The sequence below is a fragment of the Paraburkholderia sp. NPDC080076 genome (genome assembly GCF_050281145.1).
In the GTDB taxonomy this organism is placed as follows: Bacteria; Pseudomonadota; Gammaproteobacteria; order Burkholderiales; family Burkholderiaceae; genus Paraburkholderia.
This window is the reverse complement of sequence record NZ_JBNNWQ010000009.1, coordinates 1-55,374: the sequence shown is the minus strand read 5'-3', so window position 1 is coordinate 55,374 and position 55,374 is coordinate 1. Positions and strand designations below refer to the sequence as shown.

Sequence of the window (55,374 nt, the reverse complement as noted above, 5' to 3'; positions counted from 1 at the left end):
GCCCGGCGATGGGCACGCTGGCCGCGTTCGCCACCTTCGGCGTCGGCTTTCTGTTCCGTCCGCTCGGCGGCTTCGTGTTCGGACACTACGGCGACCGGCTCGGACGCAAGCGCATGCTGGTGCTCACGGTGATGATGATGGGTCTGTCGACCGCCGCGATCGGCCTGCTGCCGTCGTTCGCCACCATCGGCTGGTGGGCGCCGGTGCTGCTCGTGACCCTGCGCGCGATCCAGGGCTTCGCGGTGGGCGGCGAATGGGGCGGCGCGGCATTGATGGCGGTCGAAAGCGCGCCGGAGAAGAAGAAAGCGTTCTACAGCAGCGGCGTGCAAGTCGGCTACGGCGTGGGCCTCGTGCTCTCGACCGGACTGGTCGCGCTGATCAGCCGTTCGATGGACAACGCGTCGTTCCTGAGTTGGGGCTGGCGCCTGCCCTTCCTGTTCAGCGTGGTGCTGGTGCTGATCGCGCTGTGGATCCGCTCGAGCATGGAAGAGTCGAAGGAGTTCGTCGAGAAAGTCGGCAAGCACGGTGAGCGCAGCGTGCGCCTGCCGATCGTCGAAGCCTTGCTGCGCCACCCGAAGGCGTTCCTGCTGATCATCGCACTGCGTCTGGCCGAGTTGTTCACGATGTATATCGTGACCGCATTCGCACTGAACTACTCGACGGCCAATCTGCACATGCCGCGCGAGTTCTTCCTCACCATCGGTCTGCTGGTGGGCGCGCTGAGTTGCGTGACGATTCCGTGCTTCGCGTTGCTGGCAGACCGTTTCGGCCGCCGCCGCGTGTATATCGTCGGCGCGCTGGTCGGCATGCTGAGCGCGGTGCCGTTCTTCCTCGCGCTCGAAGCACGCTCGACGGTGTGGATCGTAGTGTTCGCCGTCATGCTCGCCAACATCGCGCACGACATGGTAGTGAGCGTGCAGCAACCCATGTTCACTGAACTCTTCGGCACCGAGTACCGTTACAGCGGCGCGGGCGTGGGTTATCAGGTGGCGAGCGTGGTCGGCGGCGGCTTCACGCCGTTCATCGCGGTGGCGCTGGTCAGCTTTGCCGGCGGCTCGTGGCATCCGGTGGCGGCGTATCTGGCCGTCGGCTGCCTGATCTCGGTGCTCGTGGCGGCCAAGATGAAGACCGGGCGCACCGTCGACTGAGTTTCCCTCGATCACTGATAAGCGGGCCGGCGTGGCGAAAGATGCCATTGCCGGCCCGCTTTGCTTTGAGCGTTCGGTAGCTTATTTCGGACAGCCTCATTGCCAAGCCGCGATTCGACAAATTACGGTCGTGTTTCACCAGGCAAACACCTTATGTATTTGCATCTCATATTGCCAAGGGCTTGATCGCGCCCTATCGTTCGACGAAGCTGATTTTGGCGCGAATTCGTGCACACCATATGCAGCTTAATTACATATATCGACGGCACCAAAAACCACAATTTTTACGCCGCGAGACCTAAAGCATTGGTGTGAAGCGCCGATAACAACTAATTCGTCACCCCGGAGACCGACCATGAGCAGTATCACCGAGCCTAGCGGGAATTCAGGCTCCGCCCCCTTCTTTTCCAAACAGGCCACCGTTGCGAAGCCAGGTTTTTCGCGCTGGATGGTTCCACCTGCGGCCCTTGCCGTCCACCTCTGTATCGGCCAGGCGTATGCCTTCTCGGTGTTCAACGGCCCGCTGACCAGGGTCATCGGCATTACGCAATCCAGCGCGGATGACTGGTCGCTGACGTCGCTCGGCTGGATCTTTTCGCTGGCGATCGTGTTCCTCGGTTTGTCGGCGGCCTTCGCCGGCAAGTGGCTCGAACGCGTCGGCCCGCGCCGCACGATGTTTACCGCCGCATGCTGCTTCGGCGGCGGCTTCCTGGTTTCCGCGCTCGGCGTGTATCTGCATCAGATCGTGCTGCTCTATCTCGGCTACGGTGTGATCGGCGGAATCGGGCTGGGCCTCGGCTACGTGTCGCCGGTGTCCACGCTGATCCGCTGGTTCCCGGATCGCCGCGGCATGGCGACCGGCATGGCGATCATGGGCTTCGGCGGCGGCGCGATGATCGCTGCGCCGCTGTCGGTGGCGTTGATGAACCACTTCCGCAGCGCAACCAGCATCGGCGTGGCTGAGACGTTCGTCGTGCTCGGCATCGCCTACTTCATCTCGATGACGATTGGCGCACTCGCGATCCGCGTGCCGCCGGCGGACTGGAAGCCGGCCGGCTGGACGCCGGGCGCCACCAGCCAGAGCAAGATGATCTCGCGCAACCATGTGCATATCGATCAGGCGTTGAAGACGCCGCAGTTCTATCTGATCTGGCTCGTGCTGTTCCTGAACGTGACGGCCGGCATCGGCATTCTCGGCCAGGCCTCGGTGATGATTCAGGAGAGCTTCAAGGACACGGTGTCGGCGGCCGCGGCAGCCGGTTTCGTCGGCCTGCTGTCGCTCTTCAACATGGGCGGCCGTTTCGTGTGGGCGTCGGCGTCGGACTGGATCGGCCGCAAGAACACCTACTTCATCTTCTTCGCACTCGGCGCGGTGCTGTATTACCTCGTGCCGGGCTTCGCTGCGTCCGGTCACATCGCTCTCTTCGTGCTCGCCTACTGCGTGATTCTGACGATGTACGGCGGCGGCTTTTCCACCGTGCCGGCCTATCTCGCCGACATGTTCGGCACGGCGTTCGTCGGCGGCATTCACGGCCGTCTGCTGACGGCGTGGGCCGCGGCGGGCGTCGCCGGTCCGGTGCTGGTGAACTACATTCGCGCTTATGAAGTCGCGCAAGGCGTCGCCAAGGCGGACGCCTACACGATGACCGTTCACATCATGGCTGTGCTGCTTGTGGTCGGCTTCGTCTGCAACCTGCTGGTCAAGCGCGTGGACGACAAGCACCACATGACCGACGCACAACTCGCCAAAGGCGCTTAAGGAGACTCGTATGTCGACCGTTCAAGCAGGGAATCAGACCAGCAAGGCCAAACTCGCCGTCTTCTGGCTGTATGTGACGCTGCCGCTGGCATGGGGCGTGGTCAATACGCTCTCGCAGGCGATGAAGCTATTCAAGTAAATGTCGTATGGCAACCCCGCGCGTTCGGCGCGCGGGGTGCTTGCAGCGAGCATGACTCGCCGACTGCCCACCGGCGCATGTCAAACGCGCCGATCTCCCGTCTCCCTGTTGCCATTGGGACGCCGCGCCGGCCGTGAGCGCGGTCGTGGCGGAATTGATGCCCGCTCCGCTCGGGTGCGGCGAATGACCTCCCTTGCGTTACCACTGGTAGGCCGCACCGGCACCCACTGTCGTCGTGGCTGAGCTAATGCCGGCACCCAGCTTCACTTTCAGGTTCTGCGTGACACGCGCCGACACGCCGACCGCTACGGCCTGATAGCCCTTATATCCGGCCGTTCCGACACCGATCGCGAGATTTTTGGTCGCGTCCACTTCCGGCACCATGGTCAATGCAATAGCGGACGCCGTTCCGGTGTAGGCGGCGCGTGCTATGTTGCTCAGGCCGCCCTGGAACTGCTGCATATTCACTGCATCGGTGGGCGTCTGGCCTGCCGCGACGTTGGTGATGCGGCGCTCGCTGCCGGACGAGCCGACAGACACCGTGTTCGTCACATCGGCTACCGAGCCCTCGCCGATCGCCACCGAGTTCGGCGCGGACGCTTTGGCGCCGCCGCCAATCGCCACCGAACCGTTGCCGATCGCCTGAGCCGCGTTACCCGAACTGCTGACGGCGACATAGGGACTGCCGGTAGTCTGACTGTTCTGCACCACGTTGATCTGCTGACTAAGACTGCTGACAGTCTGATTGGTGTTCCAGAGTTGAGCACCGGTCACTGCATCGGTGCTGGTGGCCGACAGCGTGCCGTCCTGCAGATTGGTCAGCTGTACTTTCGGCGCATTGGCCGCCGTGCCGCCTAGCGTGATCCTGTCATGCGCCGAACTGTCGTACTGCACCGCATTCGCGACCGCCCCGCCAAGGTTGCCAACGGTGGTCTGCAGGCCGGCAATGTCGCTGCTGTTCTGCGTGACGCGGCCATCCAGGTTGGTAATCGCGCTGCCGACGTTGTTCACGACCGTGCCGCCCACGCGATACGACGGCGCCGTCACCGAACCGTCCGCGTTGACGGTCGACCCGCCGCCGAGCGCCACCGCCGTGCCCGCCGACTGCGCATACAGTTGCGAACCGTTGACCGCGTCGCTGCTGGCCGGAGCGACCGCGCCGGCTGCCACGCCTGTGACGACGCGGTTGCCTGCCGTACCGGCCAGGTTGATCAGATTGCCGTCCGTGATTGCACCGACATTGATGACACGCGACACCGGATCCTGCGTGATCATGCCGATCCCGCCGGTCGCCATGTTCTGCTGCAAGGTGGTGAGGCCGTTGTCGAGCGAGCCGAGCGCGTCGCCGACGGTGGTTTGCGTGCCGCCCTGCATGTGATAGCTCGGGCCGGTCACAGAACCATCGGCGTTGATCTGGGCGCCGCCGCCCAACGCCGCCACCATCGGTTTGAACTGGCCGAGATTGACCGCGGATGCATCGGTGGTGCCCGCCGCAATCCCGGTCAGCTCGCGTGCGCCGCCGGTGCCGGTGAAATCGACGCGGGCGCCATCCGTGCCTTTCGCCACGGTGAGATTACGCGACGTCTGATCCTGCTGAACGAGCCCGATTTCGCCATTGGTGATCTGGTTGGTGATGTTGCTCACGTCGCCTTCGATCGTCGTGGTGCGCTGATCGAGGTTGCTGATGTTCGTCGTGTTGTCGGTGACGCGCTGATCGAGATTACTGATGTTCGTCGTGTTATCCGTGACGCGCTGGTCGAGATTGCTGATGTTCGTCGTGTTATCCGTAACGCGCTGATCGAGGTTCGTGATGCTGCCCGTGTTCTGCGCGACGGCCTGATTCGTGGTGAACAGCTGCGCGCCGTTGACGGCGTCCGAACTGTTGGCAGCGAGATTCGCGGCGCGCACGTTGGTGAGCCGAACCGGCGCGGCGGTGCCGCCCAACGTGACGGCGCTGTGTGAGCTCGAATCGTACTGGACAGAATCCGCGCTGGCCTGAGTGCTGGTCGTGACGGCGGCCGCGAGCGCGGAGCCGACGTCGTTGTATATCTTCCCGCTGACTTTGTAGACAGGCTTTGCGATCGTTCCGTCAGCGGCGACGTCCGTGCCGCCTCCCAGTACGGCCGCCATGCCCTTCAGCTGTGTGACGTTAGCGGCATCGTTACCCTGGATACCGGCTGCAACATTGGTGATCTGCCGTTGCAGCGTGGCATTGCCGACTGAGACGGTATTCGACCGGTCCGCGACGGAATCCGCACCGAGCGCTACGGAACCCGCTGCGGTAGCCTTCGAGCCGGAACCGAACGCGATCGCTTTCGCTGCGGCCGCCGTGATCCGGGCACCGCTGCCGGCTGCGATCGAGTCTACGGCGTCCGTCTGGACGTTTGTCCCGATAGCCACCGCGTTGACATTCTGAACGGCTGCCATGTAGCCGATTGCAACACCATTCTCGGCGAAATAGTTGGACGTCGCGCCGGCTCCCACCACCGTCGCATAAGGCGCCAACGCTGCTGCGCCCGCGCCGACCGCGGTCGTGTTGCTACGCGCAGCGCCGGAACTCGTACCGACTGCGAGCGCATTGTCGTCGATGGCCATCGCACCGACGCCAATGGCCATTGCGTTTTCTCCCCCCGACGCGGACGTCGTCAAAGCCGGCGTAGTGAACGAACTCACAGCAATGTATTGGGTGACCGGTACTGCGTCCGTCAACGCGGCGGCTCCCAGAGTCAGCGTTTTCGAACGGGCCGCGCCGGATTCTGGCGGCTGGGAGACGGTCGTCAGCGTGTCGGCATCCCATTGGACAGGCGCATTCATGATCGGGTTGGGCGACTCCTCCGCCGCTCTCGCAGGCGAAGCCACCACCAGCACGCCAAACAGACTGGTTCCGGCGGCCATCAGCGCCCCGCGTACCGAAGCCCCTTTCGCACCGCGACTTTTCGCCACCTCGGACGCCGCCGCGTAGGTGCGGGTCGCGTTGTTCCATACGGTCCTATAAGACTTGTTCAACATTCCTCCCAATCTTTTTCTTAAAGCCTCGTACGCCAAGATTTTTCTTATGTCATCCTAACTATTAAAGAGAGATCAGTAAAAACTTGAGATGGCATTGCGCTTTCACTTGGCCGACAAAAGCGAAGCGCACAGTTTGCCGCCATGCCCCGATTACGCGGAATACGGCAAATTCTTAAAAGCTATTTTTTAGCTCGAATTAGCTCAAAGGCGTAGTCCATTTAAGACGCGAAATGCCAAACGTCTCAATGCGCACGGACTGTGCATTAGGCGGGATTAAGTGGAGGTTCAGTTATTCTTAACTAATGGATTGGTCAATTAAGAATTATGGCCAAAACCCTTAAACGGACAAACGCCGAATAACGCTATCACCCATCCACCGCCTGCAGGCGCATCGGAAAACTGATCTCGAAGATCGTCCCTTCGCCTTCCTGCGAGTCGAAACGAATTTCGCCCTCCAGCACCCGGCACAGTTCCTTGACGATCGCGAGGCCCAGGCCGGCGCCCGGAACGTCGTCATCGGCGGCGCGCTCGAACTCCTTGAACACACGTTCCCGGTCCGACGCGCCGATGCCCACACCCGTATCCGACACGCGCAGGCGCCAGCGATCGTCCTCCGCGGCCGTCATGCTCAATTCGACCTGACCGGCCTTCGTGTATTTGGCCGCGTTGGTCAACAGGTTGAGCGCGACCTGCTTGAGTTTGAGTCGATTGGAGACGACCACATCCAACGCCCCGTCGAAGGCAGTCAGAAGGCGCAGCCCTTTCGCTTCGATCGCGCTTTCGCACGAAATCACCAGTTCGTCGAACAGCTCGCGCAGCGCGAAGGTTTCCAGCACGAGGGGACTGTCGTCGCCGAGCACGACCGAGTATTCGACCAGTTCGTCGACCAGCGTTTTCATATCGGCCGCCTGACGGTTCGCGAGCGCGAGCGCGGTCTCGACCTTGGACGGCGCGCGGCTGATCAGTTGCAGCGCCATCGAAAACACGTTGAGAAAGTTGCGCAAATCGTGCACGACGCTACGCGTGATCTGCATGCGCGACTCGTACAGATCGCCGACCAGCCGTTGCTTGAGCGTCAGTTCGTGATTCGCGCGTTCGAGGCGTCCGGTGTAGTCGTCGATCTTCCGGTCGCGCTCGTTGACGACCTCGCGGATCGAGGTCAGCGTGACAAAGCTGACGGCTTCGTCGATGAAATGCCGCGCCCGCTCCTCATGACGCCGCGTGAAATACGGCCGGGCCTCGCTGAATTCGACGATCGCGCCGGTCAGCATCTGCCGGAACAGATCGAGCTCGCGCACCAGTTCGTCGATCCGGTAGCCCTGCTTCCAGCGCAATTTGCCGTGCAGGCGCGCGTCGCGTTCGATCGCGCTCTCGACATGGTCGAGATCCTGGTTCTCCAGCACGCTGCAGATTTCGTCGAGGATGTTCGGGATGTGATCGGCCAGTTGCTCGTAGGTCAGCCGGTCGGATTCGGTCAATTCGGCGTCGTGAAAGACGGCCTTCATCCAGCGTTCGGTCAGATCGACCTGTTGCAGGCGCAACTGTGTGGCGAAAGCGGTAAGCGGCAGTACGTGCGAGTCCGTCATGTGCGAGACCTGGCGCCGCATGGCGGCGAAAATAGGTGTTCCGCGCCGGCTCCAAAGAACTGCTTTCGGAGCGTACCTAACGCGTCCGCATGGACTGCAAACCGCGCTCAGGAGGCAGAAGGTGAGCGCTTCACAAGCCGCCCGGGCGCCTCCAGTATGCGCGATTTATGGAATAAAAATTAACCAGGGTTAGGACGCGTCCGCAGTAGTGCGCCGCAAAGAAAGCCTCCGTGAGGGTCTCACAAAGAAAGTCCCCCTCAAGAGCCGCCCGAACATCTCCCCCTTGCGCGACCCGGCGCCACTGCTTCAGATCTTTTCGAACAACACGTCTTGCGCGCCTTCCCACAACACCTTGGTGCCGAGTTCGCGCAGCTTCTCCTTGCCTTCGACAATGGTCAGGAAGTGATTGCCCGCGAGTTGTCCCAGTTTGCTCGCGAAGCAGCACGAACCGTACGCGAGAATGATCTCGGTTTCGCTGTAGCCGCCGGGGTAGAACAGAATGTCGCCGACCGACGGATGGCTCGTGTGATTTTCGAAGCCGACCGCCGCGCCGTCGTTCTCGAGCTTGAAGTCGCCAAGCGGCACCCAGCAGCCTTCGCCGCTCCAGCGCACATGAATGATCTTCTGCCGGTACGGCAGGAGCTTCAGGAAGGCGGCCACGGTTTGCGGCGCGTCCGGATGGGTTTCGGCGGTAAAGACATGGCCACAGGAGGTGATTCGGAGTCGGGTCATCGCCAGGTTTCCAGTGTGAGGGTGAATGGAGTGGTCGGTCGGAGGTTTGACGCAAGGCGGAGCCAGGCCGTAGGCACATCATTCTGTCGTCCGATGCAAGACTTCGACAGATACAGTTGCCGTTCGACTGGTCAGGCCAGTTGGACCAGTGCTGTTGTCTTGTGCGAATACCGCCCGGCAAGCCACAACGGCACACGCATGCCAGGTCCAACCGCCCGAGCGCCACGAAAGTTCGTAGTTTGCAAGCCGCGCAATGCGCAGCACACTGCGCAAAGTGCGTGATTCCCCCAAGGCGGCTCATCGGACTGTACCTTCCGGCGACCCAACCCTGTCTGCCGTCAGAGACAGGGGCCGCAGCATTGCCCGGCGACGAAAGCGGCGAGGCTCCGAGTCCACTCATCGGACTGCCTCGAACCGTCCGCCGCCGTCCCGCGATTGCCGGGCTGACCAGCCGGCCACTTCCAGCCGCGCAATCCGTACTTCAGCCGCGCAGCCGGTAAGCGAGCGGCGTCACGCCGTAGTCACGCTTGAACTGCACGGAGAAATGACTGGCATTCTCGAAACCAACGGCGATCGCAATCTGCAGCACGGTCTGATCGGTGGCACGCAATAGCCGCGCCGCTTCCTCGAGCCGCAATCGCGATACGTACTGATGCGGCGTCTCGCCGGTCTCGCGGCGAAACACACGCGCAAAATGAAAGCTGCTTAACCCCGCCTGTGCGGCCAGTTCGCTGATCGCCAGATCCTCGGCGAGATTGGCGCGAATGTAATCGGTTACACGGCGGATCCGGCGCGGCACGAGGCGTTCCGGGCGCGCCAGCAATCCGGCCAGCGCGGGGCGGCCGCGCGAATAGTGCTGCAACAGGTGCGCGGCGAGCGCGTGAACCAGCGCATCGACATACAGGCGCGAGTCGGCCGGATCGGCGGCGGCGCGATGCAATGCGGCAAGCATCGCGGCGATCAACGGATCACGAAACCGCATCGCGTCGCCGAGCGACAGCTCGCGGGAGCCGCCGAGCTCCATCTGATCGGCGACGCTGTCGATCAGGCTGCGCTCGATGTGCAAATGGACGGTCGACAGCGGCTCATCGCTGATCGAACGCCAGCGCCACGAGATCGGCGCGGGCGGCACGAACCAGACGTCGCCCATCCGCAGATCGGCGTTTTCCCAGCGCCCGTTCAGGTTGCGCTCGAGGTGCTCGGCGCCGCTCGCAAGGGTCATCAGCGTGAGGTCCTGCAAGCCGGGCGCTTCCAGCAGTTCCTGCTCGGCCGGTTCGAGATAGGAACGCAGCACCAGGTGCCGCCACGGGCGATCCACGCTCGACACCAGTTTCTGGCCCGCCATGTAGCGGTCGTAGGCGAGCGTCGTTGTGAGTTTTGGAATTCGTGCCATCACGTCCATTCCCAGGGAGGTGCCATATGAAGAGTGAACCCTGCCATACCCGCGTTGCCAATCCGCTGTCGGAGCAAGAACTCAAAAATGATAGCAAGGAACCGGCTACCGCAATTTTTGGAAATAGCTAATCATTCAGGTTGTCGTCTTTCACGCGTTTCGAACGCCGGAGCTACCGTTTCATGGAACACGAATGCGATACGCTGCCGCATTGGCTGACCGGCTCGCCGCAAGGTGAAGCCGGGCACGCGTCGGCAGCATACAACTCGGCGGTTACCGCCCAACCGGCTTACCCGGCCGGCACGCGGCAACTCGAGAAATCAGCCCACGCGGCTGAAGCATCCAGGGCATCCAGCCGCACCGCAACAGGCGCGACGCCCACAGGTTTTCTCACACTCTTCACCGAGGAGGAGATCGGCACACCCTCGCCCGCGGCGCGCCGCGCCGCGCCGGTCATCAGTCCGCTGGTGCGTTTTGGCAGCGCGCAGGACCGCATCGAATTCGTGCGGCAGCGCATCAAGCAACTCGGCTTCGACTCGTTCAGCTATTCGGCCACGCGCACGTCGGCGCATCACAAGACGATGTTCGTGCTGACCAGCTACGAGTCGCAAAGCTGGCTCACGCGCTATTTCCGCGAGCGTTATTTCGAGCTCGACCCGCGCGTGGCACTCGCCTCGCCGACCGGTATGCCGTTCCTCTGGAATACGGCCGACATGCGCGCCGACCTGCCGCGTGCGCAGATGCGCAGCGAACGGCTCGGCGGGCTGATCGACTTGCTGGAGGCGACTGGGCGCAAAAGCGGCATTCTCACGCAGATGCCGCTCCCCGAGCCGGAGCTGAGCGCGAGCCTGTGCTTCAATTCGGAGATCGGCAATCCGCGCTGGATGACCGAATCGATCGTGGCCGAGACGCTGATGTTCGCGCACACGATCCATGAGTTCATCTGGACGCACGCGAAGAGCGTGATCGGCATCGCGCCCGCGCAGCAGCAGCGCGTCACGCTGAGCGAGTTGCAGCATGCGGTGCTGAAGGCGGTCGTGCAGGGTCAGCGTGACAAGGAGATTGCCTACTTCCTCGGGCTGTCGCCGCATAACGTCGACTACCACTTGCGCCGTCTGCGGCAGTTGTTCAACGTGCGTAACCGCGTGCAGTTGATCAACGTCGCGCAGGCGTATGTGACGTAAAGGCTGGCGTCGCGGCCGGCATGCCCGTTCGGGTGCCGGCCGCGGTGCGATTTCACCCTCCCCTCACACGCCCCTTCAAACGTTCTCTACGCGCGGCTCACACGCCGCGCATCGTGCGCAGGTTGACGTTCAAAAGACTTGCGGCTTGCCCGTGGCCCACGTGCCGACGATCTCTTCGATTGCGCGCGCCGCCGAGAGCAACGCCGCCTCGCCACGCGGCTTACCGACGATCTGGATACCGACAGGCAGCCCGCTCGCGCTCATCCCGCACGGAATCGCCATGACCGGCATGCCGGTGAGCGTCAGTGCATAAGTGATCGCGAGCCAGTCGATGTAGGTCTCGAAGTGCTGGCCGACCGCGTCACGGATATCGCGTGCTTCGACCGGAAACGGCAGCACGATCGAGGCCGGACAGATCAGCACGTCATGGCGCTGCAGCAGTGCATTCAGCTTGTAGAAGAGTTCCGCACGGGTGCGCTGGGCCGAACGCATCGCACGGTTGTCCAGTTGCAGACCGAACTCGATGTTCCAGATCACGTTGGGATTCAGCACGTCGCGATGCTGCGCCAGCACGTCTTCGTAGTTCGTCGCGTAGGCAATGCCGCGCAGCGTGTGAAACGCCTGAGTCGCCGCGCTCAGGTCGAGATCGCTCTCCTCCACGCCGACGCCCGCCGCCGCGAGCCGATCCATCGTCTTGCGGCAAATCGCCAGGATTTCCGGCTCGACGGTGGCGATGCCGAGCCCTTCGCTGAATGCCACACGCGCCGGCCGTTGCGGCCGGCGCGCATGCTCGAGGAACGAGGTCGCCGGCTCACGCAGCGACAACGGCGCACCGTCGACTTCGCCGCACATCGCGTCGAGCAGCAGCGCCGCGTCGGTCACGTTGCGCGCCATCGGCCCGTGAATGCCGAGCGTGTCGTAGGGATTGGCGACCGGGCCGTACGAGACGCGGCCCGGCGTCGGACGCATGCCGACCACGCCGCAGAATGCAGACGGCGTGCGCAGCGACCCCGCCAGATCGGAGCCCTGCGCGACCCACGCGGTGCCTGACGCCAGCGCGGCCGCCGCGCCGCCGGACGAGCCGCCCGCCGAACGCGACAGGTCCCACGGATTGCGCGTCACGCCGAACACGCTGTTATACGTATGGCCGCCGGAGCCGAACTCCGGCGTGTTGGATTTTGCGTAGACCACGCCGCCGCGCGCTTCGAGCAAGGTCACGCCGGCATCCGACGTTTCCGGCACACGGTCGCGGTAGACCAGCGAACCGCGTGTGGTGCGCACGCCCGCCACGTCGGTCAGATCCTTGATCGGCACCGGCAGGCCGCATAGCAAGCCGCGCTCGGCCACGGGCTTCTTCAGCAGCGCATCGGCATGCGCGTGCGCACGCTCGAAACAGAGCGTGGGCAGCGCGTTGACCTGCGGTTCGACGCGCGCGACCTGCGCGGCGAGCGTGTCGAGCAGGTCGCGCGGACTCACCGCTTCCTCACGCAACAGATCGACGACTTCGCACGCGCTTCGCTCAATCAGACTCAGATCGACGGACATAATGGCTATCGGCTCCGTGTTGGGGGTGTCCGTGAGTTTCGCATGACGCGCGGCCTATCAAGTCTTGAGCCGATAACCGGTCTTGAAGATCCACGCAACGATCAACAAGAACACGGCCAGAAAAAGCGCGGTCATGCCGAGGCTCACCTCGACATTCACATCGGCGAGACCATAGAAGCTCCAGCGAAATCCGCTGACCAGATAGACGATCGGGTTGAACAGCGTCACGACCCTCCAGAACGGCGGCAGCATATTGACCGCATAGAAACTGCCGCCGAGAAAAGTCAGCGGCGTGATGATCAGGAGCGGCACGAGCTGCAGCTTCTCGAAGCTATCCGCCCAGATGCCGATAATAAAACCGAGCAGACTGAACGTGACCGCCGTGAGCACGAGAAACAGGATCATCCACAACGGATGCTGCACTTGCAGCGGCACGAACAAGCCCGCGGTCGCAAGAATGATCAGCCCGAGCAGAATCGATTTGGTGGCCGCCGCGCCCACGTAACTCACGACGATTTCCAGATACGACACCGGCGCCGACAACAACTCGTAGATCGTGCCCGTAAAGCGCGGAAAGTAAATCCCGAACGACGCATTCGAAATGCTTTGCGACAACAGCGACAGCATGATCAATCCCGGCACGATGAACGCGCCGTAACTGATACCGTCCACTTCCTTGATGCGCGAACCGATCGCCGCGCCGAACACGACGAAGTAAAGCGAAGTCGAAATCACCGGCGCGATGATGCTCTGCATCAGCGTGCGCCAGGTGCGCGCCATCTCGAACTTGTAGATCGCGCGAATTGCGTAGATATTCATTGGTCACCTCGGAGCAGACTGACGAAGATGTCTTCGAGCGAACTTTGCGTGGTGTGCAGGTCCTTGAAGCGGATGCCGGCGTCGTCGAGCGCCTTGAGCAGCGCGATGATGTCGGTGCGGCCGCCCTCGCCTTCGTAGGTGTAGATCAGCTCGGTGCCGCCCTTCGCGACGTCGAGCCCATAGCCGGTCAGCGAGACCGGCACTTGCGCGAGCGGGCTCTCCAGTTGCAGCGTCAACTGCTTCTTGCCGAGCTTGCGCATCAGCTCCGTTTTCTCTTCCACCAGCATGATCTCACCGCCGCTGATCACGCCGATGCGGTCGGCCATTTCCTCGGCCTCGTCGATGTAGTGCGTGGTGAGGATGATCGTCACGCCGCTCTCGGCGAGCGAACGCACCAGCTTCCACATGTCGCGGCGCAACTCCACGTCCACGCCGGCGGTCGGTTCATCGAGGAACAGCACACGCGGTTCGTGCGAGAGCGCCTTGGCGATCAGCACACGCCGCTTCATGCCGCCCGAGAGCGTGATGATCTTGCTATCGCGCTTTTCCCACAGCGACAGGTCGCGCAACACCTTTTCGACGTAGGCCGGGTTTTTCGGCTTGCCGAACAGTCCGCGGCTGAACGAGACGGTCGCCCAGACGGTTTCGAACGAGTCGGTGGTCAACTCCTGCGGCACGAGGCCGATCAGCGAGCGCGCGCCGCGATAGTCGGTCGCGATGTCGCGGCCGTCCACCGTCACGCTGCCAACGCTCGCGTTGACGATGCCGCAGATGATGCTGATGAGGGTCGTTTTGCCCGCGCCGTTCGGGCCGAGCAAGGCGAAGATTTCCCCGCGGTTGATGGCCAGATTGATGTTTTTGAGTGCATGAAAACCAGTGGCATAGGTTTTCGACAGGTTCGTGACTGAGACGATTGGCTGCATGGAATCGACGATGGCAGACACCGTTGTTTGATTAGAGGGAGCGATGCTAAAGCGCCACCGCACCCGCAATGTAATGGAAAGTACGAAAGCGTGCAGCGCATCCGGCAGCGCACCGAAACCACGTGGGGTCGAGGTGGACGAAAGGCGGGCGGCAACGGCATGGCAAGACGCGCACGCTGAATCAGCTTCGCTGCACTGCAAAATAGTTCGGTTTCCATATCGGTTTGATCACGCGACGCCGGGAACGCCCCATGCTCGATCACCGGCATGCTGCCGCGGCCCCATGTTCGAGCGGAACACGATCGAGCGAGGCACACCGCTTGCGGCAGTCCATGCATGTGAGCGACAGGCGCTTGCGTGACATCAAACCGACTCTATGGAGGTGAACCATGAAACGCATTACCAAGACAATTTTCGCTTCGGCGCTCGTGATGGCACTGTCGGGCGGCACTTATGCGCAGGCTGGCGGTGGCGCTGGTGGCGGCGGAGGTGCGGGCGGCGGAGGTGCGGGCGGCGGAAGTGCGGGCGGTGGCGGTACCGGCGTGGGCGCGGGCGGCGGCACCACCGGTGGCGCGGGCGGGACCGCTACGCCTGGTGTCGGCGCCGGATCGATGAAGAGCCCGAGCGAGTCGGGCTACGGTTCGCCGGGCGTGACCGGCACCGGCGGCGGCATGGGGACCGGCACCGGCGCGACGCCGAATAGTCCAGCCATGAACCGATCGAACAGCGGCATGGGTAACGGCATGAACAACGGCACGCGCAGCGGCACCGGTAATGGCATGAATAACGGAACCGGCGGCACGATGCAAAACGGCCAGTAAAACACGGCTGCTAATACATTGAGTCACTCGGTTCGAACCGGGGCGGCGGCGCCGATGCAAGGCGCCGCCGCCCTACTGTTTCTGGAACGGACGTTCAAAAGGCCACTGACGCGCATGTGGGTCTTGCCACCTGCGAGGCATTTGTTTCAAGAACTGCCGGTCACGGCTCCGCGCAAACAAAACTGCTGGCGAGATTCACATTGCCCTTGCCGACATAGCGAGGAAACAGCGGATAGCGGCACAGCGGACGTGAGCGTCCATTGGTCGCCGCAGCGATATCCGTTGCCGTCAATGTCTCGGGCGATGCCCCGCGCGTCACCCAATTATCGAGCGCGCCTAGCAGATCGACCGATGGAATGAACGCGCCGCTGCCGTGCTGGAATCCCGGCACCATGTACAAGCGCATGAAACTATTGACCTGGTCGACACCGAACCGCTCGACCAGCGTGTCGTAATACGCGATCGTCTGGTTCGGGCTGATGACTTCATCGGCGAGTCCTTGCAGCGTGATGAGCTTGCCGCCGCGCGCAATGTAGCGCGTGAGGTCGGGGTTCATCGCGCCGATCGTCTGCGACAGCGCGACCAGTTGCGCGCGATATTTGCCGGGGTGTTGCGGGTCGAACCTGAGCGAGTCGAAGCTGGCGTCCCGTGTGACGAAGTAACGGATATAGCCGTCGCCTTGCGCGAACAGGTAGCCGTTGGCGAAGAACGTCGGCACCGGCAGGCGCTCCGGCTCATGCGCGAGGCCGAGCAGGCCGGTCAGACGCGTGCCCTGAAAAATGTTGTAGCCGCTATAGCCGTTGACGTCCCACGCCAGACGGTAAGGCAAGGAAAGCCCGTCGCGCATCACGAGCAAAGTGGAGAGCTGCGGGTTCGTGAGGCATTCATCGTGCGACGGCGTGCGTCCGCTGCAGCGCAACGAGTCGATGATCTCCGTTTCGTGGTCGTGGCACGCGGTGACGTCGCTGACGATACCGTCCGCCGCGCCGTCGAGCCGGTCGCACGTGGCGAGGGTTCGTTGATAGACGTGTTCCAGCAGCAACGGCGGAATGAAGCCGCCGGGCGTGGTGTATTCCGCCTGGCCGAGTTTCACGCCGAGCAGGCGCACGCCGGAAAAATTGAGCGCGGGCGAATTGGCGATCACGCCGTCGTAGTCGTCGGGAAAGCGCTGCATCACCGTGTAGCCTTCGCGGCCGCCGGTCGAGCCGCCGGCGAAATACATCCGTTGCGGCGGCCGTCCATACGCGCGCGCAATCAGGGCAAGCGCGGCATCGTGCGTTTTCTTCAGATGCGCAAAGCCGAAGTTCGTGACCGCCTCGTCGACGAGGCCGAACACCGCGACCGATGAATCGCCGACGTGCCCCGAGTCGTCGCCGAAGGTCGCATAGCCTTGCGCGAGCGGCGCGCGGTTCGGCGAAAACGGCATCACGCCGGTGCCGCTCACCACCACGCCGTTGTAACCGCCCCCGCCGATCTGCAGCGCGCGGCCGTTCCAGCGACGCGGCAAGTTCAGATCGAAACGGATATCCGGTGTGGTGGCGTTGAACCCTTTAATGCGGCCGGTGATGCGGCAATATTCGCCGCCTTGCTGATTGCCGGGCGCGGTGGCGCTCACCATCGCCGCGCTTTCGATCTGTACGCCGGCGGTCGGCAACGCAATGAGTTCGGGCTGCAGAACGGCGCCCGCTAATTCCGCACAGCGCATGGCGAGCGGCGCTTCCTTGAGAGCGGCGAGCGCCGGGTGAGCGGCGAGCCACAACATCGCGCCGACAACGTGGATGACCGCGCGCGAGTCTCGCGCGACACGCGCACGGTGCCGGCGCGACCTCATCCGTAACCCGCGCCATTGGCAGCCGCCGCCGACTGCTGCCCTCTCCAGCCGCGCCAGCCGCGCGCGATCATCAGCACGGCGCCGATGGCGACGAGATCGCCGCCGAGTCCGATCAGCACGCCGCGAAAGCCATGAAACATATGCGGCGTCGCCGTATCGACGATCAGCGAAACCAGTGTGCCCGCAACGAAACACACGAGCCCCGTGCGGCCGACCGTGACCACGGCAGGCAAGCGCCGCGCGAGCCACGCGATACTGCCCATGCGCACGAACTGCGCGGCGAGCCAGGCAATGACAATAAAGTTGATCACGCGGTCGGGAGACAGATTCTGTTTAAACGTGCCGGGCAACGGTTGCGTCAGCACGAAAAGTTTGACGATAGCGAACGCCAGCACCGCGACCACCGCGATCCGCGTGAGCCAGCGCGCGGTACGGGTTGCGTGAAAGCGCTCGCTGATGGGCTGCACCCGGCAGAGAATCCCGAGCACGAACATCAGTTGCCATGCAAACGGATTAAAAGCCCAGTCGGCCACGTCGTCAATGCTGAATAATGCGGCCAGCGGCCGGGCCAACGCCCAGATCAGCAAGCTCAAGCCGAGCGCCATGAGCGACGACCGCCGCGCCAGCGGCACCGCGAACGGCACGCACAGCGCGAAGATCACGTACATGGGCAACACGCTCGACAGATAAGGCTGGCGCCGCAGCAGCATGATATCGAAGGCTTCGCGCAGCGGCTGAACCGCGAAAGGCGGCCAGCCGGTGAGATCGACCATGGGACGGTTCAGATTGAGCGACGCGAGGATCGCGCCGGACAGCAGCGTCAATACCGCCGTCAACAGATAGGCGCGGTAGATTTCCCAGCAGCGCCTGACAAAGCGCATTTTCGCCGCGTTCTCACCGCGGCCCGCGAGCACCGCCGTGTACGCCGCCGCCGACGCATATCCGCCCAGAAACACGAACACTTCCGCCGAATCGCACAACGCATACGCATGCAGCATCAGATGCGAAAGCGTGCTGCCGGGAATGTGATCCAGCACGATGACAATCAGCACGACGCCGCGGAAGAAGTCCACTTCGATCGAGCGCCCACCAAGGGGACTTCCTCCGGGGCGGCCGCGACGGGTTTCCATTCAGGTTCTCGCAGGATAAGCGCGCGTCTGCCGCGCGTCGTTTTTCGTAGGAACACCACGACAATAAAACGTTCCCAGCGAGGCTGCGCGGTCCATCGGCGCGCGCTGACAACCTGCCTCTAATTTCAAATTACGTCGCGGCGATTTGAAATTCCATTGTCGGCATGCGGTAATACTGAGTCGTCATGCATTCGGTTCGCGGCAAGATTTGCGGCTTTAATTCGCCGGGCGCGAATGCAATCGGTAATCAGCGCAAAAAATAAATCGCAGAGAGCGATGCGCGATTTTTTTTGCTTTTTTTCATCGTAGGATGGTTTCATGCACGCCCGTCGGAACTCGCGCGTTTCGCGCGATGCCACCTTTCGACGGCGTCCACTCATGTGGACCGGACACGCGGCCGGCCGATCCGCGATCGGCCGGCACGCCGAGCGTCATTGCGACGCCTTTCCAACCGCCACGGCCGACCTGAGCGTCACCGATGCGCGCCGGTCCTTCCATTACCGCCCAGAACGGCTGCGCCGCACGCGCCACCTTCGCACTGGAAGACGACCACATGAACAACAGAATTGCCGGCTTCGACGGATTGCGCGCGATCGCAGTCCTGATGGTATTTTTTCAGCATCGCCTGTTCGGCGACATTGGCGAGATCGGCCATCTCGGCGTATGGATCTTCTTCGCGCTGAGCGGTTTTCTGATCATCGGCATTCTGTCCGCGCAACGCACGCGCATTGAAAGCGGCGCCAGTCGATTCGGCGCTGAATTGAAGCGCTTTCTATTTCGCCGAACCCTGCGCATCTTTCCGATTTACTACCTGATGCTGGTGGTGATGTGCGTACTGATGGCGTTCGGCATGGCAAGTCCCGAACTGGCAAGCGGCATGCCGTTTCATTTTGCCTATTTGTCGAACATCTGGATCGGCTCCGTGCTGCACTACTGGCCGGGGCGCTACTCGCATTTGTGGAGCCTCGCGATCGAGGAGCAGTTTTATCTCGTGTTCGCGCCACTCCTCTTGCTGCTTGCCGCGCGCCGGCATCGCGCGGCGTGTCTCGCGATCGTCGCGGTCGGGCTCGCGTCGCTGCTGGCCATGCGCGCGGCGCATTGGCCGGACATCACCATCTACACGCACCCGCTGACGAACTTCTGGCTGCTCGCGTTGGGCGGCATGGGCGGCCTGATGATTGCGGGCAAAGCGGGCCGCTTGCGGGCGCGGCTAGGACACGGCGTGACGCTCTTCGTGCTGAGTCTCGGGCTCGTGGGCTTTTGCGCGACTGAGCCGATCTGGAGCCAAGTGGACAATCCATTGCTGTTCACCGTGGTGAGCGCCTCGTATGGCGTGTGCATCGCTGCGCTGGTGTGTTCGATTGCCTGCTGCCGCAACGCCGTCGTGATCGGCCTGCTCGAAACGAAATGGCTGGTGAGCTTCGGGCGAATCAGCTACGGCTTCTACCTCTATCACAACCTGATCCCCGACCTGACCCGCAACCATCACGCGGCGGCGCTCTTCGGCGGCACGGTGCCCATGTGGGCGCACGTTGCGGGCATCGCCGGGTCGTTTGCGATTTCGCTCGTGATGGCGATGCTATCCTGGCGGCTGATCGAAGAACCGATCCTTCGTTTGAAGACACGGCGCGCGCCGGCAACGGCCGCGACGTCCGCTGCTGCGTACACGCCGGCTGCGTTGCGCTCGCGTCGTGAGCGAGCGGAGCATTCGTCGAGGAACGAGAGCGCCGCGTCGGACGCGGTCTAACCCACGCACGACTTACGTTTCACTTGCAAGCAGCGCAAGTGAGGGCACGGTATCATGCGGCCTCACTTAGCCGGCTGCTTCCGATCTTGCGTGACACGCGGGCACCGAACTGGCCGAACGATAACAACAAGCCACCGCCCGCGCGCTGTCCGGTCGCTCCGATCCGCGCGGCCGGCTCGCGGATTCCGACACGCGCTTTCCAGTCATGTCTCATCTCACTTTCGCCGGCGGCGTTCTGGGCGCAGGCCTGCAGGCACTAAACCTCTACGCGTTGCTCGGCATCGTTGCCGCACTTCTGCTGGGCGGAATGGTCAAGGGCGTGGTCAGCATCGGCGTACCGCTCGTGGCGATGCCGATCCTCAGCCATTTCCTGCCGATCAAGGAAGCGGTTCTCCTGCTGTCGATGCCGATCATCCTCGGCAATATCCCGCAGGCACTCGAAGGCGGCGAACTGCTGCCCACCGTCCGGCGCATCGCCGCGCCGCTGATCGGCACGGTGATCGGCAATATCGTCGGCGTGAGCGTATTGATTTCGCTCGCGCCGCATCGCGCGCAAGCGGCTGCCGGCCTCTTGCTGATGGTCGCGGCGTTGCTGTTGCTGGCGTCGCCACGGCTGACGCTGTCGCCGACGTGGGCCAAGCCGGCCGGGTTCGTACTGGGATTCGGCGCGGCGCTCATGGAGAGCATTGCTTCAGTGCCAGGGCCCTTGCTCGCGATGTATCTGATCGCCACGGGCGCGACGGGCAAAGCGTTCACGAAGCAGATCGCCATCATTCTGGTGGTGTCGATCATCACGCTCGTCGCGACATTCAGCGGCGGCGCGCATGCCAGTTGGACGGATCTCGCCATCTCGGCCTGCGCGAGCGTGCCGGTGATCGCGGGAATGCTGCTGGTGCGGCCCTTGCGAGACCGCTTGCCGCCTGCCGCGTTCCGGGTTCTCGTGCTGGTGTTCGTTGCGGCCGCCGCAGCGCAGATGATCTGGAAATCCGGCGTTTTATAGGGTTTGCGCCGTTAGCGCTTACGCAAAACGGGCCGTGGTACGCGCATTGCTGCACAACGGTGTACCCCTAATTCAACCGGAGAGCCCGTCGTGGCAACCATGGCCAATTCCCCGAATGAGCAAGAGCACGAGCCCGAGCGCCAGCCCGAAGAAGACCCGGGCGGCCCGCCTACCAAGGTGTCCAAGCCGATCGGCGACGCAATTCCCACGCCGGTCGAGCCGGGGCTCGATCAACCGCTGCCGAAAAAAGGCGAAACACCGCCGCCCGCTGACGACGCCAACATCGATGGTGAGGCGCTGGGCGACACCGAAACGCCTCCGGGCGTTCCTGAGCCCGGTCCGTCCGATTTCGCGTAACTAGCGCCGGGCAATAAAAAAGCGGCGTCATTTACTGGCGCCGCCCGTCGTTTGCCGTCGAGGCAGTCAGTCGATTATCGGTTCACGCCGCTTCCGGCTCGTGAACGATCTTCAGCGTGCTCTTGTGTTCCCTGATCAGGCGGTAGACGGTTTCTCCGGGCACGGTCTCCTGCTCGAGCAATTCGTCCGCGATTGCGCGCAGCACCGGCTCGTACGCGTGCAGCAAGCCGTAGCACAGTTCATTCAACTCCTTGAGCAGCACATTCGCATGCTCGATGGCGCTCTTCATTTGCAAACCCGCGTACTGCGACGGCAGCGCCGCGAGGCTGAACAGATCGCCGTCGCTGTTGAAGCCGAATTTCGACACCATGTCGAGGCTGATGCGCGACGCTTCCTGCAAATCCGAAGCCGCACCGCTCGATGCTTCGGAGAACGTGAGAATTTCCGCGTTGCGGCCGCCGAGCAAAACCTGGATTTCGTTGCGAATCTCGGTCTCGCGATACAAATGCTTGTCCTGCGCTTTCGTGATGAGCGCAACACCCAGCGCACCGCCGCGCGGCAGGATCGTGACCTCTTCCAGCACGCCCGTGCCCAGCAGCGCGGCGACGAGACCATGCCCCGCTTCGTGCACGGCGATGCGCGTGCGTTCGTCCTCGCTGAGCGCGCGCTCGGCGCCACTCACGTCGCCGATGCGCGCAATCTTGATCGCTTCCATGAAATGCTTCGAGGTGATTTCGGTGTCGCCGGATTTGCGCGCGACAAGTCCCGCCTGATTCACCACCATCGCGACCGTTGCCGGCGACAGGCCCGTGGTCAGGCGCGCCAACTGATCGTAGTCGATGTCGGCGGCTTTCGACTTCAGCTTCTCCGCGTAGAAACGGAAAATCTTCGCGCGGTCTTCGCGATCGGGCAAACGGACCTGCACGGTGCGATCGAAGCGGCCCGGCCGGCGCAACGCCTCGTCCAGATTGTCAGGGTGATTGGTCGCCGCGACGATGATGACGCCTTCGTTCGAAGCGAAGCCATCCATTTCCGCCAGCAACTGATTGATGATGCGGTTGCTCTCCGCTTCGACCGGGCCGCTGCCCGTATCGGTGCGCTTGGCGAGTCCGTCGGCTTCGTCGATGAAGATCACCGTGGGCGCATTCTTGCGCGCCAGTTCGAACAGATGCTTGACCTTCTGAATGCCGACGCCGTAATACTTCGCGCTGAAATAGCTGCCCGTGATCGAGATGAAGTTCGCGCCGCACTCGCCGGCCAGTGCCTGGGCAAGCCGCGTCTTGCCGACGCCGGGGCCGCCCACCATCAGAATGCCGCACGGCGCGCGCACGCCCATCGACGTGAATTGCTTCGGGTCGGACAGATAGCCGCGAATGTCCGCGAGCGCCGCCTTCGCTTCGCCCGCGCCGATCACGTCGTCGAAACGCAAGGCGGGCGCCCTGGCGAGCAGCGTGGCGCCGCCGCGCATTTCGCGGCGCATGAACCACACCATGCCGCCGATCAACAACAGCGGCAACAACAGGCTGATGGCGTCGCGCGTCTGGTCGAAGACCTGCACCCAGCGCGAGCCGCCGGTTTGAATATCCGCATCGGGAAGCCAGACGAGTTGATACGCCGCGGCCTCGTCGGCCTTCGGTTCGCCGAGCAGCAGCGCATGCGAGAACGTCGCGTTGTGGTCGGTGACGAAGTATTTCGTGCCGTCGCGCTTCGAAATCAGAATCGCGTTGGGGCTCACGCCGATCGCGGCAACCTTGGCGTCGTGAATATCGCGCAACATTTGCGAGGCGTCTTTCTCTTCATGCGTCCATGCCGAGGAATCGTGGCGCATCTGGCTCGCGACGCCGGTCAGCGCCGGCGAGACCTGCGCTGCGCGCTGCTGGTAATGCCACACGCCAAAGGCGAGCAACACTGCGATAAGTGCCGCCGTCACCGACATGGCGAACTTGCGTGAGCGTCTTTTACCAAGCGAGTTATTTCCCGGCTTCATGAGTCAGTTCCAAAAACGGGCCCAAAGCGAGCCCCGATACTTGTCAAAGTTCAGATGGGCAGAGGTTGGCGGAGGGGGATCGACTGATGCGACACCATGCATGACCGGAAGAAAGGACATCCAACCATACGTCCCTTTTAACAACGTGCACACGGCCAGTATGCCGTGCCGCCGCTTCTTCCAAATCGCAGAAAAGGCCTAGTTCTACCGTCTATCCAGCGTTTTCGGCCGCCGGATTTTGGGGAGCGAGCGCTGCGTGCATTGCGGTAACAGACTGCTCCGGCGCACAGTTTATCAGCGCTAAATTCATTGCGTATTCTGCATATCTACTATTAACCGCTCCCTATTTAAAAGCGGTCAGAATTACTGAATATCACCTTGCCGCGCTCGCCTATCTTCTGACGAAAAATACCCGCTGCCGCCGCGCTCGTCTGCATCTACTCTAAAGAGACTGCCGTGGATGCAGGTTCGATGCGGCGAGCCGCACAATCCTGTGCATTACCGCCGCGCGACACGATGAGAGGACCGCCATGCACGACGACACCCCGCTGTTCGATACTGCGCTGACGCGTTTGCTCGGTTGCCGACACCCGGTGATTTCGGCCGGAATGGGCGGCCCGGCGCGCGCCGAGTTGGCGGTCGCCGTTTCCGACGCCGGCGGATTCGGCCTGCTCGGCATGGTTGGGGAAGCGCCGGAAGTGATCGAGTGTGAGATCGCCGCCGTGCGCGCAACGACGAACCGGCCGTTCGGCGTCAATCTGATTCCTTTCCGCACGGAGCCCGCGCTGCTCGATGCGCAACTCGCCGTGTGCCGCGCGGCGCGGGTGCCGGCCATGTGCTTCTTCTGGGATGTCATGCCCGACGTCGTGAAACGGGCCAAAGATGCCGGCGCGCTCGTCCTCTGGCAGGTCGGCTCGCTCGAAGAGGCGCTTGCCGCGCAGCAGGCCGGCGTGGACGCGGTCATCGCGCAAGGCGTCGAAGCGGGCGGCCACGTGCGTGGGCGCATCGGCATCATGGCGCTGCTGCCGGAAGTCGCGCGGCGTCTGCACGTGCCGGTGGTGGCCTCCGGCGGCTTCGCGACCGGCGCCGGGCTGATTGCCGCGCTAGCGCTCGGCGCGGCGGGCATTCAGTGCGGCACGCTATTCGTCGCGACGCATGAGTCTTTCGCGCACGACTATCACAAGCAGCGAATCGTCGATGCCCAGGCGGGCGACACCGTGCACACCGACCTTTTCACGATCAACTGGCCACCCGGCTCGCCGGTGCGCGTGCTGGCGAACAGCGTGACGCGCGAGGCTGGCGAACGTCTGTTCGGCCATCATCCACATGTGTTGCCGCGGGAGGAAATCGCCCACGACGATCAAGGGCCGATCTACAAGTTCAGCACGATTTCGCCGCTCCGCGATACGGTGGGCGATCTCGAGAAAATGGCGTTGTTCGCGGGGGAATCGTCGGCGCTAGTCGAACGATGCGCGCCGGTGGCGGAAGTCATCGACCGGCTCATGAGCGAGGCGGTGGACGCTGCGGCACGGATTCGCGCCGCAGGTGTTCATTGACACTCAAGCACTGGGGATGTGCGACGGGCCTCTTCGGGCCCGTTCGCACCATCGCCATTTGCTCTCAGGTTCTGCTGCTTTTAATAGCGATGCCGGCATGCATCGATCTGGTTCTCCCCGACTGAAATCCGGTTCTCGCGTTCCTATGCTTCGACCGACTCAAGCGGCCGTGCGCGGCTTCAGCGCATTCCGCGCCATCTGCGCCATCTGAGCTTCGCTCGCGAGTCTGTCGAGAAGTCTCGTCAGGCGGTGCCGCTGACTGGCAATCAGCTCGTAACTCTCTTCGAGCGCCCGGATCCGTTTTTCCCAATACTCGTGGTCGAGCGGATACAGCCCGCCGGACGCGTCCCCACGCGTCAGGTACTCCACCACGTTCTCGAAATGTTGCAACTGGCTGTCTACCAGACTAGCCGGACGCCGAGCGCCGCGTTGCACGGTCGGTTGCATGTTCGTGCCGCTCATCTTTGATACCCCGTGAATTGCCTGTCGGCAAAGCGTGAACCTCGCACCCTTGCACCGCGCGAAATGGCTCGACGCTGTTTCTGCGCGCAGTTGCGATTCCGATAACGGGGTGGCGGTCGACTGCCTGCCGCGCCGTCAGCGAAAACGATCTGCATCTAATCACGCAACATTAATGCCGCTTTTTTGTTAGGCTTGACCGTACGTCTCAAAATTGGACGACGGCGCGTGAAATAGCCGCGTAGACACGCCGCGGCCCCGCCGGCACGCCCTTCTCGCTTGTAACAACCGATTCAATGAACCAGCGCACCCTGCCGCAACATCTGGCCGCGGCCGCCGCGGCCGATTCGCGCTCCGCCATTTCGACGAGCCGTTTCAGTACGCACGGACTGGCACCCGCCGAACAATTCCTCGCCTGGCGCCAGCGCGTGGGCCATGTGGTCGACGCGCCGCCGTCGAAAGCCCAGGTTGCCGGAGGATTTCGCGGTGAAATCGATTTGTACGCGGTCGGCGGCATGATTTTTACGGACTGCCGCACCGATTCGATGCTGCTGGAACGCTCGGTGGCCCGCGTATCCACCGACTCGCGGCGCGATTACGTGTTTCAGCTCTTCGTGGAAGGGGAAGTCGGCCACGTCACCGGCATGCACAAGAAACGCAGCGCGCCGGGTTCGGTGGCAGGCATCGTCGCATTCGATCTGAACCAGCCGTTCCGCGCCGAACGCCCCGAATGCCGCCTTCTGAGCCTGTTCGTACCGGCAGCGGTAGTGGACGAAGCGTTACGCGACGGCGCGGCGATTCACGGTCGCATCGTCCAGCAAGGCTCGCCGCTGACCGGCGTCGTGCTGGATCACATGACAGCGCTCGCCCGCGACATTGCGCGGCTCGATCCGGCCAGCGCCATCGATGCCCTGCAGGCAGGGACGCAGTTGCTGGTGGCCACGTTTCGCAAGGAGGCGCGCCTAAGCGGCGCGGGCCGCGCCGCGCTGCAGGCCGCGGTGATGGGCCGGGTACGCCGCTATATCGAAGCCAATCTGCACCAGGGCGACCTCACGCCAACCAGCGTGGTTCAGGCGCTGCAACTGAAGCGCGCGACGATCTATCGCTGGTTCGAGCACGAAGGCGGTCTCGGCGCCTATATTCGCAACCGCCGGCTGCGCGAGGCGGCGGACGAACTAGTCCGTTATCCGCATGTGCAGGTGGCGGAAATCGCTTTTGGACTCGGCTTTCAGAGCGCGTCTGACTTCACCCGCGCGTTTCGCCGCGCCTTCGACATGAGCCCGCAAGACATGCGCGCCCGCGCCCTCGACCTGCAGCACTTGCGCAACGCGGCCTAGCGTTTCAGGCAGCCGGCTGCGACGCGCTTGCAGCGCGAGCGCCCGCCTCCGGTTCCGCTTCCGGGAACGCCTTTAGCGCGATCAACGTGAGCGCGGTGGCGCCCATCAGATACCACGCCGGGATCATCGGATCGTCCGTCCGGTTGATGAGCCACGTCACCAGAAACGGCGAAAATCCACCGAACAGGACCACGCCCAAGCTGTAAATCACCGATAGTCCGCCCGCGCGCCGGTGCGCCGGAAACGCTTCCATCATCAGCACCGAAGCGGCGCCGGCGTTGTTCACCGCGAGCGCCACGTAAGCCGTGATGATGACGAGCGCCGCGAGATCGCCGGCGCCGTGAGTCAGCGCCCAGAAAGCGGGCCATGCCGCCGCCAGCGACGCCACGAGCGACGCGTATTGCAGCGTTTTGCGGCTCGCGAGCCGGTCGGCCGCGCGCGCGATCAGCGGCGTCACCACGAGAATCACCACGCCTGAGAGACACGCCGTCAAAAGGCTGATCGCCGGCGGCCGGTGCAATGTACGCACCAGATAGGCCGGCATGTAGAACACGGTAATGTAGATGCTCACGGAAGGCGCCGCCATCATCAGAATGCCGTAGACGAGCGGGCGCGTGTGCTCCGCAAACAGCCGCCGCGGGCTGAGCCGCGTGCGCTCTTGCGGCGCGGCCGCCGGCATGCGGCGGCGCAGGTACCAGCCGACCGGGCCGATCAATCCGCCCAGCACGAACGGAATGCGCCAGCCCCAGTCGTGCATGGCGGCGGGCGACAGAAATGCCGTGGTGCCCGCCCCGACCAGTGCGGCGGCGAAAGCGGCCGCGCCCTGGCTGGCGCCGCGCCAGCTCACCATGAAACAGCGGTGCCGGTAGCCGGCCGACTCCATCAGCGACGCCGACGCCGGGCCGATCTCGCCGCCCGCCGCGAGCCCCTGCATCAGGCGCGCGAGCACCATCAGCACGGTCGCCGCCGGACCGATCGATGCGTAGCTCGGCAGACATGCGATCAGCCACGTGCCGAGCGTCATCAATGTGAGCGATACGGTGAGTCCGGCTTTGCGGCCGCGGCTGTCGGCAATGTGACCGATCATGATCGCGCCGAGCGGACGCATCACGAAGCCCGCGCCGAAGGTGGCAAGCGAGAGCAATAGCGACGACGCCGGATTGTGCGACGGAAAGAACAGATTGCCGATCACGACGGCGGAAAAGCTGTAGACGGTGAAGTCGTAAGCAACAAAACCATTGCCGATCACAATGGCGGCGACGATACGCCTGAGTTCGGCGCGGGACAGCGGGGCCGCTTTGCCGGCAGCAGTGTGCATGAGTGGCCGTCGACGAATTCGTGGAGATTTTCAGGAAAGAAACAGAAGAAACGCGAGCGGGTTATTCAGCTCAACGGCCCGGTGCGATGCAATTTGACGCGGCGCGGGCACGTGGCAACCCGCTCGGGGCTCAAGCGGCACGCGGCCGTCCTTTGCGCTTCGGCTCGACCGGCTGCACCACGGCCGCCACCGGCGCCACGCGCAGACTGCGCTTGAAATACGGCGAACTCATGGTGGCCGCGCCCATATCCGACGCGGCTTCGAGCAAGGCCGGCGCCAGCTCTTTCAGGCGCGCTTCCGGCAAACGGCTGGTCGGGCCCGCGAGACTGACGATCCCCACCACCAGCCCCGTCAACGGATGACGGATCGCCGCCGCCATCGAAGTCATGCCCGCCTCGTAGGTTTCGCTGGCGACGCCGTAGCCGCGCTTGCGCGCGCCCGCCAGGTCCTGCAGGAACTGCTGGATCGTTTTCGGCGCCTTCGGGCCGCGCGGGCCCGCCTTGCCGATGCCGCCCTGACGCGACACGAGTTCGAGCGCTTCCTCGTCGCTCATGGTGGCGAGCCACGCCTGGCCGCTCGCCGTGCAATGCAGCGGCGGCTGGCTGCCCATGTCCGGGTCGTAGCGCAAGCCGGATTTGGCGCCCTGCGCCTTACCGACGAACGTGATGTGATCGTCCTCCACCACTCCCAACCGCGCCAGTTCGCCCGACGCGGCCGCCAGCCGGTCGAGGACCGGCTGCGAAATATCCAGCACGCCGCCGGTGGACAGCCACATCAGCGCGAGCGACACCAGTTTGAGCGCCAGCACGTATTCGCCGTGCTCGTCCTGCCGCACGTAGCCCTCCTCGCTCAATTCGGCCAGCAGGCGATGGGTGCCGCTGCGCGGAATATTCAGCGTGTCGGCGATGGCGGCCAACTGCATGCTGCCGCCCTGCTTCGCCAGCAATTCGATGATGGCCAGCGCCCGCTCCAGATTCCCCGCCATGTTGCACTCTCGGTTCGATTTCGATACCGAATGAGAACACGATTCCATATCGGAACTCAAGAGCGCCCGCACGATGCGCCAATGAATTTCGCTGATCTCAGTGTCCGATGCCCGCGCTGACCTGCAGCACCGGCCCGCGATGGCGTGCGCCCTTGAGCAGTACCGCCGCCGCGCCGACCGCGGCCGGCAGCGCGAGCGACGTGAACACCTGGCCGAAGCCCCAGTTCGCGTGCAGCATGCCGGCGCCCAGCATCGCCCCCGCAATCCCGCCGAAGCGGCCGATGCCCAGCATCCAGCTCGTGCCGGTGGCGCGCATGCGGGTCGGATAGGAGCCCGCCGCCAACGCGCAGAATCCCGTGTTGGAGCCATTCATGCAGTAGCCCATGCCGAACGCCAGCACGCTGATCGCGGTGATGCCGTGGCCGGGCAAGCCCATGTACCAGGCCAGCACGCCGCCCATGAACACGGTTGCGCCCAGCGCCCGATGCGGATTGAAACGGTCCATCTGCCAGCCGATCGCCAGTGAGCCGATCGTGCCGCCCGCCTGAAACAGCGCGCCGACCACCGCCGCTTCGGCGAGCGTGAAGCCCGCGCCGCGAATCAGCGTCGGCAGCCAGCTGCCGAGCAGATACACGGTCAGCAAGCCGGCGAAGTAGCAGACCCACAGCATCACCGTGCCGAATGCGTAGTCGCGCGACAGAATCAAACGGACCGGGCTGTGTTCGCGCCGCGGCGTGTCGTGCGCGACGAAGCGCGTGGACTGATCGGCGCTGCCGGGTTCGAGGCGGTTCATCACCGTCACGAGCCGCGCGCGGCGCGTTTCCTTGAGCGCCAGGAAGCGCGCGGATTCGGGCAGCCATTTGATCATCAGCGGCACGTAGAGAATCGGCAGGACGCCACCGAGAATCAGCACCGAATGCCAGCCGTGCGACGCGATCAGCCATGCGCTCACGAACCCGCCACCGGCCGCGCCGAGCGTGAAGCCGCAAAACACCGTCGTCACCATCAGCGCGCGGCAGCGTTGCGGCGCGTATTCGGCCATCAGCGTGGCGGCGTTGGGCATGGATGCGCCGAGACCGAGGCCTGTGAGAAAGCGCAGCACCGTGAGTTCGCTGATGTTGCTCGCGAAGGCGGAGCCGAGACTCCAGACGCCGAAGAACAGCACCGCGCCCGTCATCACTGTCTTGCGGCCGAAGCGGTCCGCGAGCGGCCCCGCGCACAGCGCGCCAAACGCGAGACCGAGCAGGCCGCCGCTCATCACCGGACCGAGCGCGTCACGCGGAATCGCCCACGCGCTCGACAAAGCCGGCGCGATGAAACCGACCATCACGGTATCGAGTCCGTCGAGCGTGACGATGAACATGCACATCAACAACACGAGAATCTGAAAGCGCCCGACGGGTTGTTCGTCGAGCAACTGCTGCACGTCGATGACGCGCGAAGCGGACGCGGGTTTCCGCGGCGCCTTGAGTAAAGGTTCCATCAGGTGTCTCCAGACTGTTGTTATCGTTATCGCTATCGATTGAGGTTGCCGGTCTCATGCCGCGCGACATCTTTGGCGTGCGCTTCGGCGGACCGGCTCGAACGAAGATGAAACCGACTACGTCATCGCATAGGTCCGTTCGAGTACGGCGAGCGTCGCCTCGCGCAGCTTGCGGGCGCGCTCCACCGCGGGCGCGGTTTGAGCCCACCGTCGGGTCGGCACTTCGATACTGATCGGCAAATGATCCGGCAGCGCGCGCAGAATGCCGCCAAGGTCGAGGCCGCCCTCGCCCGGAATCAGACGCTCGCAACGCGCCTGGTAGAGCAGCGTGTCGAGGTCGGCAGGACGCTCGGCCGGTGCGTCGCAAAACTGCACGTAGCCGAAGTACTCGCGTGGCAACGCGCGCAATGCGTCGGTCGATGAACCCGCGCGGTCGAAGTGAATCGGGTCGACGATCAGGCCGGTATTGCGCCGTGCCGCCGCCTTGACGATGCGCGCGCCCTGCGTGATGTCCTTCACTTCGGTCCATGGCATCGGTTCGAGCGAAGGCGATAGGCCGAGCGGCGCAGCCAGATCGCAGAGTTGCGCGAGATGCTCCGCGGTGCGCGCTTCGTCAGGATCGTTGCCCGCAACGAGTACGTAGCGCGCGCCAAGTTCGGCGGCGGTATCGAGCATCGGCTTGTATGCGGCCACATCGGTATCGGGCTTGAGCCGCAGAATCTCGACGTCGAGCACCTTGACGCCGGTGTCGCGCAAACACGCAAGCGTCTCGCGCTTCAACGGCGTCGTGCCGATGATGTCGTGGCGTACTTCGTGATCCGTGGCGGGCAACAGGCGCAGCCCGACGAAGCCGTAGCCTGCCTCGGCCGCGCACTCCACCATTTGCGACGGGCTTAGTTCGAGCACGGTCAACGCCGATAGCGAGAGCGCCCGTGAGTTGTGCTGGGTCATGTCCTTTCCTGAGTTCGATTTCATCTCCGCGAGTCCGCGCTCAGCGCAACGGCGAGAACGGCGCCGGCATGCAGATCGTCGACTCCATCGTGGTCAGGTGCGCGGGGCCGCCCTTGGGTGGCCAGATGCCGTCCTTCACCGCTTCGGCGCGAATCCGCGAACGTTCGTCGACGCTCGCATACGGCCAGATGTTCAGAAAACGCGGCACGTTGCCGTCGAGCGAATACATCGCGCCGACCAGCGGCGAACGCTGCGTCCGCTCGGGCACCGCTTTCTCCCACGCGTCGATGGTGTGCTGCAGGCTCGCGAGCTTCGTGCCATAAACACGCATCTCGTAGATGCCGCCGTATACGGCCGGTTCGATCGGCGGCAGAAACGGAAAGAGCGAATAGCTGTCAATCTTCACGTCCGTGACGAATTCACCGCAGCCGAACGGGTTGCCTTCGAGCAGCATGCGTTTGCGCTCCGTGATCAACGCGGCTTCCGAATCGAAGCCGCGCAGCACCAGCACCTGGCCGAGCGCGCCGATATCGGAATGCCAGCAGCCGAGCAGCTTCGAGCCCGGTTGATCGCCGCTTGCCTGAATGCTTTCGAAGACCTGCGCGTTCGCGCCGATCTTCACCGTCAGTGTCACTACGTCGTAGAGCGTCATTACATGTGTCCTTGTGGCTGAATGATGGTGTTCGTGGTGTTCAAGGCGGCCGGGTTTGATGCGTCTTGCGCTACGTGCGCCGCGCGAGCTTCTCCGGCGATGGAAAGGCCCGCGAGATAACCGAAGGTCATCGCCGGGCCGAGCGTGATGCCGCCGCTCGGGTAGCAGCCGCCCATCATGCTGGCGCTGTCGTTGCCGACCGCGTAGAGGCCTGCGACGGCCTGGCCCGCGTGATCGAGCACGCGAGCGGTGGCATCGGTGGCGAGGCCCGCAAACGTGCCGAGGCTGCCGGGCAGCAGCTTGACCGCATAGAACGGCCCGTCTTCGAGCGGCGCGAGACACGGACTCGGCGCGTGCCGCGCGTCGCCCTGCACGCGGTTGTACGGCGTCGAGCCCTTGTGGAACTGCGGGTCGAAGCCATCCTTCGCGTAGCTGTTATAGGCCGCCACGGTGCTCTCCAATCCATAACGATCGATGCCGCATTGCGCGGCGAGTTCGGCAAGACTGTCGGCGCATTTCAGATAACCCGAGCGGCGATACGGCGCGGTGGGAAACGGAAACGGCTTCGAGAAACCCAGCCCGTAGCGCCGCTGGAAACGATGATCGCAAACCAGCCACGCGCAGACCTCCTCACCGGCAGGGGTGGTACCGATCAGCGCGCTGACGAAATCGTGATACGACGAGGCTTCATTGACGAAGCGCTGGCCCGCGCGCGTCACCGCGATCACGCCCGGCTTCGCGCGCTCGATCAGGTGCGGAAACGCGACGTCCGCGCGCCCCTTGCCTTGCGGCACGAGCGAGACCGGCGCCCACGCTGCGGGCGTTTCGAGCGAAGCATCGAAGCGCGCACCGATCGATTCGCCGAGGCGAATGCCGTCGCCGGTATTGGTGAGCGGCGCGGCGGACCAGTGCTCGCGCCCCGACGGCGTATAGGCAAAAGTTTGCGCACGGCGCGCGAGGTCGTGGGGATAACCGCCGCAAGCCAGCACCACGCCACGCGCGGCGCGCACCTCATGCGGCACGCCGTCGATCTCGACACGTGCGCCCACCACGCGGCCCGCCTCGCGCAGCAACGCGACGGCCTCGGCGTTGGTGCGCAGATCGACGCCGAGATCGGCTGCGGATTTGAGCAGCCGCGCGACCAGCGCATTCCCGTTCACCAGATGCATGGATCGGCCGTAACGCAGCTTGTGGCCCGCGAACACCGCGAGCCTGCGCAGCACGTGCCATGCGGCGCGCACTGAACGCGTGGCGTTGAAGAAATGCGCGAGGTCCTGCCCTGAACCGATCGCCATGCCTTTGAGCGTCACCACGCCGAGCGGCTCACGCAACCGCTCGATCAGCGGCCCGAGTTCGCGGCCGTCGAACGGCATTGCGCACACCGAGCGGCCGCCGCTCACGGCACCGGGCGTGGTATGAAAATCGGGAATGCGGTTGCCGTCGACGAAACGCATGGACGTATTGCGTTCGAAGAACTCGATCATCTCGGGACCGTAGTCGAGCAACGCGTCGACCTTGTCCGCATCGAAGTGCGCGCCGAGTTCGTTGCGCAGATACGTGCGCGATGCTTCGGGTTCCTCGACAATGCCTGCGCGCGTTGCGAGCGGGTTGCCGGGAAGCCACATCCAGCCGCCCGACCATGCGGTCGTACCGCCGAACACCGCGGCTTTTTCCGCCACCATCACACGCAGCCCGCGCGTCGCGGCGGTGACCGCGGTGGAGAGGCCGCCCGCGCCGGAACCCAGCACCAGCACATCACATTCGAGTATCGGATCGCGCTTCATTACCAGTTCGTTTCGTCGGTTGGGAAGAGATCGTCTCCGATCTATTTGTTGAATACTATTCCATTCTATAACTTCATTCAAACCAGGCTCAGCCCTGGTTCATCAGAAGATTTTCTCTTTGGCCCGCTGTGGGCTTACGTCAGCAGGTTCCGACCACGCCGCCGACGAAGTCCGCGCGGCCGAAGCGGTTTGGGCGCGCGCAGCCGCGTCGCGGCTGGCGAGATAGGCAAACGCGAGTCCAGGTCCCAACGTGATGCCGGGTCCGGGATACACGCCGCCCATCACCGATTGCATGTCGTTGCCGCATGCGTACAAGCCGCCGATAGGTTGATCGTCGCGACCCAGCACGCGGGCGTGCTGATCGCTGGCCAGTCCGGTCGCCGCGCCGATGTCGCCGGGATAGAGCCGCACCGCGTAGAACGGCGCGCGGCCGATCGGCCCGAGGCAAGGATTCGGTCCCGGCCAGTTTGCGTCGCCGTTGGCGCGCTGATAGTCGGTCGTGCCGCGCTGAAAATCCGCATCCACGCCGCTCCGCGCGTATTCGTCGATGCGCGCGACGCTATCGGTCAATCCACGTGGATCGATACCCAGCTTGCCCGCGAGTTCGTCGAGCGTATCGGCGCGTGTCAGATAGCCGTCGGCGAGAAATGGGGCGACGCCTTTGCCACCGGGACGCACCATGCCGAGACCGTATTTGCGCAAGCCTTCGGCATCCGTGACGAGATACGCGGGCACGCACGGCGACTGGCGATGCGCCTCCTGCATCGCGATACCGAACAGGTGATACGAAGTGTTTTCGTTGAGGAAGCGCTTGCCCGCCTGATTGACGACCACCATGCCGGGCTTGCCGCGATCCATCAGAAAGTGAGGGAACACCGCGGTCGTGCCATCCTTGCGCTTGCGTACGGAGACCGGCGCCCAGAACGCGTTGCTCAACGCGCCTTCGCCATAACGTGCGCCGATGCCGAGCGCGAGATCGTGCGCGCTGCCGGTGTGTCCTGGCGCGCCGGGACACCAGTTTGAATCCACGCCCGGCAGCATCGCGCTGCGCCGTTGCGGATGCCGGTTGAAGCCGCCGCTTGCGAGAATCACGCCACCCGTCACCGCGATTTGACGCCGCTGGCCGTTCTGGCTCAACGTGATTCCGTCGACACTGCCATTTGCGCCGGTGCGCAGCGCTTCGAGTTTCGTGCTCACCAGCACGGTGACGTTGCGAGCCAGCAGCGAATAAAGCAAACGGCCGATCAGCGCATTGCCCATTACGAGACGCGTGCCGCGCGGCCAACTCATGCGGTCGCAAGCGTGGCGCGCGAGCAGCTTCACGGCGTGGCGCAGGGACTTGAGCGACTTCGTCATGCCGAGCAAATGACCGACGTCGTCGCGATCCACCATCATGCCGCCGAGCACCGTGAACTCGGGAATCGGCGGACGGATCAGCGCGAAGTGCTTGCGGAGCTTGCGGCCGTCGAAAGCGAGCGGCTCCAGCGCCCGGCCTCGTAAAGTCGAGCCTTCGAGTTCGGACAGATAGTCTGGATGAAACGGCCTCGCCCGATATCTCACATCCGAATTCGCCTCGATATGCGCGACGGCCTGCGGGCCGGCGGCCAGAAACGCGCGACGCAACGCCTCGCTGCTGCGCTCTCCCACCGCGCGGCGCAGAAAAGCCTCGGCGTTGGCGCTGCTGTCGTCCGGATTGACGGAAGGGCCGTGCATCGAGTCGGGAATCCACGTTGTGCCGGCCGAATAGGCTGTCGTGCCGCCCACGTATTCGGTGCTTTCCACCAGCAAAACGCGGGCGCCTTCGATGGCAGCGAACAGCGCCGCCGACATCCCTGCCCCGCCGGCGCCGATCACCACGACGTCGAACGTTTCGTTCTGCTGCAATCCGCTGAGTGTCTCCACCATGTCCTGCTCCTTTGCTCCTTGTCTAGGCCGCGACGAGTAGTTCGTCGCAGCTCGTAGACATCTGTAGAATTTGCTTTGATTTCGGAATACTATTCCACAAATGCAAAAATGCAAAATACTTCTGCACTCACGGAGGAAAGACGATGCGCGTATTGGTGACGGGAGGAAGCGGGTTTCTGGGGGCGTGGATCATGCGGCGCCTGCTCCGCAAAGGCATCAGCGTGCGGGCGTTCGATCTGCGCGCCGACACGCGCCTGCTGGAAGCGCTCGCGCCTGAGCAGGCCGCAACAGCGCAATGGGCGAGCGGCGACATTGCGAATCCAGCCGATGTGTCGCGCGCACTGAACGGCTGCGACGCGGTGATTCATCTCGCGGGCGTGCTCACGCCGGCTTGCGTGCTCGATCCGGTGCGCGGCGCGCAAATCAATCTGATCGGCACGCTCAATGTTTTCGAAGCCGCGCGCGCGGCCGGCTTGAAGAATGTGCTGTACGCGAGCAGCGCGGGCGTCTTCGGACCCGATGACGGCGCCGTGCCTTTTCCGCAGACCTTTTACGGCGCGTTCAAGCTCGCCTGCGAAGGCGCGGCGCGCGCGTACTGGCACGACCACGGCATTGCCAGCGTCGGCTTCCGGCCTCTCGTCGTGTATGGCGCAGGGCGCGAAACGGGTTCGAGTGCTGGACCGAGCCTCGCGTGCCGCGCAGCGGCGCGTGGCGAGCCGTACACGATTCCGTTCACCGGCTCGACAGGCCTCGTTTTCGCGGACGATGTCGCCGCCGCCTATGAAGCCGCTCTCGTACGAGCGCCGCGCAGCGCGCATGTGTTCACCCTGGCGGGCGACATCGTTTCGGTGGATCAGGTCATCGAACGTATCGGCGTGATCGTGCCGGGCGCATGTATCGATACAACCGGCGCGCCGTTACCGATCGCCACGTCGTTCCCCGTAGATCCAACTCTTGAGGAGTTGCTGCCCGATCTGCCGCACACGTCGCTTGACGAAGGACTGCGTCAGACCGTGGATTTCTATCGACAACCTGCTTCATTTCACATCTATACGAAATGATTTTATTATTGAATACTATTCCACAAAGCGTTAGAGTTCGCAGGAACCGACCCACCGGTCAAGGATCCGTTCGCGCCGAACCCAACCAAGCAAAATCGCCCGGCATCGCGCAAGATGAAAACCGGGCAACACTCTGGAGACATACAACATGACGCAACCCGACGCCCCTTCTTTTTCCACCTCGCTGGATGAAGGCCTCAGCGGCGCCACGCGGGTGATTTTCATCGTCGGCGATCCGATCGCGCAGGTACGCTCGCCGTCCGGTGTGACCGCCGCTTTGCGCGCCGCCGGACGCGATGCGCTGGTGGTCCCCGCGCACGTCGCGCCCGCCGACCTGCCCGCGTTTTTTGCAGGCGTCACACCCATGCGCAATGTCGACGGCGTGATCATTACCGTGCCGCACAAGTTCAGCGCCACCGGTTATTGCGGCACGCTCACCGAACAGGCGAGCTTTCTCGGCGCGGTGAACACGTTGCGCCGCACGGCGGACGGCAGTTGGCATGGCGGCATGTTCGACGGCACCGGCTTCGTCGCCGCGCTCATCGATACCGGTTGCGATCTGCGCGATAAACGCGCGCTGCTGGTCGGCGCGGGCGGCGCGGGTTCCGCGATCGGACATGCGCTGGTTCAAGGCGGCGTGGCGTCGCTCGACGTGCGCGATAACGATGCCGAACGCACGGCGTCGCTGATCCGCCGGTTGAATGCGCTCGGACAAGGCGAGGTGCATAGTGTGGCCGCTTCCGTGGATGCGAATGCGTACGACGTGGTCGTCAACGCGTCGCCGCTCGGCATGCGAGCGGACGACCCGCTGCCTATCGACGTATCGCGTCTGCCGGCCACGACGTTCGTCGGCGACGTGGTGACGAAGCCGCCGCTCACGCCGTTGATCGAAGCCGCCCGCGCGCGCGGATGCCCGACTGTGACGGGCACGCAAATGTTCGGCCGTGTGTGCGACCGGATGGTCGAGTTTTTGCTGGATGCGGATCGGTGAATGAAGCTTCGGACGCGACAGCGGCTGCGGCTTGCGCTGCTACACTTGCGCAACGCCAACCTGTAGAAGACATCTGCCGCGCGACCCGATGCGGCGAGTCTTCTCCTGAATCACGCTCCAATCCATGCTTCGATTCGAAAACCTCAGCAAGCGCTACGGCGAACGCCTCATCTTTCAGGGATTGCATTACGACACGGCATCAGGATGCGTCGCGTTAAACGATGAGTCCGGCAGCGGCAAGTCGACATTGCTCGGCATCCTCGCGGGCACGATCGAGCCCGATGCGGGCGAGGTGTGGCTCGGCGGCCATTCGCTGCGCAGTGCACCGCTCGCCGCGCAATCCGTACTCACCTACGTGCCCGAAGACTGCATGCCTTATTCGGATCAGACCGGACGCGCGTATCTGAGCAATGTGGCATCGGCGAGAAACACCACTGTAACCGCTGACACGCTGTCGCTTGCGGACCGCTTCGGCCTCACGCCGCATCTCGACAAACGCTTCGAACAGATGTCGTTCGGTACGCGCAAGAAGTTTTTCCTGACGGCTGCCGTGCTTGGCGAAAACCAGGTGCTGATCGCGGATGAACCCGTCGGCGGACTCGACGCCGCCGCACGCGCCGTGCTGGTCGATCTGTTCAAGACACTGGCGCAAACGCGCACGGTGTTTTTCTCGAGCTACGACGAGGTCTTTACGGACGCGTGCGAGGCGCGCAGCATCAACTTCACCGACTTGGGTTAGGCACGACTAACGCGCCCTTGCATGCCACTTGGCAGCGCCACAAACAGCGCGAGCGAAACGGGCAACCCGGCTTTCACTCGCGCATACGAAGCGCTTATACCGCCACGCAAATCTTCCCGAAGTGAGCGCCGGATTCCTCGTGCGAAAACGCCTCGCCGAGTTTCTCCAGTTCGAACGTGCTGTCGATCACCGGCTTGATGCCCATCACTTCGAGCGCCCGGATCATATCGCGCTGATCCTGACGGCTACCGACGATCAAACCCTGCAAACGCTGCTGCCGCGCCATCAGCGCCGCGGTCGGCACCGGCCCTGCCCGTCCGGTCAACACGCCGATCAGCGCGATATGCCCGCCGATCCGGCAGGCGGTGATCGACTGCGGCAAAGTCCCCGGACCGCCCACTTCGATCACATGATCGACACCGCGGCCATCAGTCAGCGAGCGGACCTGCTTGCCCCATTCGGGAGTGTCGCGATAGTTGATCGTGTGATCGGCTCCGAGCTCGCGAAGTCTGGCGAGCTTCGCGTCCGATGAAGACGTGGCAATCACCGAAGCGCCCATCGCTTTGGCCATCTGCAAGGCGAAAATAGACACGCCGCCGGTACCGAGCACGAGCACCGTATTGCCGGCCTTCAACTGGCCGTCCACGACGAGCGCGCGCCATGCGGTGAGCCCGGCTGTGGTCAACGTTGCGGACTCGGCGTGGCTATAGCCGCGCGGAGCGTGCGTGAAGTAGTGGCTCGGCAGCACGACGGCTTCGCGTGCGTAGCCGTCGATGCCGTCGCCGGGTGTGGTCTTGAAATCGGCGATGGCGGGCGGCCCGTTTTCCCAGAACGGGAAGAAGCACGACACCACGTGATCGCCCGCTTTGAATTCCGACACGCCCGCGCCGACTGCCTCGACGACGCCAGCGCCGTCCGCCATCGGAATCCGCCCTGCGTCCGCCGGCAGATTGCCGCTCACCACGCCGTAGTCGTGAAAATTCAAGGAGTTCGCGTGAATGCGCACGCGAATCTGGCCCGCCGCGGGCTGACCGGGATCGGCGATGTCGACGACCTGGAGATTGGCGACAGTGGCGGGCGAACCGATTTTGACGGCTTTCATGTTTCAGTTCCTCTGTGAGTTGCGCCGGCGCGTTAGGCATCGCGGCGAAATGCTCGCAAAAGAATACCGCAAGCTTGCTCAGCGCGTCGTCGGACGCGCACAGGCTAGCGCGGGCGAAACGCGCGCTGAAAGCTCATCATGAATGGGGGAAGTCCCTTAACGGCGCCCGTGAATGGCACGGGGCGCTCGCGAGGATCATGTATTCATTTGACGGTCTGAATGACTTCGAAGCCTTCGAATTCCGGATGCCCGAGATAGAGCACCCGGTTGTCGCCACCTGCGCTGCGATGCGCGGCGCGAAAGGCGTCGGATTTCGTCCACGCCTCGAACGACGCGTAGTCCTTCCAGATCGTATGGCTGGAATAGAGAACGTGATCGTCCTTCTGTGGACCCTTCAGCAGATGAAATTCCACGAAACCCGGCACTTCTTTCAGGTGCGTATCGCGCGTGGTCCACAGATGTTCGAAGGCGGCTTCGGATCCGGGCGTCACTTTGAAACGGTTCATGGCAATGTACATGCTGAAGGCCTCTTTGCAGTCACGATGTATCTGACGGCTTGCCGGACTCGAACGACACGTTCCCGCAAACCCGTCAGGCGGCCTTTCATTATATGCGCGCCATTCTTCCTACCGATGTCACGACTGCGAGCCACCCAGGCGATCCGATCGCATCCGCGTTCAGGCCGCTTTGTCCTGCGCCACCTGTTCGAGCCAGAGACGGCTGTCGGGAAACCAGAATGCGTCCGGCCGCGGCGGCGACACGAGTTTTACCGGCAGCGACGGGTTGAATATCCTGGACCATGCCGACAGATACGACGGCGTCTTCACCAGATAACCGCAACGGGACAACAGCAGACTGGAGACGAGCGCTTCACGGCCGATTTCGAGTCCCGGATAGCCGCTGAAATGAACCGGCGTATTGCCATACGCGAGCAATTTAGCGGGGGCGACTTTAACCGGCTTGCTAAACGGCCAGGCGACGAAGAAGTCCAGAAACGCCTGTTCGTCGCTTGAAACGAAGACGTTGTCGAGGTGCGGATTCTCCGCAAGCGTCGTTTCTACGTGGCGGCAGAAATCGCCCCATGAAACCGGGATGGCCTCAAGCGATTTATCCGTGCCTCTGAAATGCGCACCGAGCGTGGACGCGCCGATCTCGAGCTTCTGGCAGATCGCTTCGACTTCATTGCCGATATGGCCGGCTGGCCGGTAATGTGCGAAGAATAGTTCGCTGGCGCTGTTGAGTTGAAGCTGAGTCTCGTAGCGTTGACGAAACCCAAGCTGGACCAGATCGCGAACCGTCGACTTTCTCACCTTGTGCGTGAACGGCGCCGCCGCCTTGCCATTCACGGACTCGAAGAAGGACGAGAACCAGTCGATCGCTCCCGCAGCGTCTCCGTAGAGGCCGCCGCGCGCGCTGATGCACGGCGTCAGACACTTCTCGTCGCAATACATCAGAATAAACAGGACCATCTGCATCACGGAGAAAAAACCAGAGTTCTCCTGAATTTCGATGGCGAAGATTCCCCTGTTTAATCGCTGCGTGGCATGAAGTGAAATGCGACGTGGTGTGGCGACCGAATGCTTGAACCCCTCGCTGCGTCGGATCTTTTTCGCCCGATCGACTACTTTTCTTAGCATGCCCGGCTCCTAATGAAATCTAGGTATTTTTAAATTCGCACGCGTCTATGCATGAAGAAGTTCACGACGTCCGAGCATAACATCTCAAACGCCTGGGGCGAGTAAGTTCCGCGTGTCTTAGTGAGCTAGCGCACAAAGGAATCGGTAAGACTTCCCCGTGAGTTGCGGCGGTTGCATGACGTGGGCAAAGCCATGCAACGTCGGACGATAAGACGGTGTGCGGGAGGCATCCAGACGGCAACGCGCGAACGGTAATGGTTTATCCGTATGACACGTTCAGCAAGAATGCGATAGGCAGACAACCCGCGTGTGGTGACTACTCTCGCTTCTCCAGTTTCACCACCGTCAGCGCCCCGTCCATCTCGTCCGCGATGAAGTCGATCCTGTCGCCGGACTTGACCTGCGAGAGCATTGCCGCGTCCTTCACCTTGAACACCATCGTCATCGCATCCATGCCGAGGTTTTCCAGAGGACCATGTTTTATGGTCAGTTTACCGGCGGTTTTATCCACCTTCCTGATTTCACCATGAGACATCGCGGCTTGCGCACTGGCGTGCGCGCTCGCCGACACGTCAGTGGCTTCACCCGCCGCGTACGCCGACGTGAAAACCATGATCACGCAACCAATCGCCATCGAAGCCAACCCATTCTTCATCCCATACACTCCCACGTTAATTACGATCCACACGGCCAACCTGCTGCTGCCGCTGCCGCCGCCGACGTCAACCGTCCGGCAGCTCACCGGTATATTCATAAGCCACCGTTCCCCTCGGATGCCTGAACCAGCCCGGATCACGGTAGTCGTTGCGGCCCAGCCCTTCACGCACTTTCACCACCGTAAACATGCCGCCCATTTCCAGCGCGCCGAATGGGCCGGTGCCGGTCATCATCGGAAGTGTGTTATCGGGCAGTGGCATCTCCATTGCGCCCATCGACCCGCCGGTACTGCCCATCGCCATGTAGTCGGGCACCAGCCGGTTGATGCGTTTGGCGAGGTCTTGCTGCGGCACGCCGATCATGCTCGGGACCTGATGCCCCATCGCGTTCATCGTGTGATGAGACTTGTGGCAATGAAATGCCCAATCGCCGGGACGATTCGCGGTGAACTCGATGGCGCGCATCTGCCCGACCGCGACATCGGCGGTCACCTCGGGCCAGCGTGCGGACGGCGGAATCCAACCGCCGTCCGTGCCCACCACTTCGAAGTGGTAGCCGTGCAGATGAATCGGGTGATTCGTCATGGTCAGGTTGCCGACGCGAATCCGCACACGATCGCCCGCGCGCACCGGCAATGAATCGATGCCCGGAAACACGCGCGCATTCCATGTCCACATGTTGAAGTCGGTCATCTCGTTGACGCGCGGCGTGAAGCTGCCGGGGTCGATGTCGTAAGCGGACATGATGAACACGAAGTCGCGGTCCACCTGCATCACGCCGTGATCTTTCGGATGGACGATGAACGTCCCCATCATGCCCATCGCCATCTGCACCATCTCGTCGGCGTGCGGGTGATACATGAAGGTGCCGTGCTTCTCCAACTGAAACTCGTAGACGAAGGTCTTGCCCGGTGGGATGTGCGGCTGCGTGAGACCGCCCACGCCGTCCATGCCGCACGGCAGCAGCATGCCGTGCCAGTGGACCGTGGTGTGCTCCGGCAACCGGTTAGTCACGAAGATGCGCACCTTGTCGCCTTCGACCGCCTCGATGGTCGGCCCCGGCGCCTGGCCGTTGTAGCCCCACAGATTCGAGCTCATGCCGGGCGCGAGTTCGCGCACCACCGGTTCGGCGATCAGATGAAACTCCTTCCAGCCGTTCTTCATGCGCCACGGCAACGACCATCCGTTGAGCGTGGCGACCGGCGTGTACGGCCGGCCATTCGACGGCGCGCGTGGCGGCTGCATCGAGGCTGTGGTCATCGTGGGTGCTTCGGGCAGCGACGCGGCGCCGGCCTTGCTCACCAGTGCGGCTCCCAGCAAAGCGGCGCCCGAGCCGCTCATAAAATGTCGACGTGACACCATGCTATTTACCTTCGGATTCAGTGGGCGACGCCGTTTGCGTCGTGGAGGCGAGCGGCGTCGCGTTAGTGGCAACCGGCAAACGGCCGCCGAGTGCCTGTTGCAAATCGGTCTGCGCGAGCCAGTAGTCCTTCAGCGCGTCGATAGCGCTATTCACCGCGCCGATCTGGTCACGTGAATCGGCGAGCAGTTCGAACACGCTTGCGAGCATGCCGTTGTAGCGAAGCAGCAACTCGTCGGAGATGGTCTTGCGCAGCGGCACGACTTCGTCTCGATAGTGCTTCGCGAGGTCGTAGTCGGACACGTAGGCGGAATACGCTTCGCGCACCTCGGAACGCGCGTTGATCGCGGTCTGCGCGACGCGATTCGCCGACTGCATGTAGATCGCTTCGGCACGCGCGACTTTGGCGCTGCCCCAATCGAAAACCGGAATCTCGACGCTGATCTCGTAGCCCTGCTCGCGTCCGTCGGAAGTCGTGAAATTGTTCTGATAGCCGACGTCCAGCACGTTGATGAAACGCGTCGCTTTGCTTAAGCCCAGTGAACTGGCCACGCTTTGCGTTTGCAGTTTCGAGGCCTGGATGTCGAGCCTGTTTTGCATCGCAAAGGTTTCCAGATCGCGCAACTCCGGGCGTGTGGCAGGCAGATCCGGCAGACGCTCGGGCAGTGCGTAGTGCGCTTGCGAACCCCAGAGGCCCATCACGCGAGTGAGCTTTTCTCGCGCGGACACCGACTGCTGTTGTGCTCTTGCCACTTGCGCGATGGCTTCCGCGTAGAAGGCCTGCTCGCGCGCGTAATCGAGCTTGCTGAAGTTGCCGGCCTGCTGCATGCGCCATGCGAGTTCGGCACTGGCCTCTGCCGCGTCCTTCACCTGCTCCGCGTAGGCGGCCGATTGCGTGGCAGCGACTGCGCGGAGGTAAGCGCGCCGCGCATCGGCGGCGACCTCGAGCATGGCGTTGGCGGCCAGTAAGCGGGTCTGTTCGAAACGGCGGCTTTCGATGCGCGTCGTCAACGGCATCGTCAATACGCGCAACATGCCGAGCGTGAACGTGCGGCTGATACTCAGGTCATCGCCACCATGCGTGCGGCTGAACGAGAAGCCGGGATTCGGCAAGCGTCCGACCTGAACGAGGTCCGCTTCGGCGATGCCCAGTTCGCCGTACGAGGCCTGCAAACCGCGGTTGTTCAGCAGCGCGATCTGGACGGCGGCGTCCATGTTGAGCGGCGCGGAAAGCAGTTCTCGCGTGCGGTTGGCGACGGCACTTCGATCCTCGTCGGTTTTGATCACCACGGCGTCTGTGCCGAGCCGCTCGGACGCGGCGGTCGACACCGTGCCGAAGCCGCCGTCGTTCGAAAACGTCGTGCAGCCGGCGAGTAGTGTCACCGCGATGGCAATTGCCACAATGCGGGTGGCTGGAAACAGGCATGGCCTCATTTTTCCGCCCCTTCGCGGTGAGAACCGTGGCCGTCTTCTTTAGCGTCGGCGCTGCTCGACTGCATCGAACCGTGGCTCGCTCCAGCGTGCCCCGCTGGATTCGTCACCTCGCGATTGAGCGCTTGCCAGCTCGGCGCTTGCTGCTCACGGTATGGGCGATAGTCGGCCAGCGCGGAGGGCGCATCGATCGCCGGCACGGATGCCGCCGGGTCCGTCGGGTCCGGAAATATGGGTGTGGCGTGCGCGAGCGCCGGCAGACATGCCGTCGCGCCGAGCAGCGCCGCAATGAACGTTCGCATGATTCGTCCTCGTCAAGTACGGCCATGACGGACGACGCACAGCCGTCCATCAAGGCGAAAAGGAACAACGCAGCGTGAGGCTGCGAAAGAACTAGACGAGAGAGATGCGGGGAGGCCGTTCGACGCCGCCGGTCAGAAACGACGCGACGCGGACAGTGGGAGGCAGGGGAACAGCGAAGTGAGCCACGTTGGCGGACAGGGACGCAACGGGCGTGATCGGCAGCGCGCCGCCGAAACAGCAGGACGCACAAGTGGAGCACGCATGCGCATGATGCTCGCCGCCCACGGAACCATGATGCTGAAGATGGGTACCGGCGAGAGTGTCGGCTTGCTCGGCCATCGTCGCGGCATGGTCGTGATGCCGGGCCATTGCACCGGCTGCCTCATGGCGCGCGGGCGTCGCATCGCCCACGGAATGCGAGGACTCGCATTTCATGGAGACGGCCGCAAACGACTGAACCGGGAGGCTCAGCACAAGCAGCACGACAATGAAGAGTTTGCGCCAGTAAGACATGGGTACGAAGTCTAGCACGCAGGTTTGCAAAATCGTAAGGCTGGGACGATGCCGCGCGTGATGGCTTCGCGTACGCGGCTACGGTTTTCAGCCAATCGCGAAAACCTGCTTGACCTTACCGCCGTGGGAAGGTCCACGCTTGAGTCATGACTTTTCATTGGAGGTAGGAAATGGAATTTGCCATCCCGGATATGTCGTGCGGCGGTTGCGCCAACGCCATCACGCGTGCAGTCACGAGTCTCGACCCTGCAGCGAAGCTCGAAGTCGATGTCCCCGTTAAAATCGTCAAGGTCACGTCGACGCTGGCAGCTGAACAACTCATCGAGGCCATCGAGGCGGCGGGCTTTCATCCGTCGCTGAGAGCCTGATAGTCAACCTTTCCCAACGGACAATCACAATGAAAAAACTTCGCGCCTTTCGTGCCCTTTGCCTCTTCAGCGGCTTTGCGTTTGCTGTCGTGGCCGTGCCCGTCCACGCCCAGCAACCGGCCGCCATGCCCGGCATGGACATGTCCAAGTCAGCGGATGCAGGCTCCGGCGATGCGACGCAAGCTTTCAAGGCCGCCGACGACAAGATGATGCAGGACATGAGCGCCGACTATACGGGCAACGCCGACAAGGACTTTGTCGCTCACATGATTCCGCATCATCAAGGGGCGATCGAAATGGCGCAGGTCGAGTTGAAGTACGGCAAGGATCCGGAACTGAAGCGGCTGGCCAGAAACATCATCAAGGCGCAGCATGACGAGATCGCATTCATGAAGAGTTGGCAGGCGAAGCATGGGGTGAAGTGAGGGCCCGGCGCGATTCGAAGGAGACGATCATGACCGACACTCAGCGGCTCAATTACCTACGCGTCGCGCTGGTCTTGACGGGCATCACGTCCATTGGACTTTACCCGCTGATGATCGTCTGGCCCGACGGTTGGGTCTGGCATACGGGACATTCGGAATATCCCCTGATGATTGTCGGCATGTACGCCACGCTGGGTGTGTTCCTGATTTTCGCGGCCCTGAATCCACTCGCTCATCTGAGCCTCATCTGGTTCGCGGTGTGGTCGAGCGTGGTGCATGGCGGGATCATGGCGATCCAGGCCCTGATGAATGCCCCGTACCGCGGCCATCTTCTCGGAGACGTGCCGGCGCTTTTACTCGCGGCGCTCGTTTTAGGGCTGCTCACTCCCCGCAGCGACAAAGCCAGATTTCTACGGGAGTGACGCTAATTTCAGATTCATGCCGCTTCGCCTACACGGCCGTGGCGTCTAAGCACCTCTTTCATCGAACGCACCGTCCACGCCGCCTGCCGCGGCGACGGCAGCAGCAGAAACACCAGCCATCTCACCCCGGCTCCGCCGCCACCCCGCCGGCGGCATCCCGAACTCCCGCTTGAAAGCCCGATTGAACGCCGCCTCCGACTCGTACCCTACCTGATCCGCCACCGCCGCCAGCGACTTCGTCCCGCCACGCAACTCCTGCGCGGCGATCTGCAAACGCCAATGCGCGAGATACTGCATAGGCGGCTGACCGAGCAGCTGCGTAAATCGCTGCGCCAGCGCGGACCGGGACAAGCCCGCTTTGCGCGCCAGCTCATCGACTGTCCAACCATGCGCCGGCTGCGCATGCATCAGCGCGAGCGCACGACCGACAAACCGATCCCCCACGCCCGCCAGCCAGCCTTTCCGGTCGGACGGCAGCGCATCGATGCAACGCCGCACCGCCTCCACGAAAAGCAGTTCCGATAGGCGCGCGAGAACGATCGCGCTGCCTACGCGCCATTCCGCCGCCTCGGCCGCCGCGAACCGTAACGACGATTCGAGCCACGCGGACTGCGGGTCGTTGCGCATGTCGACCTTGAAGATGCGCGGCAGCGCGGACAGCACCGGGTTGCTCAACGTGTCGTCGCACGCGAGAAAGCCGCACACCAGACGCGTGCGCTCTCCACCACCGCCGTAGCGAAGCGCCATCAACTGTCCCGGTGAATTCCGCAACTGACTCTCGAGCAGTTCGCCGGTGGGTCCGGGCGTGATGTCGAGCGAACTGCCGAGCAGATGCGCTTCGCCTTGCGGCACGACGAGCAGTTCGCCGGCAGCGACGTAAATAGCGGATTCAGGGTCGTCCGGGAGCGCAGCCCAGCAGCCGCCCTCGGTGATCAGGTGGTAGGAGACGATACGTTCCGCGGGAGGAAGGAAACTGCCGCACAACGCTGCGTTCGCCTGGCCGTACAAACACCAGGGTGCAGTGAAGTCGCCGTTTAGATACACCGCACCACCAAGGCGAACCAGGCGGAGGACGTCGGAGAGCGCATCCATCATTGTTTCCAGGAACTTCGGCGTCCTGCACAAAAGATCTGGACGCCTGGTCATTCATCGATTCAACAGCCGCACTGATACTAGCATCCATGCGAATCCCTTACAACAATGCTAAGGAATCTTGAATGAATCGAATACTTAACGTCAATTAAGGAGGCACCACATGAATTCATAAGTCCTGGCGCAATAACACTAACGTGCATCGCACAAATTTTTCTCTGGAGCATCCCCATGTCTGAAGTTCATTCTTCTTCATCACACACCTCCGAATTCGCTGACGTCAAAGCGCGCCAGCACGCCGCGTGGGAAACGGGCAATTACGCCGTCGTCGGCACGACGTTGCAGATCGTCGGAGAAAATTTGTGCGAGGCACTCGATCTACGCGCCGGCAGCCGCGTGCTCGATGTCGCGGCCGGCAACGGCAACGGCACGCTCGCCGCCGCGCGCCGCTGGTGCGATGTCGATTCGACCGACTACGTGGCCTCGCTGCTCGACGCGGGTCAGGCTCGCGCGCGAGCGGAAGGTCTGACAACGGTGCAGTTCCGCGAAGCCGACGCCGAAGCGCTGCCCTACGCGGACGCCACCTTCGATGTCGTCATGTCGACCTTCGGCGTCATGTTCACGCCCAATCAGGAGAAGGCGGCAAGCGAGCTGGCGCGCGTGTGCAAACCCGGCGGCAAGATCGGTCTCGCGAACTGGACGCCCGATAGCTTCATCGGCCAGGTGTTCAAGACGATCGGCAAATACCTGCCTCCGCCGCCCGGCCTCAAGTCGCCGGCATTGTGGGGCACCAGGGCGCGGCTCGACGAACTCTTTCACGGGAATGTGCGGAGTGTCGCCGTAACGAGCCGCGAATTCATGTTCCGTTACCGCTCGCCCGCGCATTGGCTCGAGGTATTCCGGACTTACTACGGCCCCATCAACAAGGCATTCGCCGCGATGGACGACGAACGGCAAGCGGCCTTCCAGCGCGATCTCATGACGCTGATGGAAAGCCGCAACCGTTCCGGCGACGGGACACTCGTGCTGCCCAGCGAGTATCTCGAGATCGTGATGGTGCGGCAATGAACGGGGTCGGCCGCGTACTGGCCGGCGCGGCTGTCTACTTTTTCAATCGATGGCCAAAGGCCAGCGTCGTCGGCTTGCGGTGTATGTCGCTAGCTTTCGGCCTGCCGCTGTTTTCGTCCGTTTGCTTTTTCGGTCTTCGGTTCGTGCTCGCCAGCTTCGGGCTGATGTCTTAGGCGTCGCCGTTGCATCAAACCCGATTTTTCCCGGCTTCGTCCTTTCCGGACGAAGCCGGATGTCCGCAAGATCGCGTGACCGTTTGCGTTCGCGCCGCTCGTCAAACCGTCACGACGATCTTGCCCAATTGTTCGTTCGACTCCAGAAAGCGATGCGCGTCGACGATGCGCTCAAACGGAAATGTGGCGGCGATGACCGGCTTCAGCAACCCCGCCGCGAGTCCATCGAGAATGAACGCCTTGGCGGCGGCAAGGCGCGCCGGATCGGTCAGGATCTCGTGCACAAGGTAGCCGCGCAGCGTGAGTGACTTGCTCAGCACGGTGAACAACGGGAACGGCGTCGGCTCGGCGCTCAGTCCGCCGAATTCGATGAGCATGCCTCCGCGAGACATCGCTGCCGTGAGCGGCTCGAATATCGGACCGCCGATCGGATCGAGCACCACCCTCACGCCGTCCGGCCCGGCAACGTCTCTCATCGACGCAATCGCCGACGCCGCGACCGCGGGCATGGGTCTGGCGTGGCTCCCCTCCTGGCTGGTGCGCGAGCGCATCCAGGCGGGCGAGCTCGTGCAGGTGCTGCCGGATCAGCCGGCTTTTCTCTACGACGCGTACGCGCTCTGGCTGCAAACACCTCACTTGCCGCGCAAGGTGCGTCTGGCGGTCGACGCATTGGTCGATGCGTTACCCCGGCTCATGACGTGAACGGCCCGCTTCGTCTTACTGGACACGCCTGCGCAAGCGCGACAAAGCACCCGTGACGTTGCGCGCATGATGGCTCCCGGATAGATGGGAGAACCACATGTTCACGCGCACACACGAAACGCAGTCGACAACGAACCTCGCCGGCACGAGCAATCAGGCCACCACCCCCAAAGAGGAAAAGAAAGAGAGTGCTGCGCAGCCCTCGGTGTCGTCGACGATCGCGGCGTTCGAAGCACTGAAGCAGCCGCCGACGCGCTCGCCGGCAGCCGTCACGCCGCACACGCCATCGGCCAGCTTCGCGCTCACGTCCGGCGCGAGCAACAAACAGCCGCTGGGACAATCCACGGCCACGAGCGCGAGCACGACCACGGGTGCGAAGGCCGGGCCGCCGCCAATCAAACCGAAGCCGCAGGGACTGACCGTGAAGACATCGAGTCTGGTCGGCCACTCCGGCAATGCTCGAACATCCAGCACGAACGAGGGCGAGGCGCCGGCGGGCAACGAAGAAGAATCGAACGCGACGGTGAGCGGTCCCTCCGTGTCGAATCGCAACGACCCGCCGGCCTCTTTCCGCCTGGCCAAAACATCTACTGCAAACGTGCAATCCGCCTCGACGTCCAGTTCGAGCACCTCAGCGCCTAGCGAGGTCTCCAGCGTCGCGCCCACGCACGCGATTGGACCGACCTCGGCCACGAGCAACGTCGGCGCGGCTGCAAACGTCGCCTCCGCTCACCACGACGACCGGACGCCCGCGGAAATACAGCACGCATTCAAGACAAGCGGCCTGTTGATCCGTACGCTGCAAATGAAGAACGCGCACCACGAGTTCCACAACTGCAACGTCTCGATCGACGCTGCCCGCGAACAGGCAAAAACGGGCGGACACGGCGGCCTGCGCAAATGGTCATTGGCCCACGCGGAACTCGAGCCGCAGTACTACAAGATGGGCGCTAACGTGTCCACCATGGCCCGTCCGTGTGCGGTTCTCGCGATGCCCGACCTGGTCGGCAATCACGTGGTCGGCGTGTATGACAAAGACCATTCCTCGGGCGGCATCACAGATACGATGAAACCCCTCACGCCGGACGACAGGAAGAAGCAGATAGGCGGCCTTCTCGGCACGCTGAAATCCAATCAGGCGCAGCACGGCTCGCTGGAAAATTCGGAGATTCAGACGGTCGGCATCGCGCCGGGCAGTATCGCCGCCTTGATGTTCGATCCCATGTCGGGGCAGGCAGGCAGGACGACATGGCAGAACAGCAAGCCGAAGTTCGAAGAGATGCTGTCAAAAGCGGGACCGGAATTTCACGGCCGCAACTTCCCTGTCTTCACCTTTGCCAGCAAGGGCGGACGGACGGAGTTGACGCATATCGACACGCTGAGAGCGTCACCTCCACCGGCGGCGAGCGGGCCTTCGACAGACTAACAAGCGAATCGGCGCGTTCGCGCCGGCCGCCTCATCTTTCCTGCGGTACCCGCACCCAGCCTTCCATCAGCACCCGCGCGCTGCGGCTCATGATGGCCTTCGTCACGGTCCACTCGCCGCCGCTTTCGCTCGCCTCGGCGCCGACCCGCAGCGTTCCCGAAGGATGTCCGAAGCGCACCGACTCCTTCGCGCCGCCGCCCGCCGCGAGATTCACGAGGGTCCCCGAAATCGCCGCCGCCGTGCCGATCGCGACCGCCGCCGTGCCCATCATCGCGTGATGCAGCTTGCCCATCGACATCGCCCGCACCAGCAGATCGACGTCGCCCGTGCCGATGCGCTTGCCGCTCGACGCCACGTAGTCAGCCGGCTTCGCGACGAACGCGACCTTCGGCGTATGCTGGCGCGTCGCGATCTCGTCGAGATGCTTGATCAGCCCCATGCGCAGCGCGCCGTGCGCGCGGATCGTCTCGAACATCGCGAGCGCCTTGTCGTCGCTATTGATCGCGTCCTGCAACTCCGTGCCCTTGTAGCCAATCGACTCGGCGTCGACGAAGATGGTCGGAATGCCCGCGTTGATCATCGTCGCCTTCAGCGTGCCGACGCCGGGCACTTCCAGATCGTCCACCAGGTTACCGGTCGGGAACATCGAGCCGCCCGCGCCCTCTTCTTCCGCTGCGGGGTCCATGAATTCGAGCTGCACTTCCGCCGCCGGGAACGTCACGCCGTCGAGTTCGAAGTCGCCGGTTTCCTGCACGGCGCCATCGGTCATCGGCACGTGTCCGATGATCGTCTTGCCGATGTTCGCCTGCCAGATGCGCACGGTCGCCACGCCGTCACGCGGAATCCGGCTCGGATCGACAAGCCCCGCGCTGATCGCGAACGGCCCGACGGCGGCGGAGAGATTGCCGCAATTGCCTGTCCAGTCGACGAAGGCCCTATCGATCGACACCTGGCCGAACAGATAATCCACATCGTGATCGGGCCGGCTGCTTTTGGCGACGATCACCGTCTTGCTGGTGCTCGACGTCGCGCCGCCCATGCCGTCGATCTGCTTGCCGTACGGATCGGGGCTGCCGATCACGCGCATCAGCAGCGCGTCGCGTGCGGCGCCGGGCACCTGGGCCGCTTCGGGCAAGTCTTGCAGGCGGAAGAACACGCCTTTACTGGTGCCGCCACGCATGTAGGTGGCCGGAATCTTGATCTGGGGTTGGTGGGCCATGAAAGTCCTGTCCTGATGAGAGCGGGTGTCATGGCCTATCGCGCCATATCACCCGTCCCGCGTTAAAACGTTCGTCGCATCGAGCGAAGCGATCTAAAAACCAGCCAGCCTCAAGCCGCCTTCTTCGACGACTCGAGAAAGTCCTGCGCAAAGCGTTGCAGCACACCGCCGGCTTCGTAGATGGAAACCTCTTCGGCGGTATCGAGCCGGCACGTCACCGGCACCTCGACCCGCTCGCCGTTCTTGCGCTGGATCACCAGTGTGAGGTCCGCGCGCGGCTTGCGCTCGCCGACCACGTCGAAGGTTTCCGTGCCGTCGATTGCCAGCGTGAGCCGGTTCACACCCGGCTTGAACTCCAGCGGCAGCACGCCCATGCCCACCAGATTCGTGCGGTGAATCCGCTCGAACCCTTCGGCGACGATCGCTTCCGCGCCGGCAAGACGCACGCCCTTCGCCGCCCAATCACGCGACGAACCCTGCCCATAGTCGGCGCCGGCAATCACGATCAGCGGCTGCTTGCGCTCCATGTAGGTTTCGATGGCTTCCCACATGCGCGTGACCTTGCCTTCGGGCTCGATACGCGCCAGCGAACCCGCCTTCACCTTGCCGTCTTCGAGCACCATCTCGTTCTTCAGAGTCGGGTTCGCGAAGGTGGCGCGCTGCGCTGTCAGGTGATCGCCACGGTGCGTCGCGTAGGAATTGAAGTCCTCTTCCGGCAAGCCCATCTTCGCCAGATATTCGCCCGAGGCGCTGTCCGCCAGAATCGCGTTGGACGGCGACAGGTGATCGGTCGTGATGTTGTCGCCGAGCACGGCGAGCGGACGCATGCCCTTGAGCGAGCGCTCGCCCGCGAGCGCACCTTCCCAATACGGCGGACGGCGAATGTACGTGCTCATCGGGCGCCAGTCGTAGAGCGGATTGGCTTTCTCGCCCGTGTCGACGGAAACGGCGAACATCGGCTCGTACACCTTGCGGAATTGCTCCGGCTTCACGCTCGACGCGACGATCGCATCGATCTCCGCATCCGATGGCCAGATATCTTTCAGCGTGACCGCATGGCCGTCGGCATCGATACCGAGCACGTCCTTCTCGATGTCGAAACGGATCGTGCCCGCAATCGCATACGCCACCACCAGCGGCGGCGACGCGAGGAAAGCCTGCTTCGCGTACGGATGGATACGGCCGTCGAAGTTGCGGTTGCCCGACAGCACGGCGGTCGCATACAGATCACGCTCGACGATCTCTTTCTGGATCACCGGATCCAGCGCACCAGACATGCCGTTACACGACGTGCACGCATACGCGACCACGCCGAAACCCAGTTGCTCCAGCTCGGGCAGCAACCCGGCTTCTTCCAGATACAGCGTAACCGCCTTCGAGCCCGGCGCGAGCGAGGTCTTCGCCCACGGCTTGCGAGTCAGCCCGCGCCGGTTCGCGTTACGCGCGAGCAAACCCGCGGCGATCATGTTGCGCGGATTGTTGGTGTTCGTGCAGCTCGTGATCGCGGCGATGATCACCGCGCCATCCGGCATCAGGCCCGGCTCGTTCTCCACCTTGCCGCTGATGCCGCGCGCCGCCAGTTCCGACACCGGCAACCGGCGATGCGGGTTCGACGGGCCGGCGAGCGTGCGCACCACCGTCGACAGATCGAACTTCAGCACGCGTTCGTATTCGGCCTGCGCGAGGCTGTCGGCCCACAGGCCGGTTTCCTTCGCGTAAGTTTCCACCAGCTTGACGAGTTCGTCGTCGCGGCCGGTGAGCTTCAGATACTTGATGGTCTGTTCGTCGATGTAGAACATCGCGGCCGTGGCGCCGAATTCGGGCGCCATGTTGGCGATGGTCGCGCGGTCGCCGAGCGTCAGCTTGGCCGTGCCCGCGCCGAAAAACTCGAGGTACGCGCCGACCACTTTTTCCTTGCGCAGGAATTCGGTCAGCGAGAGCACGACGTCGGTCGCCGTGATGCCTTCTGCCGGCTTGCCCGTCAGTTCCACGCCGACGATATCCGGCAGGCGCATATACGACGCGCGGCCCAGCATCACGCTTTCCGCTTCGAGCCCGCCCACGCCGATCGCGATCACGCCGAGCGCGTCCACCATCGGCGTATGCGAGTCGGTGCCGACCAGCGTATCGGGAAACGCGACGCCGTCTTTCACCTGCACGACCGGGCTCATGCGCTCCAGGTTGATCTGGTGCAGGATGCCGTTGCCCGGCGGAATCACGTCGACGTTCTTGAACGCGCGCTTGGTCCAGTTGATGAAGTCGAAGCGGTCTTCGTTACGGCGGTCTTCGATCGCGCGGTTCTTCGCAAACGCGTCCGGATCGAAACCACCGCACTCGACGGCGAGCGAATGGTCCACCACGAGTTGTGTCGGCACCACCGGATTGACCATCGCCGGATCGCCGCCTTGCGCGGCAATCGCGTCGCGCAGGCCGGCAAGGTCGACCAGAGCGGTCTGGCCGAGAATGTCATGACACACCACGCGCGCCGGGAACCACGGAAAATCCAGTTCGCGCTTGCGTTCGATGATCTGCCTGAGCGACGCGTTCAACGTGACCGGATCGCAACGGCGCACGAGGTTTTCGGCCAGCACGCGCGACGTGTACGGCAGTTTGTCGTAAGCGCCGGGCTGGATCGCGTCGACCGCGGCGCGCGTGTCGAAGAAATCGAGCTGGGTGCCGGGAAGGCGTTTGCGGTTTGCAGTATTCATGGCGTAGGGGACAAAACAGTAATGATCCGGGGACGATGGCGGCGGCCGATCACGTCGGCGGCCCCTTTTTTAATCGCGTCTCCCTGGCGGGCCAGTCAGGCAGTACGTGTAGTTTAGCTTGCGGCGGCGTGCCGGTCGGGTTTGCGCGCGGCCACGTGAATGCGCCGCAAAAAACGGCCTCGGCCCGGGGTTTCAGCGAGCCAAGGCCCAACTTCATTGCGCCGCGCTCTTAAGACGCAATGGAGGAGAAACGCTTGCATTCGCGCGGCTACGCGCTCACGCACCCGACTTCGATAAAAGGCACCCTCAAACGCGTTTCGCGAGCGGCACGAACGGCAGGTCGTCAGGTCCGGTGTAATTCGCGCTCGGACGGATGATCTTGTTGTCGACGCGCTGCTCGATGATGTGCGCGCTCCAGCCGGCCGTGCGCGAGATCAC

Annotated in this window: 51 protein-coding genes (1 of these 51 only partly in view); 19 read left to right on the top strand and 32 right to left on the bottom strand. The window is 63.4% G+C overall.

Features of this window, described 5'->3' with window-relative positions; translation table 11 throughout:
- The 3 genes from shiA to ACQKRQ_RS30045 form a co-directional block, all read left to right on the top strand.
- Positions 1-1,148 carry the 3' portion of a shikimate transporter gene (shiA, locus tag ACQKRQ_RS30055; protein WP_132382078.1) on the top strand. Its footprint begins 172 nt before the window's first position, so only the last 1,148 of its 1,320 coding nucleotides appear in the window; its start codon lies beyond the left edge, outside the window; the stop codon is at positions 1,146-1,148.
- Between the two features lie 355 nt (positions 1,149-1,503).
- Complete coding sequence (locus tag ACQKRQ_RS30050; RefSeq protein ID WP_427481219.1) at positions 1,504-2,907, top strand: L-lactate MFS transporter; 1,404 nt, start codon at positions 1,504-1,506, stop codon at positions 2,905-2,907.
- 10 nt (positions 2,908-2,917) lie between these two features.
- Complete coding sequence (locus ACQKRQ_RS30045; protein ID WP_408176934.1) at positions 2,918-3,046, top strand: MFS transporter small subunit; 129 nt, start codon at positions 2,918-2,920, stop codon at positions 3,044-3,046.
- 198 nt (positions 3,047-3,244) lie between these two features.
- Here the strand turns inward: ACQKRQ_RS30045 and ACQKRQ_RS30040 are convergent, their stop codons facing one another.
- The 4 genes from ACQKRQ_RS30040 to ACQKRQ_RS30025 all read right to left on the bottom strand — a co-directional run bounded on the left by ACQKRQ_RS30040 (position 3,245) and on the right by ACQKRQ_RS30025 (position 9,766).
- Entirely contained in the window at positions 3,245-6,055 is a 2,811-nt protein-coding gene (locus tag ACQKRQ_RS30040; protein ID WP_427481217.1) for a YadA-like family protein, read from the bottom strand.
- Between the two features lie 365 nt (positions 6,056-6,420).
- Positions 6,421-7,641, bottom strand: a complete 1,221-nt coding sequence (locus tag ACQKRQ_RS30035; protein WP_132382070.1) for a sensor histidine kinase — start codon at positions 7,639-7,641, stop codon at positions 6,421-6,423.
- 306 nt (positions 7,642-7,947) lie between these two features.
- Entirely contained in the window at positions 7,948-8,373 is a 426-nt protein-coding gene (locus tag ACQKRQ_RS30030) for a DUF3830 family protein (protein WP_132382068.1), read from the bottom strand.
- 481 nt (positions 8,374-8,854) lie between these two features.
- Positions 8,855-9,766, bottom strand: a complete 912-nt coding sequence (locus tag ACQKRQ_RS30025) for a helix-turn-helix domain-containing protein (RefSeq protein WP_427481216.1) — start codon at positions 9,764-9,766, stop codon at positions 8,855-8,857.
- A gap of 182 nt (positions 9,767-9,948) precedes the next feature.
- On the opposite strand from ACQKRQ_RS30025, the gene ACQKRQ_RS30020 reads away from it, so the two are divergent.
- Positions 9,949-10,950, top strand: a complete 1,002-nt coding sequence (locus tag ACQKRQ_RS30020) for a helix-turn-helix transcriptional regulator (RefSeq protein WP_132382064.1) — start codon at positions 9,949-9,951, stop codon at positions 10,948-10,950.
- 129 nt (positions 10,951-11,079) lie between these two features.
- Here ACQKRQ_RS30020 and ACQKRQ_RS30015 read toward each other — a convergent pair whose 3' ends face one another.
- From ACQKRQ_RS30015 to ACQKRQ_RS30005, 3 genes are read right to left on the bottom strand one after another with little or no spacing between them, the layout of a single operon-like run.
- Positions 11,080-12,495 carry an amidase gene (locus tag ACQKRQ_RS30015; protein WP_427481215.1) on the bottom strand — a complete coding sequence of 472 codons (1,416 nt, stop codon included), beginning with the start codon at positions 12,493-12,495 and terminating at the stop codon, positions 11,080-11,082.
- A gap of 57 nt (positions 12,496-12,552) precedes the next feature.
- Positions 12,553-13,314 carry an ABC transporter permease gene (locus tag ACQKRQ_RS30010; protein ID WP_408281942.1) on the bottom strand — a complete coding sequence of 254 codons (762 nt, stop codon included), beginning with the start codon at positions 13,312-13,314 and terminating at the stop codon, positions 12,553-12,555.
- Positions 13,311-14,237, bottom strand: coding sequence for an ABC transporter ATP-binding protein (locus tag ACQKRQ_RS30005; RefSeq protein ID WP_132383256.1), 927 nt, complete (start codon positions 14,235-14,237; stop codon positions 13,311-13,313). The genes ACQKRQ_RS30010 and ACQKRQ_RS30005 overlap by 4 nt, the downstream gene beginning before the upstream one ends.
- Positions 14,238-14,626: 389 nt before the next feature.
- On the opposite strand from ACQKRQ_RS30005, the gene ACQKRQ_RS30000 reads away from it, so the two are divergent.
- Positions 14,627-15,058, top strand: a complete 432-nt coding sequence (locus tag ACQKRQ_RS30000) for a hypothetical protein (protein WP_427481213.1) — start codon at positions 14,627-14,629, stop codon at positions 15,056-15,058.
- A gap of 160 nt (positions 15,059-15,218) precedes the next feature.
- Here the strand turns inward: ACQKRQ_RS30000 and ACQKRQ_RS29995 are convergent, their stop codons facing one another.
- The 3 genes from ACQKRQ_RS29995 to ACQKRQ_RS29985 all read right to left on the bottom strand — a co-directional run bounded on the left by ACQKRQ_RS29995 (position 15,219) and on the right by ACQKRQ_RS29985 (position 18,339).
- Entirely contained in the window at positions 15,219-16,820 is a 1,602-nt protein-coding gene (locus ACQKRQ_RS29995; RefSeq protein WP_427481400.1) for a tannase/feruloyl esterase family alpha/beta hydrolase, read from the bottom strand.
- Positions 16,821-16,885: 65 nt separating this feature from the next.
- Positions 16,886-18,019 (bottom strand): OpgC domain-containing protein, encoded by a 1,134-nt coding sequence (locus ACQKRQ_RS29990; RefSeq protein WP_427481212.1) that lies wholly within the window; start codon positions 18,017-18,019, stop codon positions 16,886-16,888.
- A gap of 125 nt (positions 18,020-18,144) precedes the next feature.
- Positions 18,145-18,339, bottom strand: a complete 195-nt coding sequence (locus tag ACQKRQ_RS29985) for a hypothetical protein (protein ID WP_427481211.1) — start codon at positions 18,337-18,339, stop codon at positions 18,145-18,147.
- 233 nt (positions 18,340-18,572) lie between these two features.
- Between ACQKRQ_RS29985 and ACQKRQ_RS29980 the strand changes: the two genes are divergently transcribed.
- From ACQKRQ_RS29980 to ACQKRQ_RS29970, 3 genes are all read left to right on the top strand, one after another.
- Complete coding sequence (locus ACQKRQ_RS29980; RefSeq protein ID WP_427481210.1) at positions 18,573-19,766, top strand: acyltransferase family protein; 1,194 nt, start codon at positions 18,573-18,575, stop codon at positions 19,764-19,766.
- 205 nt (positions 19,767-19,971) lie between these two features.
- Entirely contained in the window at positions 19,972-20,766 is a 795-nt protein-coding gene (locus ACQKRQ_RS29975) for a sulfite exporter TauE/SafE family protein (protein ID WP_427481209.1), read from the top strand.
- 90 nt (positions 20,767-20,856) lie between these two features.
- On the top strand, positions 20,857-21,123 hold the full coding sequence (locus ACQKRQ_RS29970; protein WP_427481208.1) for a hypothetical protein: 267 nt from the start codon (positions 20,857-20,859) through the stop codon (positions 21,121-21,123).
- An 82-nt stretch (positions 21,124-21,205) separates the two neighbouring features.
- Here the strand turns inward: ACQKRQ_RS29970 and ACQKRQ_RS29965 are convergent, their stop codons facing one another.
- Positions 21,206-23,110, bottom strand: coding sequence for an AAA family ATPase (locus ACQKRQ_RS29965; RefSeq protein WP_427481207.1), 1,905 nt, complete (start codon positions 23,108-23,110; stop codon positions 21,206-21,208).
- Positions 23,111-23,640: 530 nt separating this feature from the next.
- Here ACQKRQ_RS29965 and ACQKRQ_RS29960 point away from each other — a divergent pair.
- Positions 23,641-24,666 carry an NAD(P)H-dependent flavin oxidoreductase gene (locus tag ACQKRQ_RS29960; protein ID WP_427481206.1) on the top strand — a complete coding sequence of 342 codons (1,026 nt, stop codon included), beginning with the start codon at positions 23,641-23,643 and terminating at the stop codon, positions 24,664-24,666.
- A 159-nt stretch (positions 24,667-24,825) separates the two neighbouring features.
- Here the strand turns inward: ACQKRQ_RS29960 and ACQKRQ_RS29955 are convergent, their stop codons facing one another.
- Entirely contained in the window at positions 24,826-25,128 is a 303-nt protein-coding gene (locus ACQKRQ_RS29955; protein WP_427481205.1) for a hypothetical protein, read from the bottom strand.
- Between the two features lie 293 nt (positions 25,129-25,421).
- Between ACQKRQ_RS29955 and ACQKRQ_RS29950 the strand changes: the two genes are divergently transcribed.
- Entirely contained in the window at positions 25,422-26,462 is a 1,041-nt protein-coding gene (locus tag ACQKRQ_RS29950) for an AraC family transcriptional regulator (RefSeq protein WP_427481204.1), read from the top strand.
- A 4-nt stretch (positions 26,463-26,466) separates the two neighbouring features.
- On the opposite strand, the gene ACQKRQ_RS29945 is transcribed toward ACQKRQ_RS29950, so the two are convergent.
- The 7 genes from ACQKRQ_RS29945 to ACQKRQ_RS29915 all read right to left on the bottom strand — a co-directional run bounded on the left by ACQKRQ_RS29945 (position 26,467) and on the right by ACQKRQ_RS29915 (position 35,540).
- Positions 26,467-27,780: an MFS transporter gene (locus tag ACQKRQ_RS29945; protein ID WP_427481203.1), complete on the bottom strand. Its 1,314-nt coding sequence runs from the start codon at positions 27,778-27,780 to the stop codon at positions 26,467-26,469.
- Positions 27,781-27,910: 130 nt separating this feature from the next.
- Positions 27,911-28,765: an IclR family transcriptional regulator gene (locus ACQKRQ_RS29940; protein ID WP_132381976.1), complete on the bottom strand. Its 855-nt coding sequence runs from the start codon at positions 28,763-28,765 to the stop codon at positions 27,911-27,913.
- Positions 28,766-28,862: 97 nt separating this feature from the next.
- Positions 28,863-30,248, bottom strand: coding sequence for an MFS transporter (locus tag ACQKRQ_RS29935; RefSeq protein WP_427481202.1), 1,386 nt, complete (start codon positions 30,246-30,248; stop codon positions 28,863-28,865).
- Between the two features lie 117 nt (positions 30,249-30,365).
- Positions 30,366-31,199 (bottom strand): sugar phosphate isomerase/epimerase family protein, encoded by an 834-nt coding sequence (locus tag ACQKRQ_RS29930; RefSeq protein WP_427481201.1) that lies wholly within the window; start codon positions 31,197-31,199, stop codon positions 30,366-30,368.
- Positions 31,200-31,239: 40 nt separating this feature from the next.
- Positions 31,240-31,851: an NIPSNAP family protein gene (locus ACQKRQ_RS29925; RefSeq protein WP_427481200.1), complete on the bottom strand. Its 612-nt coding sequence runs from the start codon at positions 31,849-31,851 to the stop codon at positions 31,240-31,242.
- Positions 31,851-33,635: an FAD-dependent oxidoreductase gene (locus ACQKRQ_RS29920; protein ID WP_427481199.1), complete on the bottom strand. Its 1,785-nt coding sequence runs from the start codon at positions 33,633-33,635 to the stop codon at positions 31,851-31,853. The genes ACQKRQ_RS29925 and ACQKRQ_RS29920 overlap by 1 nt, the downstream gene beginning before the upstream one ends.
- A gap of 102 nt (positions 33,636-33,737) precedes the next feature.
- Positions 33,738-35,540, bottom strand: a complete 1,803-nt coding sequence (locus tag ACQKRQ_RS29915; protein WP_427481198.1) for an FAD-dependent oxidoreductase — start codon at positions 35,538-35,540, stop codon at positions 33,738-33,740.
- Between the two features lie 143 nt (positions 35,541-35,683).
- Here ACQKRQ_RS29915 and ACQKRQ_RS29910 point away from each other — a divergent pair, with 143 nt between their 5' ends.
- The 3 genes from ACQKRQ_RS29910 to ACQKRQ_RS29900 all read left to right on the top strand — a co-directional run bounded on the left by ACQKRQ_RS29910 (position 35,684) and on the right by ACQKRQ_RS29900 (position 38,331).
- Entirely contained in the window at positions 35,684-36,601 is a 918-nt protein-coding gene (locus ACQKRQ_RS29910) for an NAD-dependent epimerase/dehydratase family protein (RefSeq protein WP_427481197.1), read from the top strand.
- Between the two features lie 148 nt (positions 36,602-36,749).
- Positions 36,750-37,592: a shikimate dehydrogenase family protein gene (locus ACQKRQ_RS29905; protein WP_427481196.1), complete on the top strand. Its 843-nt coding sequence runs from the start codon at positions 36,750-36,752 to the stop codon at positions 37,590-37,592.
- Between the two features lie 124 nt (positions 37,593-37,716).
- Entirely contained in the window at positions 37,717-38,331 is a 615-nt protein-coding gene (locus ACQKRQ_RS29900; protein WP_427481195.1) for an ABC transporter ATP-binding protein, read from the top strand.
- 94 nt (positions 38,332-38,425) lie between these two features.
- Here the strand turns inward: ACQKRQ_RS29900 and ACQKRQ_RS29895 are convergent, their stop codons facing one another.
- From ACQKRQ_RS29895 to ACQKRQ_RS29860, 8 genes are all read right to left on the bottom strand, one after another.
- Positions 38,426-39,433, bottom strand: coding sequence for a zinc-dependent alcohol dehydrogenase family protein (locus tag ACQKRQ_RS29895; RefSeq protein WP_132381958.1), 1,008 nt, complete (start codon positions 39,431-39,433; stop codon positions 38,426-38,428).
- A gap of 203 nt (positions 39,434-39,636) precedes the next feature.
- On the bottom strand, positions 39,637-39,951 hold the full coding sequence (locus ACQKRQ_RS29890) for an antibiotic biosynthesis monooxygenase family protein (protein ID WP_310816162.1): 315 nt from the start codon (positions 39,949-39,951) through the stop codon (positions 39,637-39,639).
- Between the two features lie 159 nt (positions 39,952-40,110).
- Positions 40,111-41,070: a hypothetical protein gene (locus ACQKRQ_RS29885; protein WP_427481194.1), complete on the bottom strand. Its 960-nt coding sequence runs from the start codon at positions 41,068-41,070 to the stop codon at positions 40,111-40,113.
- 316 nt (positions 41,071-41,386) lie between these two features.
- Positions 41,387-41,725, bottom strand: a complete 339-nt coding sequence (locus ACQKRQ_RS29880; protein WP_427481399.1) for a copper-binding protein — start codon at positions 41,723-41,725, stop codon at positions 41,387-41,389.
- A gap of 67 nt (positions 41,726-41,792) precedes the next feature.
- A complete protein-coding gene (locus ACQKRQ_RS29875; RefSeq protein WP_427481193.1) occupies positions 41,793-43,088 on the bottom strand; it encodes a multicopper oxidase family protein in 1,296 nt (431 codons plus the stop codon).
- 1 nt (position 43,089) lies between these two features.
- Positions 43,090-44,520 carry a TolC family protein gene (locus tag ACQKRQ_RS29870; protein WP_427481192.1) on the bottom strand — a complete coding sequence of 477 codons (1,431 nt, stop codon included), beginning with the start codon at positions 44,518-44,520 and terminating at the stop codon, positions 43,090-43,092.
- Positions 44,517-44,819 (bottom strand): hypothetical protein, encoded by a 303-nt coding sequence (locus ACQKRQ_RS29865; protein WP_427481191.1) that lies wholly within the window; start codon positions 44,817-44,819, stop codon positions 44,517-44,519. Before ACQKRQ_RS29865 ends, ACQKRQ_RS29870 begins: the two co-directional genes overlap by 4 nt.
- Positions 44,820-44,910: 91 nt before the next feature.
- Positions 44,911-45,333 carry a hypothetical protein gene (locus tag ACQKRQ_RS29860; RefSeq protein ID WP_427481398.1) on the bottom strand — a complete coding sequence of 141 codons (423 nt, stop codon included), beginning with the start codon at positions 45,331-45,333 and terminating at the stop codon, positions 44,911-44,913.
- A gap of 170 nt (positions 45,334-45,503) precedes the next feature.
- Between ACQKRQ_RS29860 and ACQKRQ_RS29855 the strand changes: the two genes are divergently transcribed.
- Genes ACQKRQ_RS29855 through ACQKRQ_RS29845 form a run of 3 tightly spaced genes read left to right on the top strand, consistent with a single transcriptional unit; the run spans position 45,504 to position 46,548 of the window.
- Positions 45,504-45,701: a heavy-metal-associated domain-containing protein gene (locus tag ACQKRQ_RS29855; RefSeq protein WP_132381944.1), complete on the top strand. Its 198-nt coding sequence runs from the start codon at positions 45,504-45,506 to the stop codon at positions 45,699-45,701.
- A 29-nt stretch (positions 45,702-45,730) separates the two neighbouring features.
- Entirely contained in the window at positions 45,731-46,126 is a 396-nt protein-coding gene (copM, locus tag ACQKRQ_RS29850) for a CopM family metallochaperone (protein ID WP_427481190.1), read from the top strand.
- Between the two features lie 29 nt (positions 46,127-46,155).
- On the top strand, positions 46,156-46,548 hold the full coding sequence (locus ACQKRQ_RS29845) for a DUF6632 domain-containing protein (protein WP_427481189.1): 393 nt from the start codon (positions 46,156-46,158) through the stop codon (positions 46,546-46,548).
- A gap of 45 nt (positions 46,549-46,593) precedes the next feature.
- On the opposite strand, the gene ACQKRQ_RS29840 is transcribed toward ACQKRQ_RS29845, so the two are convergent.
- The gene (locus ACQKRQ_RS29840) at positions 46,594-47,640 is read right to left on the bottom strand and encodes an AraC family transcriptional regulator (RefSeq protein WP_132381938.1); all 1,047 of its coding nucleotides are present in this window, start codon (positions 47,638-47,640) and stop codon (positions 46,594-46,596) included.
- A 231-nt stretch (positions 47,641-47,871) separates the two neighbouring features.
- Between ACQKRQ_RS29840 and ACQKRQ_RS29835 the strand changes: the two genes are divergently transcribed.
- Positions 47,872-48,708, top strand: a complete 837-nt coding sequence (locus tag ACQKRQ_RS29835) for a class I SAM-dependent methyltransferase (RefSeq protein ID WP_408177867.1) — start codon at positions 47,872-47,874, stop codon at positions 48,706-48,708.
- Between the two features lie 274 nt (positions 48,709-48,982).
- Here the strand turns inward: ACQKRQ_RS29835 and ACQKRQ_RS29830 are convergent, their stop codons facing one another.
- A complete protein-coding gene (locus ACQKRQ_RS29830) occupies positions 48,983-49,357 on the bottom strand; it encodes a zinc-binding dehydrogenase (protein WP_427481188.1) in 375 nt (124 codons plus the stop codon).
- Here ACQKRQ_RS29830 and ACQKRQ_RS29825 point away from each other — a divergent pair.
- Together ACQKRQ_RS29825 and ACQKRQ_RS29820 are read left to right on the top strand one after the other, a co-directional pair.
- Positions 49,251-49,583 carry a LysR substrate-binding domain-containing protein gene (locus ACQKRQ_RS29825; protein ID WP_427481187.1) on the top strand — a complete coding sequence of 111 codons (333 nt, stop codon included), beginning with the start codon at positions 49,251-49,253 and terminating at the stop codon, positions 49,581-49,583. The genes ACQKRQ_RS29830 and ACQKRQ_RS29825 overlap by 107 nt on opposite strands.
- A 97-nt stretch (positions 49,584-49,680) precedes the next feature.
- Positions 49,681-51,009: a hypothetical protein gene (locus tag ACQKRQ_RS29820; RefSeq protein WP_427481186.1), complete on the top strand. Its 1,329-nt coding sequence runs from the start codon at positions 49,681-49,683 to the stop codon at positions 51,007-51,009.
- A 31-nt stretch (positions 51,010-51,040) separates the two neighbouring features.
- Here the strand turns inward: ACQKRQ_RS29820 and prpF are convergent, their stop codons facing one another.
- The 3 genes from prpF to ACQKRQ_RS29805 all read right to left on the bottom strand — a co-directional run.
- A complete protein-coding gene (prpF, locus tag ACQKRQ_RS29815; RefSeq protein ID WP_427481184.1) occupies positions 51,041-52,228 on the bottom strand; it encodes a 2-methylaconitate cis-trans isomerase PrpF in 1,188 nt (395 codons plus the stop codon).
- A gap of 110 nt (positions 52,229-52,338) precedes the next feature.
- Complete coding sequence (acnD, locus tag ACQKRQ_RS29810; protein ID WP_427481182.1) at positions 52,339-54,936, bottom strand: Fe/S-dependent 2-methylisocitrate dehydratase AcnD; 2,598 nt, start codon at positions 54,934-54,936, stop codon at positions 52,339-52,341.
- A gap of 306 nt (positions 54,937-55,242) precedes the next feature.
- Positions 55,243-55,374: citrate/2-methylcitrate synthase (locus tag ACQKRQ_RS29805; protein ID WP_427481397.1), on the bottom strand; the 132-nt coding region annotated here is incomplete at its 5' end.

What these genes read in the sequence shown, in the direction of transcription:
- copM (WP_427481190.1), top strand. Translation starts at nt 45,731, where the DNA reads ATGAAAAAACTTCGCGCCTTTCGTGCCCTTTGCCTCTTCAGCGGCTTT.
- ACQKRQ_RS29980 (WP_427481210.1), top strand. Translation starts at nt 18,573, where the DNA reads ATGAACAACAGAATTGCCGGCTTCGACGGATTGCGCGCGATCGCAGTC.
- ACQKRQ_RS29990 (WP_427481212.1), bottom strand. Translation starts at nt 18,019, where the DNA reads ATGGAAACCCGTCGCGGCCGCCCCGGAGGAAGTCCCCTTGGTGGGCGC.
- ACQKRQ_RS29885 (WP_427481194.1), bottom strand. Translation starts at nt 41,070, where the DNA reads ATGCTAAGAAAAGTAGTCGATCGGGCGAAAAAGATCCGACGCAGCGAG.
- ACQKRQ_RS29940 (WP_132381976.1), bottom strand. Translation starts at nt 28,765, where the DNA reads ATGGCGGGGAATCTGGAGCGGGCGCTGGCCATCATCGAATTGCTGGCG.
- ACQKRQ_RS30045 (WP_408176934.1), top strand. Translation starts at nt 2,918, where the DNA reads ATGTCGACCGTTCAAGCAGGGAATCAGACCAGCAAGGCCAAACTCGCC.
- prpF (WP_427481184.1), bottom strand. Translation starts at nt 52,228, where the DNA reads ATGGCCCACCAACCCCAGATCAAGATTCCGGCCACCTACATGCGTGGC.
- ACQKRQ_RS30030 (WP_132382068.1), bottom strand. Translation starts at nt 8,373, where the DNA reads ATGACCCGACTCCGAATCACCTCCTGTGGCCATGTCTTTACCGCCGAA.
- ACQKRQ_RS29870 (WP_427481192.1), bottom strand. Translation starts at nt 44,520, where the DNA reads ATGAGGCCATGCCTGTTTCCAGCCACCCGCATTGTGGCAATTGCCATC.
- ACQKRQ_RS29900 (WP_427481195.1), top strand. Translation starts at nt 37,717, where the DNA reads ATGCTTCGATTCGAAAACCTCAGCAAGCGCTACGGCGAACGCCTCATC.
- ACQKRQ_RS29945 (WP_427481203.1), bottom strand. Translation starts at nt 27,780, where the DNA reads ATGCACACTGCTGCCGGCAAAGCGGCCCCGCTGTCCCGCGCCGAACTC.
- ACQKRQ_RS30035 (WP_132382070.1), bottom strand. Translation starts at nt 7,641, where the DNA reads ATGACGGACTCGCACGTACTGCCGCTTACCGCTTTCGCCACACAGTTG.
- ACQKRQ_RS29930 (WP_427481201.1), bottom strand. Translation starts at nt 31,199, where the DNA reads ATGACCCAGCACAACTCACGGGCGCTCTCGCTATCGGCGTTGACCGTG.
- ACQKRQ_RS29825 (WP_427481187.1), top strand. Translation starts at nt 49,251, where the DNA reads ATGAGCATGCCTCCGCGAGACATCGCTGCCGTGAGCGGCTCGAATATC.
- ACQKRQ_RS30015 (WP_427481215.1), bottom strand. Translation starts at nt 12,495, where the DNA reads ATGTCCGTCGATCTGAGTCTGATTGAGCGAAGCGCGTGCGAAGTCGTC.
- ACQKRQ_RS29890 (WP_310816162.1), bottom strand. Translation starts at nt 39,951, where the DNA reads ATGTACATTGCCATGAACCGTTTCAAAGTGACGCCCGGATCCGAAGCC.
- ACQKRQ_RS29995 (WP_427481400.1), bottom strand. Translation starts at nt 16,820, where the DNA reads ATGTTGTGGCTCGCCGCTCACCCGGCGCTCGCCGCTCTCAAGGAAGCG.
- acnD (WP_427481182.1), bottom strand. Translation starts at nt 54,936, where the DNA reads ATGAATACTGCAAACCGCAAACGCCTTCCCGGCACCCAGCTCGATTTC.
- ACQKRQ_RS30010 (WP_408281942.1), bottom strand. Translation starts at nt 13,314, where the DNA reads ATGAATATCTACGCAATTCGCGCGATCTACAAGTTCGAGATGGCGCGC.
- ACQKRQ_RS30040 (WP_427481217.1), bottom strand. Translation starts at nt 6,055, where the DNA reads ATGTTGAACAAGTCTTATAGGACCGTATGGAACAACGCGACCCGCACC.
- ACQKRQ_RS29875 (WP_427481193.1), bottom strand. Translation starts at nt 43,088, where the DNA reads ATGGTGTCACGTCGACATTTTATGAGCGGCTCGGGCGCCGCTTTGCTG.
- ACQKRQ_RS29910 (WP_427481197.1), top strand. Translation starts at nt 35,684, where the DNA reads ATGCGCGTATTGGTGACGGGAGGAAGCGGGTTTCTGGGGGCGTGGATC.
- ACQKRQ_RS29975 (WP_427481209.1), top strand. Translation starts at nt 19,972, where the DNA reads ATGTCTCATCTCACTTTCGCCGGCGGCGTTCTGGGCGCAGGCCTGCAG.
- ACQKRQ_RS29865 (WP_427481191.1), bottom strand. Translation starts at nt 44,819, where the DNA reads ATGCGAACGTTCATTGCGGCGCTGCTCGGCGCGACGGCATGTCTGCCG.
- ACQKRQ_RS29955 (WP_427481205.1), bottom strand. Translation starts at nt 25,128, where the DNA reads ATGAGCGGCACGAACATGCAACCGACCGTGCAACGCGGCGCTCGGCGT.
- ACQKRQ_RS29895 (WP_132381958.1), bottom strand. Translation starts at nt 39,433, where the DNA reads ATGAAAGCCGTCAAAATCGGTTCGCCCGCCACTGTCGCCAATCTCCAG.
- ACQKRQ_RS29935 (WP_427481202.1), bottom strand. Translation starts at nt 30,248, where the DNA reads ATGGAACCTTTACTCAAGGCGCCGCGGAAACCCGCGTCCGCTTCGCGC.
- ACQKRQ_RS29820 (WP_427481186.1), top strand. Translation starts at nt 49,681, where the DNA reads ATGTTCACGCGCACACACGAAACGCAGTCGACAACGAACCTCGCCGGC.
- ACQKRQ_RS29880 (WP_427481399.1), bottom strand. Translation starts at nt 41,725, where the DNA reads ATGAAGAATGGGTTGGCTTCGATGGCGATTGGTTGCGTGATCATGGTT.
- ACQKRQ_RS30025 (WP_427481216.1), bottom strand. Translation starts at nt 9,766, where the DNA reads ATGGCACGAATTCCAAAACTCACAACGACGCTCGCCTACGACCGCTAC.
- ACQKRQ_RS30050 (WP_427481219.1), top strand. Translation starts at nt 1,504, where the DNA reads ATGAGCAGTATCACCGAGCCTAGCGGGAATTCAGGCTCCGCCCCCTTC.
- ACQKRQ_RS29920 (WP_427481199.1), bottom strand. Translation starts at nt 33,635, where the DNA reads ATGAAGCGCGATCCGATACTCGAATGTGATGTGCTGGTGCTGGGTTCC.
- ACQKRQ_RS30005 (WP_132383256.1), bottom strand. Translation starts at nt 14,237, where the DNA reads ATGCAGCCAATCGTCTCAGTCACGAACCTGTCGAAAACCTATGCCACT.
- ACQKRQ_RS29950 (WP_427481204.1), top strand. Translation starts at nt 25,422, where the DNA reads ATGAACCAGCGCACCCTGCCGCAACATCTGGCCGCGGCCGCCGCGGCC.
- ACQKRQ_RS29860 (WP_427481398.1), bottom strand. Translation starts at nt 45,333, where the DNA reads ATGTCTTACTGGCGCAAACTCTTCATTGTCGTGCTGCTTGTGCTGAGC.
- ACQKRQ_RS29965 (WP_427481207.1), bottom strand. Translation starts at nt 23,110, where the DNA reads ATGAAGCCGGGAAATAACTCGCTTGGTAAAAGACGCTCACGCAAGTTC.
- ACQKRQ_RS29915 (WP_427481198.1), bottom strand. Translation starts at nt 35,540, where the DNA reads ATGGTGGAGACACTCAGCGGATTGCAGCAGAACGAAACGTTCGACGTC.
- ACQKRQ_RS30020 (WP_132382064.1), top strand. Translation starts at nt 9,949, where the DNA reads ATGGAACACGAATGCGATACGCTGCCGCATTGGCTGACCGGCTCGCCG.
- ACQKRQ_RS29835 (WP_408177867.1), top strand. Translation starts at nt 47,872, where the DNA reads ATGTCTGAAGTTCATTCTTCTTCATCACACACCTCCGAATTCGCTGAC.
- ACQKRQ_RS29905 (WP_427481196.1), top strand. Translation starts at nt 36,750, where the DNA reads ATGACGCAACCCGACGCCCCTTCTTTTTCCACCTCGCTGGATGAAGGC.
- ACQKRQ_RS29840 (WP_132381938.1), bottom strand. Translation starts at nt 47,640, where the DNA reads ATGGATGCGCTCTCCGACGTCCTCCGCCTGGTTCGCCTTGGTGGTGCG.
- ACQKRQ_RS29985 (WP_427481211.1), bottom strand. Translation starts at nt 18,339, where the DNA reads ATGAAACCATCCTACGATGAAAAAAAGCAAAAAAAATCGCGCATCGCT.
- ACQKRQ_RS29925 (WP_427481200.1), bottom strand. Translation starts at nt 31,851, where the DNA reads ATGACGCTCTACGACGTAGTGACACTGACGGTGAAGATCGGCGCGAAC.
- ACQKRQ_RS29845 (WP_427481189.1), top strand. Translation starts at nt 46,156, where the DNA reads ATGACCGACACTCAGCGGCTCAATTACCTACGCGTCGCGCTGGTCTTG.
- ACQKRQ_RS29960 (WP_427481206.1), top strand. Translation starts at nt 23,641, where the DNA reads ATGCACGACGACACCCCGCTGTTCGATACTGCGCTGACGCGTTTGCTC.
- ACQKRQ_RS30000 (WP_427481213.1), top strand. Translation starts at nt 14,627, where the DNA reads ATGAAACGCATTACCAAGACAATTTTCGCTTCGGCGCTCGTGATGGCA.
- ACQKRQ_RS29855 (WP_132381944.1), top strand. Translation starts at nt 45,504, where the DNA reads ATGGAATTTGCCATCCCGGATATGTCGTGCGGCGGTTGCGCCAACGCC.
- ACQKRQ_RS29830 (WP_427481188.1), bottom strand. Translation starts at nt 49,357, where the DNA reads ATGAGAGACGTTGCCGGGCCGGACGGCGTGAGGGTGGTGCTCGATCCG.